The following is a 57,671-nucleotide window of genomic DNA, read 5'->3' on the forward strand; positions in this document are numbered from 1 at the left end:
TTGAGCTAAAATACAAAAACAATCAAGGTAAATATCTGCTTAGACAGGTTCTTTATAAATACTTGCCAAAAGAATTGGTTGATAAACCAAAATCAGGATTTCAAATACCTCTGAATGAGTGGCTTAGAGGAGAGTTGAAGCCTTTAGTTCTGAAATATCTAGATGAAAAGAATTTAGATAAAAATATTTTTAATATAGATGAAATTACTCATATTAAAAATAAGTTTTTTAATGGTGTCGATATTGGTACAACTATATGGTTTTTGCTGATGTATCAGATGTGGAAGGAAGAGTGGCTTGACTAAAAAAATACTATTTGTAGTCAATGTAGATTGGTTTTTTATCTCCCATAGATTACCGCTGGCAATAGAAGCTTTGAAAAGAGGGTATGAAGTACACATAGCTTGTGGCATCACAGACAAAAAAGAGTATTTAGAAAATCTGGGATTAAAAGTACACTCCTTGAGTTTATCAAGAAGCGCCACCGGTATAAGAGGAGAACTGAAGAGTTTTAGTGAAATATATAAAATATTAAAAAAAACAAATCCTGCTATCGCCCACTTTGTGACAATAAAACCTGTACTTTACGGTGGGATAGCTTCAAGATTTTTAAATATTGGCAAAAAAGTATTTTCTATATCCGGTCTAGGTTTTGTTTTTATCAAGCAAGGTTTAAAAGCTTCTCTTGTTAGAATTTTTATAAAAACTATGTATAGGGTTGCACTTTGTGGCAAAGATACTTATGTTGTAGTTCAAAACCCGGATGATAAAGCTGTTGTGAACTCTATATGTGATATTAATATTGCTTTGATACGAGGTTCCGGTGTAGATTTAAATCTATATAGCTATACTGAAGAAAACAGTGAGAAAATAAAAGTAATAATGGCTTGCCGACTTTTAAAAGACAAAGGCGTGTTTGAATATGTAGAGGCGGCAAAGATTATAAAAAATAAAGGGATTGACGTTGATTTTGAGCTCTACGGAGATACAGATATCCATAATCCTGCTGCATTGACTAATAATGAGCTGGAAAAAATAAAAAAAGATGGATTTGTTACGGTTTATGGTTTTAGAAATGATATAGCAAGTCTATTCCAAAAAGCCAATATTATAGTGCTTCCATCGTACAGGGAAGGTCTGCCAAAAGTTCTTATTGAAGCCGCTGCATGTGGAAGGGCAGTTGTCACAACTGATGTGCCTGGATGCCGTGATGCAATAGAGGCGGATATTACCGGGCTTTTATGCAAAGTAAGAGATGCTAATTCTTTAGCAGAGCAGATTGAAAAGCTTATTTTAGATAGTGATTTAAGAAACAGTATGGGAAAAGCAGGAAGAGAATTGGCCAAAAAAGAGTTTGATATAAAAAAAGTTGTGCAAAAACATTTTGAAATATATGAAGGCAAAGTGTGAAAAAACTTTTAATTACAGGCTCAAATGGCTTTGTCGGAAGTTACTTTATAAATAAGTACAAAAATAGATACAACATCAAAACTTTTAGTTTTTTATATGATGATATAGAAACTTTAGAGTGTGGTGGTATGGATGTGGTTTTTCATCTCTCTGCTTTGGTTCATCAGATGGGTGGAGCTAGTGTAGAGGAGTATGAGAGAGTAAATGTTACTCAAACTCTGGAATTAGCAAAAAAGGCAAAAGCATCTGGTGTTGGGCAGTTTGTTTTTATGAGCACTATTAAAGTTTATGGGGAAGAGACAAATATAGCTTATAGTGAAGATAGTGAGTGTAAGCCAGAAGATGAGTATGGTAAAAGCAAGTTAAAAGCGGAGCTGGAGCTGCTAAAACTTGAAGATAAAAATTTTAAAATCAATATCATAAGAACACCAATAGTTTACGGTTATGGCGTAAAAGCAAATATAAAAAATCTTGTGAACTTAGTAGAAAAAATTTCTCTTTTACCATTTGGTGGAATACAAAACAAAAGAAGTATGGTTTATATTGGCAACCTTTGCCATTTAGTAGAAGAAGTCATAAAACAGAATAAATCAGGTATATTTTTAGCTAGTGATGATGAACCGTTAAGCACTACAAGGCTTATAGAGCAAATAGCTAAAAGCTTAGGTAAAAAAGTCTATCTTGTCAAAATACCGTTTTTTGAGACTCTTTTAAAACTACTCAAGCCATCATTTCACAAAAGACTCTATGGAAGTTTAGAAGTGAGCAACACCATTACAAAACAGAAGCTAAATCTGAAAAATCCTTATAGTACAGAAGATGGTATAAGATTTATGATACATGGAGAAAAATAGATGATTTATATAGCCTTATTTCTCATCTCTTTTATGCTTACATACTTTATAAAAAATTATGCTATTAAAAAATCTCTTGTAGCAGAGGTGAATGAAAGAAGCAGCCATACTGTTCCGACTCCGCATGGTGGAGGAATAGCTATAGCCGTTACTTGGTTTGCTGGGCTTTCTTATTTATTTTATATTGAGCAGATAGATGCTTCACTTTTTTATGCTCTTTTAGTTGGGATAATCATCTCTGTGGTGAGTTTTTTTGATGATATCTTTGAGCTTTCAGCAAAGTTTAGAATATTGATGCAGGCTCTGGTTGCAGTTGGCGGATTAGTTGCTCTTGGAGGATTAAGGGCAATAGACTTTGGTTTTTTCAGTGTAGAAAATCAGATAGTGACCAATCTGTTTGCATTTTTAATGATAGTCTGGTTTATAAATCTCTATAACTTCTTAGACGGTATCGACGGTTATGCAGGTAGTGAAGCTATATTTTTGGCTATTGCGGGCTTAATACTCTTTGGCGGAGGGCACTTTATAGTTTTGGCTGTTTCAGTTTTTGGTTTTTTAGTTTGGAACTGGCATAGAGCGAAGATATTTATGGGTGATGTCGGAAGTACGCTTTTGGGGTATACGGTTGCTATTTTTACCATACATTATGCCAATGATGCAAGTCAAAATCTTTGGATATGGATAATACTTTTTGCTCTTTTTTGGTTTGATGCAACTTTGACACTCTTTAGAAGATATAAAAATGGTGAAAAACTATCTCAAGCACACAGAAAACACGCTTACCAAAGACTAACTCAAAGCGGTATGTCACATGAGAGAGTAGTTGTGGCTTCTATAATATTAAATATAGTATTATTCTTAGTTATTTATTTTATAGATAACATTTTTATGGCATTTACGGTTGCCTGTATGATTTTATACTCTGTCATGAGATACGCAGATGGAGAGAAAAGGTTTGAATAATGTTTAGTGTAGATAAGCGAATACTCAATTTTTTAGTGATAATAACACTTACTTTTGCGACTTTTTGGTGGACCTTTTTTATATTTCACATCCCGTTTGATTTTAAAGTTGTAATTAGTGTAATTTTTGTTCGCATGTTAGCATCAGTATTTATATTTAATGACTACTCCCTCTCTTGGTCAAAGGCATCTCAAAAATCATTTATTATAAAAAGTATGGTTTATATTGCTGCATTTGTAGTTTATATGCCTTTTTTTTATGGAAAAGTTAGATTTTCATTTTTAGCCTCTGAGCTATTTTTGTATCTATTTAGTATTAATTTTATTATGTACATGTACTACTACATAATTAATAAAAGTCGTGTGATAAAAACAAAATCAGTTGTAATTTACGGTGCCGGTAGAGCAGGAATAAAACTAGAGTCAGAGTTTATAGATACTCAATATAGAGTTAAATACTTTGTAGATGATGATAAAATAATTCAAAATCGCTCTATTGACGGGATTAGAGTTATCTCTAAACAAAAGCTAAAAGATAAGATAGGTGAAGAAAAATTTGACCTACTAGTTATAGCAATGCCATCAGCAAAGCAAAGCAGAATAAAAGAGATATACAATAACCTATCAATATATTTTAAAGCCATTCAGGTTTTACCATCATTAGATGAGATACTCGAAGGCAAAAATTTTACTACCCAACTTAAAGATATATCTGTAGAAGATTTACTTGCTCGTCATCCTCAGGATTTAGATAAAGAGAAAATAGTCTCTTTTATAAAAGATAAAACTATTTTAGTAACCGGTGCAGGCGGAAGTATAGGAAGTGAGATTTGTCGTCAATGTGAAAAATTCGGTGCTAAAAAACTTATACTTTTAGACCATAGTGAGTATAATCTTTATAAAATAGCAGAAGAAATAAATAACATAGAATCCATACCTGTTATGCAAAGTGTTGTTGATAAAGACTCTTTAAATAAAACTTTTGAGTCGCATAAACCGGACATAGTCATACACGCAGCTGCATATAAACATGTACCGCTTGTTGAGTCAAATATAGAAGAAGGAATTTTAAATAATATTATAGGTACTAAAAATGTTGTTGACATGTCAATAATACATCATGCGCAAAAAGTTGTCCTAATATCTACAGACAAAGCAGTCAGACCTACAAACGTCATGGGTGCAACAAAACGCATATGTGAACTTTATGCGCAAAATGCTAGCAGCATTTCTTTAGAAAACTCAAACGGGAACGGTACAGACATTGTAGCAGTAAGATTTGGCAATGTCCTTGGGAGTAGTGGTAGTGTTATACCTAAATTTAAATCCCAAATAGAAAATGGACAAAACATTACTGTAACACATCCGGACATAACAAGATATTTTATGCTTATACCAGAGGCTTGTGAGCTTGTTCTTCAAGCTGGAGCAATTGGAACCGGTGGGGAGATATTTATTCTTGATATGGGCGAGCCTATAAAGATAGTCGATTTGGCTAAAAAGATGATTGAACTTAGTGGCAGAGATGATATTAAGGTGGAGTTTAGCGGTCTTAGACCCGGTGAGAAGCTATACGAAGAGCTCTTGATAGACGATAGCGATGCAAAAACTGAGTATGAGTCTATAACCGTAGCAGGAAAAACAGAGTATGACATAGTTAAATTAAATCAAGATATTGTTGAGTTAATCTCTGCAAAAGATAAGATAGCAAAGTTAAAAGAGATAGTTCCGGAGTTTAATCATAGAGTAAACTAAAAGATTATGGTGGTACCAGAGAGGGGATTTGAACCCCTAAGCCCGAAGGCAGCGGATTTTGAATCCGCCGTGTATACCGTTCCACCACTCTGGCTTTGTGACGAAATAATAGTGACTTATTACTTAAATTCAAGTTATATATTAAAAAAGTAAATGGATTTTTGCCGATATAGTTTGAGTGGAACTTGTTTTGCTTAATATAATTTAGATATTTGTGCAGTGCGGTATAAAAAACGGAGGTGTGGTGTGAGAATTACAAGTAGTATGTATTATGATAGTATTTATAGCCAAAGCAATTCAAAATTAACTAAGAACCTTTTTGATGTAAATAAACAGATCGCCTCGGGACTAAGCATCCAGTACGCGCAAGATGATATAAGAACATTTACAGAAACCATGAGGCTAGACAATGAGATAGCATCTCTTGGGCAGATAAAGAGTAGTACGAGTAGTGCTCTAAAAATGTCTGATCAATCAGACTCGGTTTTAAATGAGTTTGAGACATCTATGAATCGAATGAGAACTCTTTTGCTAAGCGCTGCAAACGGAACTAATGATGAGACATCTCTTGATGCAATTGCGCAAGAGCTAAGGTCTATTGAGGATCATTTTAAAAATTTGGCAAATACATCTATCAACGGACAGTATCTATTTTCAGGCTCTGCTGTTGATGTAAAGCCTATTTCAGATGATGGTACGTACATGGGAAATGATGGGATACTAAAGGCATTTACCGGTTCAAAAACATCGCAGCAATACAACGTAAGTGGAAGCGAGCTTTTTCTTGGTGAAAAGAAGTTGGTAAAAAGAGAGATAACAACTAATGTTGCTCAAGCTGATTTAAGCGCAAAATATCCGGATTTTACAAACCCTGCTGTAACAGGCAGTCCTAAGCAGATTACAGGCAGTAGTACCATCCGTGACTTGATGGGGGATAGCGATAATGTAGTAGATGTCGGCGTACCAAAGCACTTTTTTTATGTCAGCGGAACTACAAGCAGCGGAACTTCTTTTAAAGAAAAAATATCCATGAGTGATGATGAGAAGGTTGATGATTTACTGAAAAAAATCGGTGATTTATATGGAAATACTCCGGAGGTTGATGTTGTAAATGTCAGCTTAAACGGTAACGGTCAAATTGTAATAGAAGATAAAATCAAAGGCTCTAGTAATATTGATTTTCATATGGTCGGTGCAACTGATTTGAGCGGTGGAGCAGCGGCTGATGTCGTAAATATAGATAGCTTAGGCGATGGAGAGCAGAGTTTTGATAAAATAATGCTTGGTACTTCAACAGCAACAAATCCAAATCTTCATGTCAAAGAATTTATTAAATCATCTTTAACCTCTGCTGATGGCGTTGCTGCAACTAACGGCATTGAAGGCACTATATATGATAGAGCTGAGTTTAGTAAAGATGGCGCAAGACTCTCTTCTGCAACTCCTCAAATTATTAAGGATACAAATGCATTTGCAACTGCTTCAACGAAACTCTCAGATGTAGCAGATCTCTCTCAAGGAGTAGCAGGAACGCTTAACGGAACATCTTTTGTAATGGAGGGAACCGATATTAATGGAAACCCTTATAGCGCGCAGGTTGATTTAGCAGCCGCGGGTTCAACTTTTACTGTTGGTGGAAATACGTACAATATATATAATGTTGATACTCCTAGAACAGCAGTTGACGGGGATGAGATGACATATAAGCAGTTTATGGATGTTTCCAATATGCTATCCACCGGTAATTTGCCGGCTTCTGTGCCGGGAACACCCGCAGAGTATGATGCCGCGATTGAAACATCTGATCTCTCAGGAAGAACATTTTTAAGCTACGATGGAAAAATGCAGTTCGAGGAGATCGGCACAAGTAATACAAATGCGACACTTGCGATTTATGATGTAAACAGTGCTGATTTTAACGTTGGTGCAGATGCTTCTGTTATGACTTTTAATACCAATAATGCCATAACTGTGCGTGATCCAAAAACAGATTTTTTCAAAACATTAGATGAGATAATAAAATCGGTTGAAAATTATAAGCTCTATCCAGATAGCAGTTCAGGAGATATAAGAAATGTAGGTATAGAGAACTCTATAGCTATGATGGACGACCTTCAAGATCATGTTTATAGATCACACTCTCAGGTCGGTGTACAGACAAATGCATTAAATACATCTTTGCAAAGAACGGAACTTCTAGAGATAAGTGCTAAGAGTTTGAGATCATCTGTTGTTGATACTGATATGGCTGAAGCTTCGCTAACTTTATCAAGATTAAACACCAATTATGAAGCGATGCTAGCAACAGCCGGAAAAGTTTCAAAACTAAGTTTAGTCAACTATCTGTAGTGTATGTTATACTTCACTTTTATTAATACCGATAGAATTTAATTTTTTTAAGGTAAAAAAGGAAGTTATAGTTTGAAAGATACTATATTTATAATTAGTTTTGGTTTGCTAGTATATCTTGGATTTGCAACACTCTTAGGGGATACTGCTCTTATGGGTAGCTATGGTGCTACATTTGCTTCATATAATCATGAATATTTTGGATACACATCTTATGTATATATATTTGCTTTTATAATTCCTCTATATTTTTTCTATAAAGACAGCAGGCTAAATATAAGAAAATTTGAGTTAATAGTAGCCTCTTTTTTAATCCTATTTTCATTTTTATTAGCACAAGCGATGCTTGTAGCAGACAGCTTGCGTGGAAAAATCGGTGCCGGTTTTGTGGATTTTTTATCTCCTTATATCGGAACATTCGGGCTTTGGACTTTTTGGTTTATTATAACCTTGCTCTCTATCGTAATTATCTTTGATAGGAGTGCTCATGAGATGGTTGACATCTTTTTAAAGAAGATTATAAACAGATTTTTTAGTAGTAAAGATAGAACTTCTAAAGAGGTAAAAAAAGAGATTAAAAATAAGATTGTAAGCGATAAAGAAGCCAAGCTTGCTAGAGATATTCCTGATGATTACTTTGAAGAAGAGATAGATAAGCCGACATACTTGAGAAAAGAGTCTGGTGCGACAAAAGGCTCAGAAACTCCCAAAGAGTTATCTGCTGTAAAACAACAAAATATTATAGATCTTGCAAATGATATTAAAGAGCAAAAAAATGCAATTATTATAGATGAGCTTGAAGAGAATGCAAAACTTCTGGAGTCTATAGAAAAAGGGGAGGTTGAAAAACCAAAGAACTTCAAACTCCCCTCTGTAGAGTTTCTTCAAAAACCAAACAATAAAGCGCACAGCGTAGATGAGAGCGAGCTTGACGATAAGATAAAGTTTCTTATAGAAAAATTGGCACATTTTAAGATAGATGGAGATGTAGTTAGAACGTATGCAGGTCCGGTAGTTTCAACTTTTGAGTTTAAACCCGCAGCTAATGTAAAAGTCTCTCGTATATTGAATTTGCAAGATGATTTAGCTATGGCACTCTCAGCTGAGACTATTCGTATCCAAGCACCGATTCCCGGTAAGGATGTCGTTGGAATTGAGATACCAAATGAGAAGATTGACACAATTTACTTAAGAGAAATTTTAGATAGCAAGCTTTTTAGGGAATCATCCTCTCCTCTTACAATTGTGCTAGGAAAAGATATAGTAGGTAAGCCTTTTATAACTGACTTGAAAAAACTCCCCCATCTTTTAATAGCAGGAACAACGGGAAGTGGTAAAAGTGTCGGAATAAATGCCATGATACTCTCACTTTTATATAAAAACTCACCTGATCAGCTCAGACTTCTGATGATTGATCCTAAAATGCTTGAATTTTCAATCTACAACGATATTCCGCATCTTTTGACTCCCGTTATTACAAAGGCAAAACAGGCGATTGTTGCACTTAACAACATGGTTAGTGAGATGGAGAGACGCTACTCCTTAATGAGTGAAAATAGAACAAAAAATATAGAGGGCTATAATGATAAAGTTAAAAAAACCGGCGGTGAGCATCTTCCATATATTGTAGTAATCATAGATGAGTTGGCTGATTTGATGATGACAAGCGGTAAGGATGTTGAACACTCGATTGCAAGGCTTGCCCAGATGGCAAGAGCTTCGGGAATACATCTCGTAGTAGCTACTCAAAGGCCCTCTGTTGATGTTGTAACAGGACTTATTAAAGCAAATTTACCTTCTCGCATCTCATATAGAGTAGGGCAGAAAGTTGATTCAAAGATTATTTTAGATCAGCAGGGTGCGGAATCGCTCCTTGGAAAAGGGGATATGCTATTTACTCCTCCGGGTTCAACAGGCTTAGTGCGTCTTCATGCACCTTGGAGTACGGAGGATGAGATAGAGAAGATTGTTGATTTTATTAAATCACAAAGAGAGCCAAACTATGACAAAAGCTTTTTGGTAGAAGAGAGCGAAGAGAGTGCGTCATCAAGTGATACATATGAGGAGCTAGATCCGCTATTTAGCGAAGCTAAGAATGTTGTTTTAACAGATAGAAAAACTTCAATATCTTATCTTCAAAGAAAACTTCAAATCGGCTATAACAAATCTGCAAGACTTATAGAGCAGCTAGAGGGGGAGGGGATACTCTCTACCCCAAACTCTAAAGGAATTCGTGAAATATTATAATGAGTAAAGCACACTTTGTTTTTACAAAACTTCATAACTCATTTAGTGTACATGTAAAAAACTTGGAAAATCTCTCTGTTGAACAGATACAAGCCATAGAGTCTTTTGTTCGGGAGAGAAAAGGTCTATTTGATTTTAATACTTACACTTTTGTTATTCAAAAAAGATTAGAATTTAACGAATTTGTCTCACTTTTACAAAAAAGCGCAATTGATGTTACTTGTGAAGAGAATTTTTTAAAAATCCAGCAGACGCAAAGAGTAGAGTTTGGAAAATATAAAGGATTGGAATACTGTGACCTGCCGGACTCCTATCTTCTATGGTTAAAAAGTAACTACAGTGGCAAAAGCAGAGAAATAGTAGAGGCAGAAATAAAATTTAGAAACTTATAGTGTTACTAAAATAAACACTATTTAAATAAAATTTCTAGCTTTTGTTTACTTTCGTAACACGTGTGTTTTACTGTTTACATATTTAGTTATAATCATTCATAAATTTATAAACAGGAATGATAATGGCATTTATAGAAGAGTATAAAGCACATATAGCAGAGAGAGAGGCACTCGGTGTTCCACCGCTTCCGCTATCTGCTGAACAGACTGCTGCATTAATCGAGATGATCAAAGCAGGACAAGGCGATATGAAACAGAATGTAGACTTAATCACAAACCGTGTTTCACCGGGTGTTGATGATGCTGCATACGTTAAAGCTGCATTTTTAAATGATGTTGCTTCTGAAAAAGTTAGCGTAGATGCTATATCTCCTGCTCATGCCGTTAAAATAATGGGTATGATGCTTGGTGGATACAATGTGAAGCCTCTGGTTGATGCTCTTGCTTCAAAAAATTCCGAGGTTGTTGAGGCTGCAAAAGAGGCTCTAAAGCATACTCTTCTTGTGTATGATGCATTTAATGATGTAGAAGAGCTGCACAAAGCCGGAAATGCACATGCTACTGAAGTTATGACTTCATGGGCAAATGCTGAGTGGTTTACTCAAAAGCCGGAACTAGCTTCTGAGATAACCGTTACCGTATATAAGGTGCCGGGAGAGACAAATACAGATGATCTTTCACCTGCTTCTGAAGCGTTTACTCGTTCAGACATTCCTCTTCATGCAAACTCTATGTTGCAGTCTAAAATGGAAAACCCTATAGCAACAATTGCTAAATTAAAAGAAGCAGGGCATCCTATAGCTTACGTAGGTGATGTTGTAGGAACAGGCTCTAGCCGTAAATCTGGTGTTAACTCTGTTCAGTGGCACATGGGTGAAGATATCCCAGGTGTTCCAAATAAGCGTACAGGCGGTGTAGTTATAGGTGGTATTATTGCTCCTATTTTCTTTGCTACATGTGAGGATTCAGGCGCTCTTCCGTTAGAGATGGATGTTACATCTATGGAGACGGGTGATGTTGTTACTATTTATCCATACAAAGGTGAAGCGCATAAAGATGGAAAGTGTATAGCTACATTTAAGCTAAACCCAAACACTATCACTGATGAAGTACGTGCAGGCGGTCGTATCCCGCTTATCATCGGTCGTGGTTTAACAGCTAAAGCGCGTGGTGTTCTTGGTCTTGGTGCATCAAATGCATTTTTGACGGCAGAGCAACCGGCTGATACAGGTAAAGGTTATACGCTTGCTCAGAAGATGGTAGGTAAGGCTTGCGGTATGGACGGTGTTCGCCCGGGAATGTATGTTGAGCCTGTAACTTCAACAGTAGGAAGTCAAGATACAACAGGACCTATGACAAGAGATGAGATAAAAGAGTTGGCGGCTCTAGGCTTCTCGGCTGACTTAGTTATGCAATCTTTTTGTCACACGGCAGCATATCCAAAACCTTCAGATGTTATTATGCACCACACACTTCCTGATTTTATCTCTAACCGTTCAGGTGTTGCACTTCGCCCAGGTGATGGCGTTATCCACTCTTGGTTAAACCGTTTAACTCTTCCTGATACTGTAGGTACGGGCGCAGACTCTCATACACGTTTCCCAATCGGCATCTCTTTTCCGGGTGGCTCTGGCATCGTTGCTTTTGCTGCGGTAACCGGCTCTATGCCTCTTACAATGCCGGAATCTGTACTTGTTAGATTTAAAGGCGAACTACAGCCGGGTATCACACTTCGTGACCTTGTAAACGCTATTCCTTATTATGCAATTAAAGATGGTCTTTTAACTGTTGAGAAAAAAGGTAAGAAAAATATTTTCAACGGGCGTATTTTAGAGATAGAGGGTCTTCCTAATCTTAAAGCAGAGCAGGCATTTGAACTCTCAGATGCCTCGGCTGAGCGTTCTGCTGCTGCATGTACGGTACTTTTAAACGAAGAGCCGGTTGTTGAGTACCTAAAATCAAATGTCGCACTTATCGAAGCGATGATTGCCGATGGTTACCAAGATGCTCGTACACTGCAGCGTCGTGCAGATAAAATGAAGGAGTGGTTAAACAAGCCTTCTTTAATGCAGCCTGACTCTGATGCAGAGTACGCAGCGGTCATAGAGATTGATCTAAATGAAGTAAAAGAGCCGATTGTAGCTTGTCCTAATGATCCTGACAATGTTAAACTTTTAAGTGAAGTTGCAGGTGAGAAGATTGATGAAGTATTCCTCGGTTCTTGTATGACTAATATAGGTCACTACCGTGCTGCAGGTGAAGTTATGCGCGGTGAAGGCAAGGTTGCAGTTGAGAAATTCTGGATAGTTCCTCCTACTCGTATGGATGAGCAACAGCTAATCAACGAAGGTTACTATGATGTTTTTGGATCTATAGAAGCACAAACCGAGGTACCTGGTTGTTCACTTTGTATGGGTAATCAAGCAAGTGCTCGTCCAAACTCGACGGTATTTTCTACATCTACTCGTAACTTTGACAACCGTCTAGGTAAAGGTACTCAGGTTTATCTTGGTTCTGCTGAACTTGCGGCAGTATGTGCTAAGTTGGGTAGAATTCCTACGGTAGAGGAGTATATGAGCATTGTACCTTCAAAGCTTGCAGGAAAAGCGGAAAATGTTTATAGATATCTAAACTTCAATGAGATTAAAGATTATCATCTTGAAGATCGTACGGTGGCAGAAGAGAAATATGGTGTTACGATTAAAGCCGTATAAGCTCCAATCATAGTAGAAGAGGTCATAGACCTCTTCTACAAAACTTAAATTAATCAATCTTTTATAATATCAAACTCCATTGGATACTTCGGCATAAAGAGTGACTCATTAATAGCGTGGTCTTGTTTTTGATTCTTAAAAACTATTTTAACCTTGTTTTCAAACTCATCTAAATAGGATATTGACTCTATTAAGTTTCCATTTTTAACTATGCTAAATTTAGAATCTCTATAGTAAGCGACATAGAGGTTATTACCAATCTTTTTAGCATTAGAAACTATCTTAAAGAAGTCAAAATTTGATTCTAATCTTTTAATGATAACTTGTTCTATCTCAGGCTCAACAATTGTTACTTCAAAATTATTTATATAGACATCTTTTTTAACCGGTTTTATATAACTCCATTTGGCATTTTGCGGCTTTAGAGCTACAATATGTCCACTATAGCTTAAAACTTTTTCTTTCTCATCTGTTATACTCTGTACAAAATCAGCTTCAAATGAAGTCATCTCCTCGAGTGATGCAAAAAGCTGCATAGTAATTAAAATAGTAAGAAGAAATTGTTTCATCTTTATCCTTGTTTTTAAAAATTATATCCAAGCCACTGTTTACATATTGATTAATATTAATTTTTAAAAAAATCATTTTACGATTTATGCAAATTATTATTATAAGTATGATAAAATAAGAAGAATTTCAGTGATAAGTGTTCGTAAGATACGCACTTATCTATAATAAGGGTGCGAATGCTACAGGCATTATTAGGCAATATTTTTGGTACCACAAATGACCGTGAATTAAAAAAATATGTAAAAATAGTAAATAAGATAAATAGTTTAGAGGATAAATATAAAGCCTTAAGTGATGATGAGCTAAAAAGTGAGTTTGCTGAGCTTAAGAAGAGTGTTCTAAGCAAAGAGAGAAGCCTTAATGATATTTTGGCTGACTCTTTTGCAATAACAAGAGAGGCTAGTGTTAGAACACTAAACATGAGACACTTTGATGTTCAACTGATAGGCGGTGTTGTGCTTCATGAGGGTAGAATTGCCGAGATGAAAACAGGGGAAGGGAAGACGCTTGTAGCAACCCTACCGATTGTTTTAAACGCAATTGAGGGTAAAGGTGTTCATCTTGTAACAGTTAATGACTACCTCGCTTCAAGAGATGGCAACGAGATGCGACCTCTATATGAGTTTTTGGGCTTTAGCGTAGGTGTTATTGAAGAGAATATGCATGATCCTGCCATCAAAAGAGAGGTTTACAATGCTGACATTACTTATGGAACAAATAACGAGTTTGGTTTTGATTATCTAAGAGACAACATGAGCTACTCCAAAGAGCATATGGTTCAAAGAGGTCACAACTTTGTTATCGTTGATGAAGTAGATAGTATTTTAATTGATGAAGCAAGAACGCCTCTAATAATTTCTGGACCTACAAACAGAACCCTTCAAGACTTTGCGGATGCAAATAAGATTGCTCTTAAACTTGTTAAGGATGAGCACTTTAGTGTTGATGAAAAAGATAAGGTTATTCTGCTTACGGAAGAGGGTATAACAAAAGCCGAAGAGCTATTTAATGTTGAGAATCTCTACAGTCCCGAGAACGCTTCACTCTCGCATATACTTGATCAGGCTCTAAAGGCAAACTACCTTTTTGAAAAAGATGTAGATTATGTTGTAAATAACGGCGAAGTTGTAATTGTAGATGAGTTTACGGGGCGCTTGAGTGAAGGGCGTCGTTACTCTGAGGGTCTTCATCAGGCGTTAGAGGCAAAAGAGAGTGTTGAGATCAAGGAGGAGACTCAAACATTGGCAGATATTACATTTCAAAACTACTTTAGAATGTATGATAAACTTGCCGGAATGACGGGAACTGCACAGACAGAAGCTTCAGAGTTTTCGCAGATTTACTCACTTGATGTTATCTCCATCCCCACAAACATTCCAATTGCCAGAAAAGATTTAAATGACCTTATCTATAAAACTGAAAAAGAGAAGTTTGAGGCCGTTATACAGACGATAAAAAAACTCTCAAAGACAGGACAACCTGTTTTAATCGGTACGGCTTCTATTGATAAATCAGAACTCCTTCATGAGATGCTTAAAAAAGAGAAAATAGCACATACGGTCTTAAATGCAAAAAATCACGCCCAAGAGGGTGAGATAATTAAGAATGCCGGTGCTAAAGGTGCAGTAACTATTGCTACAAACATGGCAGGGCGTGGTGTTGATATTAAAGTAGATGATGAAGTAAGAGCACTTGGCGGTCTATACATTATAGGAACTGAGCGACATGAGAATCGTCGTATAGATAATCAGCTTCGCGGAAGAAGCGGACGTCAAGGTGATCCCGGAGTTACACAGTTTTATCTGTCTCTTGAAGATAATCTTCTTAGAATTTTCGGAAGCGATAAGATTAAAAACATCATGGAGAGGCTCGGTGTAGAAGATGGCGAGTATATTGAGTCAAAGATGGTTACACGCGCAGTAGAGAAGGCTCAGAAAAAAGTTGAAAACATGCATTATGAGGGCAGAAAGCAAGTTGTTGAGTATGATGATGTTGCAAATGAACAAAGAAAAATTGTTTACAGATTTAGAAACCAACTTCTTGACCCTGAGTTTGATATATCTACGAAAATAAACGAGATTAGAGCCGAATATATAGAGCATATTTTAAATAGCTGTGATATCTTTGACGGTGGAGACAAGAGCGATTTTAACTTAGAGAAGGTTTTTAAACTACTCCTTGAAGAGTTAAATATAGAACTTGATCCAAGTACATTCTCTGAGTTTGAGTATGAAGAGCTACTAAATGCAGTGCTTAATAGTATCAAGAAAACATATGATGAGAAAATGAGTGTATTAGATGATAATATCCGTAGTGAAATAGAGAGAGAGCTGTACCTAAAAGAGCTTGACAGCGTTTGGAGAGAGCATCTTTATGCTATGGATAATATGAAAACAGGCATAAGACTTCGTGCCTATAATCAAAAAGATCCGCTTGTTGAGTATAAAAAAGAGAGTTTTAATCTCTTTACGGAGTTAATTGCAGATATTAAATTTAACACAATAAAGACTCTTCATGTTGTTCAATTTAGAGTTGACGACCCGCAGGAAGAGGCAAAAAAAGCAGCAGAGCAATTAGATATTGAGAGAAAAATAAATGAAGCAGCGAGACAGTTTAATCTTTATCAGGAGCAAAGCAAAACAAAAAAAGTATCAAGAAATGAACTTTGTCCATGCGGGAGTGGCAAAAAATATAAGCAGTGCTGTGGCAAGAGTGGTCCTAAGAAAGGGGTGTTTGCAGCTAAAGGTGCATCAGTTTCTTGAAAAAATCTATAGTTTCATATTTAGTAAAACGTTTTTTACGTTTTGATAGTGAGCAGCCATTTATCTTTTTATCTGCACTGTTAGCATTTCTAGGTATAACCTTAGGTGTTATGGTTCTCATGATAGCCATGGCACTTATGAATGGCTTTGATAAAGAGTTTAGAAAAAAGCTAACAATAATGAACTACCCATTAACTGTTATCCCAAAGTTCTATGGAGCTGTTAATGAAGGTCTTCTTTTAGAGCTTGAATCAAAATTTCAAGATTTAAGATTTAGCCCCTATATACAATCATCTGTTATGGCAAGAAGCGGTTCAAAGCTTGAAGGCGGCTATATATTTGGCGTAGATTTTGAGAGTGAAGCCAAAGTAAACAGTGTTCTTTATGAGGCTATAAAAGAGAATAGCTTTAATAAATTTGATATATTGATAGGGAAATCACTCAAGGAGGAGTTAGATCTTAGCCATGGCGATAAACTGATGTATATTTTTACACATGTCGAACCGGGTGGAATGTCGGTTACTCCTAAGATTAAAAGATTTAACGTAAGTGGGGTTTTTGATTCAGGGCTCTCCGCTTATGACAAAGCATATAGCTATACAACTCTTGCGTCACTTCAAGCTATCATGAATATACCAAGTAATCACTACAGCGGAATCCATATCTACTCTGAAAATCCGCATGAAGATATATTAAAAATAAAAAAGTACCTTCCAAGCAGCGTCTCTATAAAAGGGTGGTGGGAAGATAATGTAAACTTTTTTGCGGCATTAGAGCTTGAGAAAGTCTCTTTGTTTATAGTTCTCATGCTTATCATACTAATTGCCGCCATAAATATCATATCTTCACTTCTGATGACCGTTATGAATAGAAGAAGTGAGATAGCACTACTTTTATCCCTTGGTGCCACCTCTGCTGAGATTAAAAAAGTATTTTTATATTTAGGAATTGTTATTGGAGTTAGCGGTATATTTGCCGGAGTATTGCTTGGCATGAGCGGTTTATGGATACTTAGCACATTTGATATAGTTAATTTACCTAAAGATGTATATCCTACATCTACGCTGCCGCTTGATTTAAGCTTTAAAGATTTTATATCTATAGTTGTCGGAGCATTTGTAATTGTTGTTCTCTCCTCTTTTTACCCGGCAAAAAAGGCTAGTGAAGTAGATATACTCACTGTTCTTAGGAATGAGTAGAAGGTTCTCTACTCACTCTTTTTGTCATCTATTTTAAATAGCTCAAACGGGTACATGAATGTTCTTTTTATTATATTAAAAGGAGCAACTGCGATATCTTTTGCCACTTGAGTAGTTACATCAGGGTCATCGAGTTTGCCGGTTACTTTTAGTGATGTAGAGATATTCTCTTTCCCAAGAAGAATGTATCCGACAAGCGGTATCTTTGATATTGAGCTTCCAAGGTCTGTTTTTAGATTTAAATCTAGATTTATGCTATTTTTTTCTATACTAGCTTCTCCAAGACCGACAATCTCAATCTCTTTTGATTTGAGATATATATCACTCATTTTATAGATTTCATCTTTTAATTTAAAATTAATATATGTCTCTTCTGCAGCTATTCCATTTTTGTTGTAGCCCGGAAGAGAGAATGTCACTAATGAGGGAACGGTATTTACAAAAGCGAGAATATTGTTTAAAATTTTATAGTCAAGAATAGTTGTATTTTTAATATGAGCCATTCCATCATACTCTTTAATTGAGCCGTTTATAAAAAACTCAAAAGAGCCGCCCTTGAATTTAGAAAGTGCAAAAAGCTTATCCATAAACTCATCATTAAACTCATCTCCATATAGATATAGTTTATCTTTATCTAGGCTAAAAACAGCACGTCCTCTATTATGTAGAAGTTCTGCAGAAATAGCCTTATTGATATATTTTAGAGTAATTCTATCAGAAATTATACGTCTATTTTTTGCTAGAAAAAGATAGGAGTTTTTCGCTTCAAAGAAGAGAGTTATATCTTTGTTGCTATCATTAACATCTTCTCTTTGATCAAAGAAATTTATAATCTCTTTGATGTTTATTCCTGCATTGTTTGCACTTATTTTTATATCATCTTCTATCTTGATGTCAACAGAGTTATTAATAGTTAAGTCTATATTTTTTGTATCTATATTATATTTTCCATTAATTAGATAGTTCTCAATCGGTTCATCTATAGTAGTTAAAAACTTATATCTAAAATCGCTCTGTAGAGAAAAATCTATGCTCTCCTGATTTAGTTTTTTTTCTATTTTTAAGCTTCCATTTGTTAAATCATACTTTTTTAAAACTTTTGACTCTTCATAGATTTTTTCTAAAGATTTTATATTTGCAACCCAGCCGCTGTTGTCGTTTAAAAATTCAAAATCGTAATCATTAGAGCCTATTGTAGTCTGATTGCTCTTTTGCTGAATAAAGAGTTCGACTTTTTTGTCTGTTTTAAATACTTCACCAAATGCATCATTTTTCACTTCACTCTCTTGAAGAGTTACAGTCCCATAAGAGCTGCTTAGATTGTAATCTAAAGCTATTTTAGCCTTAAATATATCATCGAACTTAAGATATATATCTTTTGCTTTAAGTGACCCATCTTTAATATTAAACATAATATTCTCAAGAGTTGCATTTTTTTTGTTTATATCAAACGAAATTGTTTTTTTTGAAGAGAGGCTTATATTTTTATTTTCATATATTAAGTCAAAAGAGGGCATCGGTTTGTTAAGTTTTATATTGTTGTCGTAGAGTTTAAGTAGCTCTATATTAAAAGCCGCCTTACCTGATTTAAACGATATATCTCCATAGAGCGAAGCTGAGCCGAGTTTTGGTGAAATTATTGAAGTAGTAGGTATGCGTGCTTTAAGAGTTTTTATATCAAAAGGTGTCTTTATTGCGCTTAAGTTAAATATTTTTTCTTTATAACCCCAAGAAGATTTATCTATAAACAGATAGTCACCATCTGCAGAGATGGTATAGGTTGCAGTAAGCGGTTTTCTCTTATTTATAAGCGATAACGCCCCATCATCTGAGCTAATCTTATCAAACTCAAATGTCAGTTTACCGCTTGACTTTTTTGCGTCAAACTCTAAGTCAACATTTGCCGAAGCAATGTTTTTGTATTTTGCCGACATATTGTCAACTTTTACGTGAGTGTTTTTTAAGTAGACAGCGGCTTCTAATATATCAATATCTAGCCCCAGATATTTAATCTCTGCATCTTTTGCATAAAAGAGCCCATCTGCTTCAACATCAAGCGTTCGCAAGTTTATCTCTAGCTTGAGGTCAGTTTCGACATGACCTCTGTTTTGGATAAACGGCAGTTCAATCTTATATCTCTCAAGCAGAGAAAGAATATCCTTGTTTACCTGCGCTTTAAAAAGTAGTTGTAGCGTTAAAATCTCTTCATCTTTTGAAAAGTCGATTTTCAACCAGCTCTTATCAAGAAAAAAGTTATATGAGTAGCCGTTTTTTGGTCTTATGTAGAGCACTCCATTTTTAAATTCAAGCTGGGTCTCTGCGGAACTAACTGCTGCGAGTTTCTCATCATATCTATATATTGAATCATTTGCCGTTGCTTTTGCATGAAGATTTAAAAACGCTTTATCTATATTTTTATACTCAATCCAGCCATAAAAGCTCTCCAGTGACAGGCTTGACATATCTAGCGCATCATATACCCAATAATTTATCTCTGCATTTAAATCAAAAAGATCTACAATCTCTTTTGTATTGTGTATATTATCCTTAGACTTTAGCTCATAAGATAATCTCTTGGTATCGCCATGCGCAAATAGGTTTAGTTTTGTATCATCATGCAGGAGTATATTTAGAGATGTTTCAAATCCCATCTCTTTTGCATTTAGTACTGCATTACCGTCAATTATCACTCTATTGTTTAAGGCTTTAAACTCATTTAATTCAAGATAGAGCAGACCGTTGCTTGGTAAAATAGAGCTATTAAGAGTAAAGTTTTCTGACGCAAGCTTAATATACCCCTCTTTATCATCTATATATTTTATACTACCCTCTATATCGTTTAGCAAGATAGTATAAATATCTAGCTCCTTTAACCAGCTAGTAAAAGGGAGTATAGTTTTTATAGTTTTGAGGATTTTTTCATAATCTTCTGTAGAGCTCTGCTCATGCTTATCTTCTATAATATTGACTTCATTAGCGCTTAGGCTTATTTTTTCATCCCATTTAATGTATAATTTCTTAACTTTAATGTTTTGGAGCGAGATCTCCTCCAGATATAGCCCGTTTTGAAGAATTATAAAAAGAGCAAAGAGCGATAAGATAATGAATGATAAAGCACTAAGAAGTATAAAATGGATTTTTGAGATTGTTCTGATTATTATATTGTCGTTCATGTACTACCTAAATAAGCCTATAAATTCCCCAAAAATCATACATATTCCTAAAGGTTCTATTAATAAGATTATAACACATTTGAATAACAAAAATATCAATGTAAGCAAACTTGACTCACTGCTTTTAAGGTTTATAGGTTCTCCACAAAGCGGATGGATAAACATTGGCAAAACTATTTCTACAAGGGGTGATTTCTTACATAAACTAACCACGGCAAAAGCTCCACTGCAAAATGTTACTTTAATTCCTGGCGAGACTACCTATATATTTTTAAAACAGCTCTCAAATGAGTTAAATCTTGATCACAATGTATTACAAAGAGAGTATGAGCAGCAGACAAAATATATAGAGGGTGCATTTGTTCCAAATACATATAGTCTGCCAATGGGAATCACTGAAAAAATGGCAGTCAAAATACTCCTAGGCGAATCATTTTCACAAATGAAAGATTTATCGATGAAGATATTTGGCACATTTAATGAGAAGAGATGGTTTCGTTTTGTAACAATTGCATCAATTATAGAGAAGGAATCTGCAAATATAGAGGAGATGCCGCTAGTGAGTTCTGTTATATACAATAGGATTAAAAAGGGTATGAAACTGCAGATGGATGGAACCCTCAATTATGGAAAAAATTCACATGTAAGAGTAACTCCCAAGATGATTAAAGAGGACACTTCTATATACAATACGTACCTACACAGCGGCATTCCGGCTGCTCCAGTCTGCAATGTAAGCTTTGATGCAATTAAGGCTGCAATCTTTCCTGCAAAAACAGATTACCTCTATTTTATGAAATCAAAGAGCGGTAAGCATAATTTCTCACGTAACTATTCTACACATTTAGCCAATATAAAGCGTGCTACAAAATGAAACGTTTTTCTAAAATAAATTAATCTTTTTATCAGCTTGCCCCATATTATTACATCTTAGTGCTATTATTTAGCTTGTAAATTTTCATCTATAAATCATGGAAATAAAAAAAACTTGAGGAAACACTATGTCGAAAATTATTTGGTCAAAAATTGATGAAGCGCCGGCTTTAGCAACATATTCGTTATTACCTATTGTAAATGCTTTTACTAAAGCAGCGGGTGTAGAAGTAGTTACTAGTGATATCTCACTAGCAGGTAGAGTTTTGGCAAGCCAAGGTCTTGCAGAAGATGAGTTGTCAAAACTAGGAGAAGTTGTTCTTCAAGAAGATGCTAACATCATCAAGCTTCCAAACATCTCTGCATCAGTTGGACAGCTTAAAGATTGTATTGCCGAGCTTCAAAGTCAAGGTTATGATATTCCTAACTACCCTGAAAATCCAGTAAATGATGAAGAGAAAGCTATTCAAGCTAAATATAGTGTATGTCTGGGTTCTGCAGTTAATCCTGTTCTTCGTGAGGGAAATTCAGATCGTCGTGCCGCAGTTGCAGTTAAGAAATTTGCACAGAAAAATCCACATCGCCTTAAGCCGTTTGCTCAAGACTCAAAAGCATACGTAGCACACATGGGAGGAAAGGGAGATTTCTACTCAAATGAAAAATCTGTAACTTCTGATAAAGATCAAAAAGTAACTATTGCACTAAACGGCAAAGAGTTAAAAACCGTTGACGCATTAGCCGGAGAGGTTTTAGACGGTACTTTTATGTCAGTTAAAGCTCTTCGTGAGTTCTACAGAAAAACTATTGAGGATGCAAAAGCTAAAGGTCTTATCTGGTCACTACACCTAAAAGCAACTATGATGAAAATCTCTGATCCAATTATGTTTGGTCACGGTTTTGAAATCTTCTTTGAAGAGGTGTTTACTAAATATGCAGATACTTTCAAAGAACTAGGTGTTAACCCTAATCAAGGTATGTCTGATTTAGAGAAAAAAATCAAAGGACACGCTAAAGAGGCTGAGATAAAGGCTGCTTTTCAAGCTGTAGTTGATTCAGACGCTCCTAAAATTGCTATGGTTGACTCTGATAAAGGTACTACAAACTTTAATGCTTCTAATGATATAATTATTGATGCTTCTATGCCGGTTGTAGTTCGTGAAGGTGGTAAGCAGTGGGATAGAACAGGTGCAGCGGTAGAGACTGTTGCTGTTGTTCCGGATTCTACTTACGCTATGTTTCATGAAGAGATGGTAGCTGATTGTGTTAAAAATGGTCAGTATGATGTTGCAACTATGGGTACTATGCAAAATATTGGTCTTATGGCGCAAAAAGCTGAGGAGTACGGTTCTCATCCAACTACATTTGAATTAGCTGAAGATGGAACTGTTACGGTTACTACAGAAGATGGCAAAGTATTAATGAGCTTTGAGTGTGAAGCAGGTGATATCTGGAGAATGTCTCGCACTAAAGATATTCCAATTAAAGACTGGGTTCGCCTAACTGTTGAGAGAACAAGACTTGAAAATGTTCCTGCCGTGTTCTGGTTAGATGAGAATCGCGCTCATGATGCTGAAGTTATGAAAAAAGTTAAAAAATATTTAGCTGATTTTGATACAACAGGTCTGGATATTCAATTCATGAATGTTACTGATGCTACACGTTTTACAAATGCCCGCGTGCGTGAAGGCAAAACTACTATCGCTGTAACAGGTAATGTTTTACGTGACCACTTAACTGATATGTATCCTATCTTAGAGCTGGGTACATCTGCAAAAATGTTATCTATCGTTCCATTACTTGCCGGTGGTGGGCTATATGAGACAGGTGCCGGTGGCTCTGCTCCTAAGCATGTTGATCAGTTTTTAGCTGAGGGTCATCTTCGCTGGGACTCTTTAGGTGAGTTTTTAGCACTTGCTGAGTCTTTAAGATTCTTAGGAAATAAGCACTCAGATGCAAAACTATCAGCTCTAACAGCTGCTCTAGATGTTGCAAATGATAGTTACTTAGACAACTCTAAAGAGCCTTCAAGAAAATGTGGAGAGCCGGATAACAAAGCTTCTCACTTTTATATAGCTCAGTATTGGGCAAAAGCATTAGCTAAGGGTGACAATGCAGAGTTAGCTGCTAAATTTGCTCCGGTTGCTAAAGAGTTGACTGAAAAAGAGGATCAAATAATCTCTGAGTTACTTGCTGCTGAAGGTAAGCCTCAAGATATCGGTGGTTACTTTCATCCAGATGACGCAAAAGCTGCGGCTGCAATGAGACCGTCTAAAACTTTAAACAGTATTATAGATAGTATCTAAATTATCTACCCCAAAGAAGCCGTTACCGCATATAGTATATGCGGAGGCTTCTACCTTTTATATTTTTCTTTTTTAGTGAAACTTTTTTGGTTTTATTTAAAAGGCAAAAAGTCTTTATATGGTAGTTTAAAGATACCTAAATAGTATTTAACTAAAATATCATAATAATTTACTCAAGGAGTGTATATGAATCAAGGAAAAAGAGTAGGAATAGTAGGCGCTGGAAATGTCGGTGCAACAGTAGCTTACTCTTTAGCAATGCTTGGTTCTTGTCATGAAATAATTCTTCGTGATAATAAGATTGATGTTGCTAAAGGAAAAGCACTTGATATGAGTCAAGCTGCTTCGGCTGTAAGAAGCCATACAATAGTTACGGTAGCAGATGATATGTCTGATTTGACAAATTGTGATGTTATAGTTGTAACTGCAGGAAGCCCTAGGCTTCCCGGCATGAGTCGTGATGATTTGCTTATGATAAATGCAAAAATTACAAAAGAAGTCATAGAAGGAGTTGCAAAATACTCCCCTGATGCAATAGTTATAATGGTATCAAACCCTCTAGATGCTATGACATATGTGGCACTTAAAGAGAGTGGCTTTGAGAGAAGTCGCGTTATAGGAATGGCTGGGATTTTGGATAGCTCAAGAATGGCTAGTTTTATTCAGGAGAAGCTTGGATATGGCGGCGGTCAAATTCGTGCATCTGTTATGGGCGGACATGGCGATGATATGGTTCCGCTTCCGCGTTACTCAACCGTAGCAGGTGTTCCCCTTGAAGATCTTTTAACACCAAGTGAAATTAGTGAGATAGTAGCTCGTACACGCAGTGGCGGGGCAGAGATTGTGAGTCATCTTAAAACCGGTTCCGCGTACTACGCACCTGCAAAATCTACAGCTATTATGGTAGAGGCAATATTAAGAGATACAAAACAGATTCATCCATGTGCAGTTTATCTTGAAGGTGAATATGGCTACTCTAACGTTGTATCAGGTGTTCCTGTTATGCTTGGAGCAAACGGTGCGGAGAAAATAATTGAAGTTACTCTTGATGATACAGAAAGAGCTATGTTTAAGAACTCATGTAACTCAGTTAGCTCTTTAATTGATACATTAAATAGAAATAATTTTTTTAAAGGAGAATAAACTTGAGCAGTCGTATAGAAAAAGACACAATGGGTGAGATAAAAGTTCCAAAAGATGCTTATTGGGCAGCACAAACTCAACGTTCAATTGAAAATTTTGCAATTGGCGAAGAGATAATGCCTTATGAGATTACAAGAGCTTTCTCATATCTTAAAAAAGCAGTAGCGCTTGTAAACAGAGATTTAGGCAAGTTAGATGCAAAGAAAGCAGATGCTATTGCACAAGCTTGTGATGAGATGCTAGCAGGAAAGCTTGATGGAAATTATCCTCTTGTTGTTTGGCAAACCGGTTCGGGTACGCAGTCAAATATGAACAACAATGAAGTTCTTGCGAATCGCGCTACAGAGATACTTGGAGGCGATTTTAGAGTAGAGAAGCTAGTTCATCCAAATGATGATGTAAATAAGTCACAAAGCTCAAACGATACTTATCCAACAGCCTTGCATGTAGCTTCGGTTATAGCTGTTGAGACACGTGTTTTACCGGCTATTGCAAAATTAAAAGCGACTCTAAGTGAAAAATCTAAAAAATTTGACTCTATTGTTAAGATAGGCAGAACTCATCTTCAAGATGCAACACCTTTAACGTTAGGTCAAGAGATTGGCGGCTGGGTAGAGATGCTTAATAAGTGTGAAAAGATGGCAAAAGATTCTTTAGAGGCAGTTCGCGAACTTGCTCTTGGAGGAACTGCTGTTGGAACGGGGCTAAACGCTCATCCGGAACTTGGAGAGAGAGTAGCACGCAAACTGACAGAATTGACGGGGCACAACTTTATTACCGCTCCAAATAAGTTTCATGCTCTTACTTCTCATGATGCTCTTGTGTTTGCTCATGGTGCTCTAAAAGCGTTATCTGCGGATATGATGAAAATAGCTAATGACGTTCGCTGGCTAGCGTCTGGTCCTAGATGCGGAATAGGAGAGATTACAATTCCTGAGAATGAACCAGGCTCTTCTATAATGCCCGGAAAAGTAAATCCAACGCAGAGTGAAGCTGTAACTATGGTTGCTTGTCAAGTTATGGGAAATGATGCGGCAATAGGCTTTGCGGCTTCTCAAGGTAACTTTCAACTTAATGTTTTTAAACCTGTTATTGCATACAACTTTCTACAATCATGTCGTCTTTTAGGCGACTCAATTGTATCTTTTAATGATCATTGTGCAGTAGGTATTGAGCCTGTAGAAGAGAAGATAGATTTTTATTTAAATAACTCTCTAATGCTAGTAACGGCACTTAACCCTTATATTGGATATGAAAATGCGGCGAAAATTGCCAAAACAGCTCATAAAAATAGTTCAACATTAAAAGAGACGGCTATTGAACTTGGACTTTTGACCGCAGAAGAGTTTGATAAATATGTAATCCCACAGGATATGATTGCACCAAAAGCTTAAAAAGCTTTCTTTAGAAAAGCCTAGAGGGCTTTCTTTAAAAAAGTGTAAAGTAAATTTAAAAGAAGGAAGATAGATGAATATACATGAATATCAGGCGAAGCAGATTTTTGCTAAATATGGTGTCCCTACACCAAAAGGCATAATGGCAGAGAGTGTAGAGCAGGCAGTTACAAATGCAAAAGAGCTTGGTGGACCTATTTGGGTTGTAAAAGCTCAAATACATGCAGGTGGTCGCGGACTAGGCGGCGGGGTAAAGCTTGCAAAGAGTATTGATGAAGTAAGAACATTATCAGAAGAAATCCTTGGAATGACATTAGTTACTCACCAGACAGGTCCTGAGGGCAAATTGGTTCAAAAACTCTACATTGAAGATGGCGCAGATATAAAAGATGAGCTTTATCTTGGTGTTGTTCTTGATAGAGCACGTGAGATGCCGGTAATTATGGCTTCTACAGAAGGCGGTATGGCGATTGAAGATGTAGCTCATGACACTCCGGAGAAGATAATTAAAGTAGCAGTAGATCCCGCTATAGGTTTTCAAGGTTTTCATGGTCGTGAGCTAGTATTTGGTCTTGGTATTACAGATAAAGTAGAGCAGGGCAAGTTTATTAAACTTGCAGCAGCACTTTACAAGCTTTATCTCGAAAACGATGCTGAAATGATAGAGATAAACCCTTTGATTAAAACAGGTGAGGGTGATTTTATCGCACTTGATGGGAAAATGGGCTTTGATGATTCGGCACTTGGGCGTCACCCTGATATTGAAGCTATGAGAGATATAAGTGAAGAGGATGCGGATGAGCGCGAAGCTAGTGAGTATGGTTTATCTTATGTCTCACTCGATGGCGAGATTGGTTGTATGGTAAACGGTGCCGGTCTAGCGATGGGTACTATGGATACGATTAACTACATGGGCGGAACTCCTGCAAACTTCCTTGATGTCGGCGGAAGCGCAAATGCACAAACTGTTGCAAAAGGCTTTGAAATAATTTTAAAAAATCCAAATGTAAAAGCTATATTTGTAAATATTTTTGGTGGGATTGTTAGATGTGACCGTATTGCAAACGGTATTTTAGAAGCTACTAAGCTTGTAGATGTTCACGTACCTGTTATTGTTCGTCTAGACGGAACAAATGCACCTGAGGCAGCAGAGATTCTAAAAAAAGCGAATATTGCAAATGTTATAGCAGCTACAGACTTGGCTGATGGTGCTGCAAAAGCAGTTGCTGCTGCAAAACAAGCTAAGTAAGAAGGATATTTATATGAGTATATTAGTAAATAAAGATACAAAAGTAATAGTTCAAGGTTTTACTGGAAAAGAGGGCTCTTTTCACGCCGAGCAGTGTCTGGCTTATGGAACTAAAATCGTAGGTGGCGTGACTCCAAACAAAGGAGGAACTGAGCATTTAGGACAACCTGTTTTTAACACTGTAAAAGAGGCTGTTTCATCTACCGGTGCTACTGTAAGTATGATTTTTGTTCCACCTGCATTTGTAGCAGATGCAGTTATGGAAGCAGCAGATGCCGGAATTGAACTTGCTGTGATTATTACAGAAGGTGCTCCGGTTCGTGATATGCAAGCTGCAAAAGCTTACGCAACAAAGCATAACATGAAAACTATAGGACCAAACTGCCCCGGTATTATTACGGCAGAAGAGTGTAAGATAGGAATCATGCCGGGGATGATTTTCAAAAAAGGAAATATTGGACTTATTTCAAAGTCCGGAACGCTTACTTATGAGGGAGCGAACCAAGTTGTAAAAGAGGGCTTTGGGATTTCGACTGCGGTTGGAATTGGTGGAGATCCTATTATTGGACTTTCATATAAGCAACTTCTTGCAATGTTTGAAGAAGATTCAGAGACTCAAGCAATTGTTATGATTGGCGAAATCGGCGGAGACCTTGAGATTCAAGCAGCCGCATTTATTAAAGAGAATATTAAAAAACCTGTTGTAGCATTTATTGCCGGTCAAACTGCTCCAAAAGGTAAAAGAATGGGTCACGCTGGAGCTATTGTATCTGGCGGGGCAGGGACTGCGGCTGAGAAGATGGCAGCACTGGAAGAAGCAGGTGTAAAAGTTGTAGTTAGTCCGGCAGATATTGGAAAAGCTGTAGCGGAAGTGTTAGCTAAGTAATAGTACTCTTTTGTGCGAGCCTCATTACGTAACATCATATGTTATTTAGTAGGCGCTATTAGCACATTTTAGAGAGTTATTAATTAAACTTAGTTAATCTATTTATGAAAATAAATTGGCATTGATTAAATTAGTTAATGCTAAAACGGTATGGTTAAACGTCGTACTTTAAATAAAAGAGGAGAGTAAATGGGAACTTTTAAAACTGAAAACCCAGGTAATGAACCTGTTTGGGTGAATACAAACAACTGTAAAGCATGTGATATTTGTGTTTCTGTGTGTCCATCGGGTGTACTTGGAATGAAATATGATCCTACATCAACACTTGGTGCAATGATTTCTGTTGACAATCCAGAGGCTTGTATAGGCTGTATGGAGTGTGAGTTATCATGTCCGGATTTTGCTATATTTGTAGCGGATGCAAAAGAGTATAGAGCAGCTGGATTTAGCTTTGCTAAACTTACTGATGAAGCTAAAGAGCGTCAAGCAGCAATTGTTGCAAACAATTATATGTCACTTAGTGAACAAGGAGTTAAATAATGGCAACAAGAGAGATAATATCTACCGGTAACCAACTAGCAGCGATTGCGGCAGTCGATGCCGGCTGTAAATTTTTTGGCGGATATCCAATTACACCTTCATCTGAAGTTATGCATGAGATGTCAGACCTTCTGCCAAAAATTGGCGGTACTGCAATTCAGATGGAAGATGAGATAGCAGGTATATGTGCTACTATAGGTGCTGCAATGGCAGGAGATCGCGCGTTGACCGCTACATCTGGACCCGGCGTATCACTAAAAGCAGAGAATCTAGGTTTGGCTCAGATGGCAGAAGTGCCTTTAGTGCTTGTTAACGTTATGCGTGGTGGTCCATCTACAGGTCTTCCGACTCGTGTATCTCAAGGCGATATTCTACAATCTAAAAATCCGTCACACGGAGATTATAAGTCAATTACTCTATGTGCAGGCTCATTAGCAGAGTGTTATACTGAAACAGTAAGAGCATTTAACTTAGCAGATAGATTTATGCAGCCTGTAATTGTTTTACTAGATGAGACTATTGGTCATATGCATGGTAAAGCAGATATTCCGACGGCAGAAGATGTAAAAGCCGGAATTGTTCCGAGAAAAAGATTTGATGGTCCGGCTGAAGAGTATTTTCCATATGGTGTTGGAGATGATGAGCCAGCAGTTCTTAACCCTATGTTTGAAGGTTATAGATACCACTTTACAGGTCTTCACCATGATAAAAATGGTTTTCCAACTGAAGAGATTGAGACATGTCGTAAGCTTATCCAACGTCTAGAAGATAAAGTTGCTATGCATGAAGATGAACTCGAGTCATACGAAGAGTTTATGATGGATGATGCCGAGATTATGATTGTTGCTTATGGTTCAGTTTCGCTAGCAGCAAAAGAGGCTATTCGTCACTTACGTGAAGATGGCATTAAGGCAGGTCTATTTAGACCGATTACAATTTGGCCTTCACCTGCTAAAAAAATTAAAGAGCATACAGATAAGATTAATAAAGTTTTAGTTGTTGAGTTAAATATTGGTCAGTACCATAGTGAAATTCAACGTGCTGCTTCAAGACTTGATATTGAGGGCTTATTTAAAGTAAACGGTAGACCAATATCTCCTTATGAGATTGTAAACAAAGTAAAGGAGCTATAAAATGGCGTTTAATTATGACAAATATTTAAGACTACAGAAGATGCCGACACTATGGTGTTGGGGTTGTGGCGATGGCGTTATTCTCAAGGCATTTGTAAGAGCAATTGAAAAATTGGGCGTATCTCAAGATGATGTTTGTGTTGTATCGGGAATAGGGTGCTCTGGAAGATTTTCATCTTACGTTGATTTTAATACAATTCATACAACTCATGGACGTACTGTTGCATATGCAACCGGCGTAAAGCTTGCTCGTCCCGATAAGTTAGTTGTATGTGTTGCGGGTGACGGGGATGCTCTTGCTATCGGCGGTAATCATACTATTCATGGTTGCAGAAGAAATATAGATATGACTATGATTATAATCAATAACTTTATATATGGTTTAACTAACTCACAAACTTCTCCAACTACACCAAAAGGTATGTGGACTGTATCTCAAAAAGCAGGTAATATCGATCCTACTTTTGATACTTGTAAGCTTGCAATTGCAGCAGGAGCCTCTTTTGTTGCTCGTGAAAGCATGATAGATCCTAAGAAGCTTGAAAAAGCTATACTTAAAGCTATGCAGCATAAAGGTTTCTCTATGATGGAGGTGCTCTCTAACTGTCATATCAATCTTGGAAGAAAAAATAAAATGGTCTCTGCTATGGAGAATCTTGAGTGGATTGATAACATCACTGTTTCTAAAAAGAAATATGACACCATGACTCCGGAAGAGCAACTCAATTTACTTCCAACCGGTATCTTAAAACAAGATACTGAAGCTGATGAGTATTGTGAAATGTATGCAGAGATTCAAAAAGTTCATCAAGGTCAAAGAAAGACTATCACTCAAGATGACTTTGCAAAAAAAATATAAGGAGACACGATGGCTAAAACTTTAATGAGATTTACGGGCGTTGGCGGACAAGGTGTTCTCCTTGCTGGTGAAATTTTTGCAGCTGCAAAAATCAAAACCGGCGGAAATGGACTAAAAACTGCAACTTATACATCGCAAGTGCGTGGTGGACCAACTGTTGTTGATATTCAACTTGACGATGAGGAGATTTATTATCCATATGCAAATGATGGTGAAATCGGCTTCATGCTCTCAGTTGCAAATGTAAGTTACAACTCATTTAAGAATGGTGTTCAAGAGGGTGGAACAATTGTTGTTGATCCAAACCTTGTTCACCCAACTGACGAAGATAGAAAAAGATGGAAAATCTATGAAATACCTATCATTACAATCGCTAAAGAAGAGGTTGGGAATGTTATTACTCAGTCTGTTGTAGCACTAGCAATTGCTAATACAATGATGAATGCAATTGATAAAGATGTTCTTATTGAGACAATGCTCTCAAAAGTACCTGCTAAGGTTCATGATGTAAATAAAGTAGCATATGAGCTTGGAGAGAAGTACGCTAAAGAAGCGATGAAAAACTAGCAGAGTTTTCAAAGGTAGCTCCAAAAAGAGCTACTTTTTTTTAAACCTCAAGTGTAATATTAAGTAATATCATTTAAATATTAAACAATATTAGAGCTTAATGCTTTCCCAAAAAAACTCAACATGCTTCTCAAACTGAGTAGAAAGGGCTGTTGTAGGTGTATTATCAAATCTCAATAGAGTTATCTGCAATCTAATATAGAATAGGGTGGATATAAACTCATACGCAACCATCATTGGATCTCCTGAGCGTATCATTGAATTTTGCATCATAATAAAAAATGCTTCTGAGAACATCTTTATATTGTTGTCATGAAATTCAAGCATAAACTGCTCTCTTAGCTCTCTATTTTGAAACAACTCTAGCATTAGAAGCCTAAACATATTCTCATTGTTTTTATCAAAGGTTAGAAGCTTGTATTGCATTGCAAATTTTTGTAAAAAAGCCTTTCCTCTTAAGGCAGATTCTTTAATATCTGCACTATCTTTAGAGAAGGGTGTTGAAAATATCTCTTTTGCAACACATAAAAATATCTCCTCTTTATTTTTAAAATGATTATATAAAGCACTCTCTCTTATGCCAACTTCAGAAGCAATTTTTCGTACACTTGTACCTTTATAGCCTTGCTCAGAGAAGAGTTTTGAAGATACTTTTATGATCTTTTGCTTTGTATTTGCCTTTCTTGGAAGTGCTGTATTTTCGGACATCTACGCTCCTTTTTGTCAATATGAACAATTGTTAATTTAAAAGTAATTATATATGAACAGTTGTTAATTTATTCTTATATATAATGAACAATCGTTCATATCTCTATATTGTTTAGTGAACAATTGTTCACAGGAGAGTAAACGTATATAAAACAATTTTTATATATAATTGCACAGGTACAACAGATAGTTACTTGATTTATTTCAAGAGGAAAGTCCGAGCTGCTATAAGACAGTGTTCCATTTAACTAATGGCCGTAGTAATACGAGGGAAAGTGCAACAGAAAATAGACTTCCGCTTATAAGCGGTAAAGGTGAAAAGGTGGTGTAAGAGACCACCAGTCTCTATAGCAATATAGAGAGCTTGAAAACCCAACATGGCAGCAAGAAACAGATGGTCAGCGTCTTATGGGTAAACAATATGGTGTATAGCTATATTTTTACTTCTAGCTACTGTTTCGCTAGAGTTACTATGTAAATAGTAAAGTAGATTAATGCTATCAAAACAAAACTCGGCTTACGTTGTGCCTAATTTACGCTTTATACTGTTTAATATCAGATGCTTTTATTTACTAATACTAGATTTTTATCTTTTTTATATATCTTCTTCCAAAATAGAGCAAAATAACTTTCAAGAGAATTTACATTATGTTAACCAAGTAGTAAGGTGCTATATAAAATAGCAGACGATTTTATATCTACCAAGTATCTTTAATTATATTTGATACTTGGTATTTAGATAGATGTCGTTTTATTTAACAGACTTTATAAACTTCAGGTAAAGAAGCGGCAGTACAATTAAAGTCAATAGTGTTGAGCTAATTAAGCCGTTGATGACAACAATTGCAAGTGGCTTTTGAATCTCAGATCCCGGACCGGTAGCAAAAAGTAGTGGCAGTAAGCCAAGTGCAGCAATTGTTGCTGTCATAAGAACCGGACGAAACCGCTTTATAGAACCTTCACGTACTGCATCTATAATTTTATAGCCATTTTTTACTAGATAGTTAAAGTAGTTTACAAGCACCACACCATTAAGTACGGCAATACCAAGCAGTGCAATAAAGCCGACTGATGCAGGTACGGAGATATACTCACCGCTAAAGTAGAGTCCTGCAAAACCGCCAATAAGAGCTAGCGGAACATTTATCATAACAAGCACGGCTTGTGTTAAGGAGTTAAATGAGACAAAAAGTAGTATGAAAATCAAAAAAAGTGCAATTGGGACTATTATCATCAGTTTGCTTGCTGCTCGTTGTTGATTTTCAAACTCTCCTCCGTATGCTGCATAGTAACCAGCCGGCATTTTTACCTCTTTTTCAATTCTCTCTTTTGCCTCTTCAACAAAACCTACTAAATCTCGCCCTTCAACATTGCTTTGCACTACTGTTTTGCGGTAACCGTTTTCATGCTCTATCTGCACAGGTCCTGTAGTTTTTGTAAATGTTACAAAGTCAGCAAGAGGAATGCTTGAGCCATCTGCTAAAATATAGTATAGTTTTTCAAGCGAGTGAAGTGATTTGTTAAGTAAATCTTCGCCTTTTAGCATTAAGTTTATACGGCGCATCCCCTCTTGAACAATACCAACCTCTATTCCTGTAACCATCGCTTTCATGAAGGTGGCAATTTCACGCTCGCTCAACCCATAATAACCTAGAGCCTGTTGGTTAAAACTAAGCTCAAAGTATTGAATTCCCTCGTTGCTTTTTTTGTAAACATCACTATTACCGGGAATCTGCTCAAGAATACTCTTTATCTCCCCTGCAATACGCTCAAGCTCATCATGGTTGCTACCAAAAATATCTATCGCTAAGTCTCCTCGTACTCCGGTAAGCATCTCAGAGACGCGCATCTCAATTGGCTGGGTAAATACATACTCTATGCCAACTAAGTTATCAAGAGATTTTCTAATCTGCTCTTTGACCCAATCCCTAGATTGAACTCTCCACTCACTCATAGGTTTTAAAACAAAGAATGTGTCTGTGTCGTTTAGGCTCATTGGATCAAGCCCAAGCTCATCAGTACCTGTACGCGCGATTATAGAGCTTATCTCGGGCACGTCCGCCATAAGCTTTGTCTGAATTTTTCTATTTAACTCTATACTCTCCTCAAGAGATATTGATGGTAATGATTCTATCATTGCTATTAAAGTGCCCTCATCCATTGTCGGCATAAAGGCTTTGCCGGTTTTTGAAGCAAGATATATTGATCCCGCAAACATTAAAACGACTGTTACAAAGACTGCTGTAGTATGTTTAATTGCAAAATCAAGTGAAGGTTTATAGAATTTCAATAGAGTTCTGATTAACCAAGACTCTTTATCAGGGCGTACCTTCATGATAAATGAACTAACTACGGGGATAAAAGTAAGCGCTAGTATAAGGGAGCTAAAAAGAGCAAACACTATGCTGAGTGCAACCGGTTTAAATAATTTACCTTCTAGCCCTTCTAGAGTCAAAAGCGGCATGAAAACAATGATGATAATAAGCACACCCGTAATTATAGAGGGCGCCATCTCAACTGCGGCTTTAAGGATAATATCTATTTTGGTATGTTCTTTATGTTTTTCATTTCCAAGTTCTGCGGTAATATGCTCAACCATTACAACAGCCGAATCTACAAGTATCCCAACGGCGATGGCAAGACCGCCTAGGCTCATCAGGTTGGCACTAAGTCCAAAGTAGTCCATTGTAATAAAACTCATCAATAGTGCAAACGGTAAAATAAGTGCAACGCTTAAAGCCGAAGCAAAGTTTCCAAGCATAAGTAAAAGTACGATTATAATAAGCACACCGGCCTCAAAAAGAGCATTTTTTACACTCTTTGTTGCAAGATCTACAAGAGTGGAGCGATCGTAGAAAATATCAATCTTTGTTCCGCTTGGAAGAGTCTCTTGCATCTCTAGCAGCTCTGTTTTTACTTGCTCTAGCACTTTTTGGGTATTTGAGCCTTTTAGCCCAAGCACAACTCCTTGAACTGCCTCACCCTGCCCGTTTTTTGAAGAAAATCCTGCACGTGTTAGACTGCCGACATGTATATTTGCTACATCGCTTATATTAATAACTTTACCGCCAATAGCTGCAACACTAATTTTACCGATATCTTCTATATCGTTAACTCTGCCTACACTACGAATTAAAATTCCCTCTACGCCCTGTGTAACACGCCCTGCTCCATCATTTATATTATTTTTTTGCAGAGTATCTATAATTTGAGTTAGAGTTATTCCATACGTACGCATAGCCTCAATATTTGGTGTTACTTCATAAGTTTTTACTTTCCCACCTAGGGCATTAACCTCTGCAACACCGCTAACAGAACGAATCTTTGGTGAAATTACCCAATCAAGCAGAGAGCGCTTTTGTGTCAAATCAAGTGTATCAGACTCAACTGTAAACATCAAAATTTCACTCAGAGGCGTACTGATAGGAGCAAGCCCTCCTTCAAGATTTTGAGGTAAATCATCCATAATAGAATTCAGTCGTTCGCTTACCTGCTGACGTGCCCAGTATATATCAGTTCCATCTTCAAAATCAATAGTAATATCACAGATGCCATATTTGGCAGTTGAGCGCATTACTGTCTGGTAAGGGATACCTAGCATCCCCATCTCAACCGGAATTACAATGCGTGATTCAACTTCATCCGGTGTCATACCGCTTGATTTCATTATTATTTTTACTTGAGTTGGCGATATATCCGGAAATGCATCTACGGGGAGTTCGTTGTATGATTTAACTCCAAAGCCCAGTATAACAAGAGCCAACAGAGATATAAAAAGCCGCTGAGAAAGCGTAAATGAGATTATCTTATCCATTAGTCGCCTTTTTGTAACATATTTTGCAATATGCTTGTTGCGCCAACTACAATCGGTTCATGTAGTGCTGCGTTGTAAGCAAGGTAGCATCTGTCTTTATCTTCAAAGATAACTTCTACCTCCTCTGCCTTATATAGTTCTCCTTTTTTGATAAAGACTACTGTTTTGTTTCTATCTTGAACTACTGACTTTTTATTGACAAGAAAGGCTTTTTGTTTAATGCTAATCTTTGCCTTTGTTCTAAGACCTGCTAACAACTCTGAGTCTTGAGGTAGAGAAAAACGTGTATATCTGGTTTGATTAAGTGGATCAAGAACCGGTGACATATGCAGTAGTTTTGACTTTATATCTTTTTCATCAATTGTTATAATTATCTCTTTTGATGAGCTAAGTTTAGAAGCGGCAGATCTAGGCAAACTACTCTCTAGCCAGTTTGCACCATCTGTTTTTATAACAAAAAGAGCGCTTGAAGGGGAAATACTCTTTCCCGGTTGAATATTAACATTAAGCAAAGAGCCGTTAACCGGAGATTTTAGCTCCACGTTCGGAAAAATAGTCAATTTTTCTTGTAGAGTCTCTATCATACTCTGGTTTGCCCCGTATGCTTTTAGTAATGTTTTTGACGCTAAAAGTTTAATTCTATTACTCTTAACTTCTGCATCTATCTTAGCGCACTCTTTTTGAGCAATAATCTCCTCTTCGCAAAGTTTGGTATTTCTCTGTGCTAAATGTTCATTATGTATTAGCTCTATTGTATTTGCAATTACTTCTCTTTGCGCTTCAATCCACTCTGATGCCGTTAAGAGCGCTAAGGTGTCGCCTCTTTTAACCTTCTCAAAATTTGTTTTATTTAACTGCACAACCTGAGCTTCGTAAGGAACTGACATTGTATGCAAAAGATTTGGCGGAACTGTAATAGTTGTCATGTACTCCCCAATAGGCACAAAAGAGACCTCTTTGCCAACTGCTGCTTGGAGATTCCAATTTTTTTCATCCTCTTTGCTTAAGGTGATCTCTGCTAAGAGCGAGATACTTAGCAGTAGTTGTAAAATAATCTGTTTTTTCATAGTTAATCCTTAATTTGCAAAACACTATAGAGCTCAAATAGTATTTCATAATATTTTTTGTAGTTCTCAATAAGCTCTTTTTTATACATCCACATCTCTCTTTGGCTAAGCAGATACACAATAGCAGAATCTTCTCCAAGCTGATACCCCCTCTCAATTAGAGGCATAAGCTCATTTTCATACTGCTTTAATATAGATGCAGAGAGCTCTGTGCTTTGAAAGGCTTGTGAGAGTTGCTTTTGCAAAAGTTTAATTTCAGACCCTCTTTTTAGTTTTAACTTCTGCTTTTCATACTCTAAAGCACTCTTTTTATGCAAAGCAACCGCTCTGCTCTCTTCATTAAAAGAGCTTGTGAAATTAAGCGGAATGGAGAGTCCAACAACATATTTTTTTGTATCAATCTCATCTTGATATGCAGCAGAGAGGGTAAAGGAATCAAACTGTTTATCATATCTGCCAAAGTCACTCTTTAGACTCTCTATTTTCTTATCTAAAGACTCTTCTTTCATAGACTCTTCTACTGTATCAAAAGAGAGCTTCTCTACAACCGAATATGTATCCTTGCAAGATAGTGTCTCATCTTTAAATATGGGCATAAGAGTTTTAGATGCCAAAGCCTCTCTGGAGGATTTTTCTTGGTTTTGATAGTAATTAAGGTCGCCTTTTAGGCGTTCTAATTCGATTTTAAGTTGTAGAAGCTCTTTTTTGGATATTTCACCATATTGATATGCTTTCTCTTTTTTTATATATAGCGTCTCAAATGCAAGATATGACTCTTTGTACTGCAAAATCGCTTCTTTATCAAGACAATTAAGATGATACAAAAGACGTACATCATTTTGAAGAAGTAAAAAATCATGCTTAAGATTTAATATCTCAGCATCATTTAGGTAGCGAGCCGATTTTGCTATGCTCTTTTTAACAGAAGGGTTAATAAACTTCTGCTCAACCCCTATACTATACTCATAACCGGATTTCTCTAAATCCGGTTTGGCATAACTTCCATCCGTATTTAATTGAAGTGCCTCATTTGATAAAATCGCCCTATTCTCAGCACTATATGCAGCTTCATATGCCTTAATGGCTTTTGCCGTTGGGTGCTCCTCTTTTAATTTTTGTATTATCTCATTCAAGCTTATATCTGCTGCTTGTAGAAATATATTACATGTTAATAAAAATAGTATCAATCGCACTTATTGTTCCTTATGTCTCTTTTTTCTATCACGGTTGCATCTAATGCGTTTATTGTTAATCTGTAGTTATTTGTGCTTATTGCGTAAATCAAGTACTTCCCATCACGCTTTAGCTCTACAGACTCGCTCTGTTGATCTGTTAGTTTCTCTTGTTTAAAGGGTTTTTTATCTAAGTTCATAAAAAACATATAGTCAGATGTATTCATAGTCCGACCTGATGCAAAAAGCATAAATGGCATTATTAATGTAATTAAAGTTTTCATGACGACCCTCCTCTTGTAGTGCAATAGCCGTTGCGATGATGGGCTTATAAAGCGTGCTCAGCGGGCTATTGCTAATTTATTTTATTTTGGTTTATGCTGTAGTTGTTAAAAAAGGTTAAGCGATAGGAGGTTTTAGAAAATTAAAAGATTGATATGAGAGCACTACTTTGTTGTGCTTAAAAATAGATTTTGTCTTTATTGTATTTAGGATAGAGTGTGGTTTTGCAGGACTTATGTCCATAGCATGATACTGCGTATGAATATCATGCATAAGTCCATCTTTATTTGAGTCAGAAGTGTAAAACTCATCAAAGATATACTCAACTGCAGAGTGGTAATCCTTTTCTAAAGTCACAAAAATATAATCGTGTACTAATGAAAAGCTTAGTGCAAATAACAATATAAAGGAGCTTATCTTTTTTACATTCATAATCACATTTTAATGTATAATTATTAACAGATGTGTAATAAAGTAGGTATTGTAATTACAGATTTATTTTAATACACTTCTATAATCAAAATAGAAAACAAGAGAATCATGATGAGCAGAAAAGAACAATTAATACTAGATATTCAAAATTTGCTTAATAGCTACAAAGGAATAGAAAAAACATCAATAAACCCAGAATTATTACAATTTTTGGATGAAAATACTCTATTAAGCATCATAGACTCTCTATTAACTCAAAAAGAGTCTTCCAAAGAGTCAGATTTAGAGTGGTTGGAAAAATTTAAAAAACATAAGGCGTAGAGTACGCTGTTTTGTGCTTTTTAGTTATGTTTCAATTCAATTTAATTATAATTTGTTTGATTTGTTACCAGAAAGTCTGATATAATTGCGCTATATTCAAAATGAAGGACTTTATTATGTCTAATGTAGATTTAATTCAATTAACGGAAGAGACAAAAAAATTATCTTCCATGGTCGTAGAAGATGAAAAAGTAGCTAATGAGCTTCTTAGCTCTACTTTTAAAAACTTTTTTGCTAGCGTGAAGTCATGCTTTAACGGAAAAGAGGCTCTAGAGGCTTATAAAACATCAATGCCTGACATTGTTTTTGTTGATATTATTATGGCGGGAATGGATGGTATAGAGCTTTCACGTAAGATTCGTGAAATTAGTCCTAACCAGATTATTATCGTTATCTCTGCAAGTAATGATATAGAAAAAATATCTGAGTCAATCGAGGTTGGTGTTAATAGCTTTATCCAAAAACCGATTGATACAAAGAAGATAGTTGAACTTTTATCTAGTATCGTTTCGATGATTAACAAAAAAAAGAAGATAGAGACGAAAACATTCTCAATATCTCTCCCTTTAGATCTATATGAAACAGTAAACGAAAATGCAAAGGCCGAGAGTATCTCTAAAAATGCAGTAATAATCAGAGCGTTACGTAACTTTTACGAATAAAGCTCTTTTATCTACCGAGTTTACGCAATTTTATATTTTATTAAGAAATAAGTATATATAATTTCGGCTCGGTAAATAAGACCGACAAAGTGGCCCCGTCGTCTAGCGGTCAGGATCCATGGTTTTCATCCATGTTACAGGAGTTCGATTCTCCTCGGGGTCACCACTTCACAACATACAAAACAATCAAAATAAATTATCTCCTCAGCTAAAATTTGGTACTATTTCAAAAACCATTTTTAGGAATTTTAATGTTAAGATTTGCGCCCAGTCCTACCGGCGATATGCATATAGGTAACCTAAGAGTTGCACTATTTAACTACATAGTATCAAAGCAGAGAAAAGAAGAGCTCATTATCAGAATTGAAGATACTGACAAAGATAGAAATATAGAGGGCAAAGATCAAGAGATATTAGATATTTTGGGCGTTTTTGGCATTGAATACTCACAAGTTATATATCAGAGTCAAAACATGCGTTACCACTCCGCTATGGCGCTACAGCTTCTACATGAGCTAAAAGCATTTAACTGCTTTTGTTCTACAGATTGGCTAGATAAAAAACGCCAAGAGGCAAAAGAGAGTAAAGTTGCATATAGATATGATGATGCATGTGCATCTCTACCTGATGAGCTTGTTATTGATAATGAAAACCCTTTTACCGTAAGAATAAGAAAGCCCATGGAAGCGATAGTTGTCAAAGATTATATCAAGGGTGAGATAAAATTTGAAGCAAACGAGATAGACAGCTTTATAATTATGAGACAAGATAAGAGACCTATGTATAACTTTGCCTGCGCAGTTGACGATATGATAAGTGATGTATCGTTGATAATACGCGGCGAAGATCACATGAGCAACACGCCAAAGCAGATTCTAATCAGAGAAGCCTTGGGTTATACCAAAAAAATAGAGTACGCACACTTACCTATCATACTAAATGAGAGCGGTAAAAAAATGAGCAAACGAGATGATGCTTCAAGTGTAAAGTGGCTTCTTGAAGAGGGGTATCTACCATCTGCTATTGCAAACTATCTTATACTAATGGGCAACAAACCTCCAAAGGAGATTTTTCATCTAGCAGAGGCTATAGAGTGGTTTGATTTAAAAAACATATCAAAATCCCCTGCCCGCTTTGATATAAATATGTTAAAACATATAAATAGAGAGCATATAAAAATGCTTGAGCCAAAAGAGCTCTCTCGTTATGTCGGTTTTGCAGATGAGGAGATTGGAGAACTTGCAAAAATTTATCTAGAAGAGTCAAATACGACTAGGGATTTAAAAGCAAAAATAGCTTCTATCTTCGCAGATAAAGAGATACCTGATGAGATTAAAGAGTCTGCGCAAATCATAATAAAAGCTATTAAAGACGCACCCTACTTTGAGGAGTATGATGAGTTTAAAACTTATATTATGAAGGAGTCGGGACTCAAAGGCAAAAACTTTTTTAGACCGCTTCGTCTAGTATTAACAGGAGCTGAGCATGGCCCTGATATTTCATTGGTTTATAAATATATTAAAAATTATTTAAGGGAGATTGTAAAATGAGTATCTTAATAGACATAGCTCAGGGCATAGGTTCAATAGCTCTTACGCTGATTAATGTATACATATGGGTTGTTATCATAGCTGCTCTTCTTAGCTTTGTAAATCCTGACCCGTTTAATCCGATTGTTCAGTTTTTGTACAGAATAACAAATCCTGCATACCATTTTGTTAAGAGATACATAAGAACGGACTTCAACGGTCTGGATTTGGCACCATTGGTTATCATCATTGGTCTACAGATAGTAAGCGTGCTGCTTAGCTCTATCTTACGTGCTCTCTAGCCTAGAGCACTGCCTTAATGCTTTAATCTTTTTTATATTTTATAATCTCTGAAGATGACTCTTTATCTTCTAGAACAAGCTCTAAAGTGTCTGATTTCTTAAATGAGACAATATAGTATTTATTCCAATCACTCTTTGTATCAACAAGGTAAGAGAATCTATTCTCTTTGGGAAGTTCTTCTACCTTAATAGGGAGCTGCGAATTTAGTTTAAGAACTAAATCGGTATCTGTAGGTTTTTTTGGATTGTAAAACTCTTTAGGCTCTTTTGTAAAAATAAATATAAAGAAATACTCATTTTCATTAAATGATTTTGGATAGACCTCATTTAGGTATATAATAGAAAAGATACCGCTAATTTGACCATCTTTTGATAAAATTTTTGAACTTTGCAGACTTGAGGCGCTCATTTTTTGAGCTATGTCCATCTCAAACCCAAAAAAAGCATCTTTTCTGGAGCATCCGCTAAAAAGTATCAAAAAAGCCAAAAGAGTAAAAAAAGTTTTCATTCAAATTCCTATAAATAATCGCCGAATTATATCTTATTAAACAAGCTTTTAACGACTATTTTGTATAATCACCTAAATTTTAACTAAAGTATTTAAATTGAAGAAAAGATTAGCTGTTGCTTTTACCGGTCCATCAAACAGCGGTAAGACTACCCTTATATTAAAAGTTGCCAGAAAGCTCTTACATGACTTTAAAAAAGAGGTCGCAATTATTAAGCATGACCCAAAAGATAAAGCTCGTTTTGATGTTGAAGGAAAAGATAGTTATAAGTTTTCAGATACCGGTGCGGAAGTCATAGTAACCTCGCCAAATCGTACTACATACTTCTCTAACAGACATAAAGAACTCGATGAGATGATTAGACTCTTTAATGATTTTGATATTTTGCTTGTAGAAGGTTTGAAAAACTTACCGCTACCTAGAATCAGCGTATTTAGAGATGTTTTAGATGAGGATTATTTTCCGTATATGGATGCGCTTGCGACTGATGGCAGTATAGAACTCGGTAATTATAAATTGCCAAAAAATGTTGATATTCTCGATATAAATAACTGTGAAGATGTAATATCTTGGATACTTAAAAATGCAAAGGAAGTATAGATAAATGACTGATATATTTAGTGCCATACAAAGAACAGCCATTAGAATTAAAGATGCTATAGACACGAAGGATATTGGTTATTCACAACAAGAGAATAGCTCAGGCGAGACTCAGCTTCAGCTTGATATTAAGTGCGATATGATTATTCAAGAGGAGTTCTCCGGCGTAGCTTCCATCAATACAGTTGCTAGTGAAGAGAAAGAAAAAGAGATAGTGCTAAATAGCAGTGGCAAATATTTTATTGCTTATGACCCGCTTGATGGCTCATCCTTGGTAGATGTAAATCTTAGTGTTGGATCTATTTTTGGTATCTATGAAAAGAGTTTTGAGGCAAAAAATATGGTTGCTTCATGTTACGTTGTTTTTGGACCGCGTGTTGAGATGGTTTTTGCTCATAACAAAACAAAGCTTCACCTGCTTCAAGGAGAAAACTTTGAGTTTGTAAAAGAGATTCGCCTGGGTGAAAAAGGAAAGCTTAATGCACCGGGAGGTACTCAGCAGAACTGGGAACCTTATCACAAAGAGCTTGTGGATAGTTTCTTTGCCGAGGGCTATCGTTTAAGATATTCGGGCGGTATGGTTCCGGATCTGCACCAGATTCTTCTTAAGGGCGGCGGACTTTTTAGCTATCCAAGCACTTCTGATAGACCCAAGGGGAAACTTCGTAGACTTTTTGAGGTATTTCCTTTTGCCTTTATATTTAAAACTGCCGGCGGAGATGCAACAGATGGAGAGAGGGATTTAATGGAGCTAGGTTGTGCACACATACATGATACTTCCCCATGCTTTTTTGGTTCCAAACATGAGATACAGAGAGTAAAAGAAGTTTATGCAAACAATAAACAGCGCTGAGATGGATAAGTTTGAACTCTATCTTGATGAGATGATAGAGAAAGTCCAAAATTGCCAAAAATCCAAAACTTTAAATAGTTGTAGCAGTTGTGAAGAGTATCTAAGATGCGAGTTAAGAAGCGAGTACGTAAAAGCAGTTTATAACAGCATGTCCAAGGGTGACACCGGCGGATTTGAATTTTAAGGAGATAAAATTGAGTAAATATATAACAACACCCATCTACTATGTTAACGGTGAAGCTCATATCGGGCATGCATACACTACCTTTATTGCCGATAGCATAACTAGATATGAGAAGTTAAAAGGGGAAGATACCTACTTTCTTACCGGTACAGATGAGCATGGTCAAAAGATTGAGGAGTCTGCTCAAAAGAGCGGCAAGCCTACTCAGGTATTTGCGGATGAGATAAGTGCCGGTTTTAAAAATCTATGGGATGAGTTTGAGATAAGTTATGACAAGTTTATCCGTACTACCGATGAAGATCATAAAAAAGGCGTACAGAAAGCTTTTGAAGTTATGTATAACAAAGGCGATATATATAAAGATTTTTATGAGGGTCACTACTGCGTAAGCTGTGAGACATTTTTTACCGAGACTCAGCTTGTTGACAATGAGTTTTGTCCTGATTGCGGTAGAAGTACAAATGTAATAAAGGAAGAGAGCTACTTTTTTAGACTCTCTAAATATGAAGACGCGCTTCTTAAGCACTATGCGGATAATCCAAATTTTATTATGCCTCGTTCACGAGCAAGCGAGGTTGTTAACTTCGTAAAAGGCGGTCTGCGTGATCTATCAGTGACAAGAACATCTTTTACGTGGGGAGTTGGAATGCCTGAGTCAATAAAAGATGACAAGCATGTCATGTATGTTTGGCTAGATGCACTCTTAAACTACATAACTGCTCTTGGTTATGGAGGGGATGAGAAAAATATGCGCTACTGGCCGGCTTCAGTTCAGTTTGTCGGCAAAGATATTCTTCGTTTTCATGCTATTTACTGGCCTGCATTTTTAATGAGTTTAGAACTCCCTCTTCCGCAGCATATCGGTGCACATGGGTGGTGGACAAGAAATGGGGAGAAGATGAGTAAGTCAAAAGGCAATGTCGTATCTCCTAGGGAAGTCTCTAATGCTTATGGAGTTGAAAATCTAAGATATTTTATGCTCAGAGAAGTTCCTTTTGGGCAGGACGGTGATTTTTCTCAACGAGCATTTATTGATAGGATAAACTCTGAGCTTAGTAATGATTTGGGCAATCTTTTAAACAGAATCATCGGCATGAGCGGCAAATACTCCGACTTTGAGATAGATAGCAAGGATGTATTAAGATACCATAAGCAAGAGCTCGATGCCATGAATATAGTCCTAGATTCACTCGATGCCTATATAGAAAACTTACAGACACATAGATATCTAGAGGAGCTATGGAAGCTCTTTTCAATCGGTAATAAAGCAATAGAAGAGCATGCTCCATGGGTTAAAATGAAAGAGGATAAAAAAGATGAAGCGTTAGCTACTGTTGCACTTGTTGCAAATATTTTAGCTAAAGCTTCTATAATGCTCTCCCCTGTTATGCCTAAGACAACAGAGACTATTGCCGATGCTCTAAGCTTTAACATTGATAGTAGTAGTTATAAAGAGCTTGTTGTAGAAAAGAAACTATTGAAATTATTTAATATTAAAGCAGTACCGCCTCTTTTCCCTCGTGTTGAGGAGCCGTTAATTGCAGAAGCTCCACTGGCACAGCCAAGTATGCAAGATAGCACTAGTGAGTTGCAAGAGGATTCAAAGGAGCAAGATAATCTCATAGAGATAGGACAATTTTTTGAGACCTCGCTAAAAGTAGGTGTTATTGTAGAGGCAGAGGAAGTCGCTAAGAGTAAAAAACTTCTCAGGCTTCAAGTTGATTTAGGCGAAGAGAAACCTAGACAGGTTGTTGCCGGAATAAAAGAGTTTTATAGTGCCCAATCTCTGTTAAATACGCAAGTTTGTGTTGTTGCAAATTTAAAGCCCGCAAAACTTATGGGTATGATCTCTGAGGGAATGCTTCTTGCTGCTAAGGATGAAGATGGTCTATGTTTAATCAGACCGGAAAAACCTAAAAAAGCAGGCACGCCTATTGGATGAGACTCGAAAACTTTCTAGCATTAACACAAGCTACCCTTATTAATGAACCATGTATATATAGCTTTGAAAACATTGTTTTTGAGGCTTCAAAAGTAAAAAGAGGAGATCTTTTTTTTGCTTTTGATAAAGAAAATATACCTCTTGCGGTTGCAAATGGTGCTTATGGTGTTGTGTTTGAAGGTAAGGCAGATATAAGTGACGGTGAAATTGCTTGGATAAAAGTAGAGACTCTTGAAGGTGCTTTAAAAAAACTTCTTAGATTTAAGATGATTGAAAAAGAGGTTGTGGCGTATGAGTGCAATGAAATTGTCCTAAAACTCTCCCAACAAGTAATTACCCAGACTAATTTTCTCTCCCTTAGTGGAGATTTAAAGTCAATTTTTAAATCTCTTTGGGATATAGAGAGTAGAGCTATAGTACTTTTTTCCCCTGCTCTAACAGATGAAAAAATCTTTGCAAGTGTAAAGAAGATGCCTGGCAGACCTTTTTTGCCTATTGAAATTATGGAGCAGACTCTATTTGAGACATCATTTATATATGATAATATATTTTATGAGAGGCAGTTAATCTCTCCTTTTTTTATCTCCTACTTAGAAGAGCTACTGCATTTTTTTAAAACGGCAAAGATAAACTATAAACTCAAAAAATTTACTCCGATAGAGCATTTTGAAGCTGTATTTACAAACAAAAAGCTTGAGGTTAAAAACTTCGGAACAAGCGACAAGGTGCTTATATTTGAACCAAATGTCGGACTGATTGATTCTCAGATACTTTTTTTAAAGCGCCATGCATCTTGGGCAAATATTATCTTTATAGTTCCATCTCACTCAAAAGAGCAAAAGAGTGAGAATATTTTCATATATAAAAACGAAAAAGATATTATAAAGATACTAAAGGAGAATAGTTTTCATTTTGCTTTAATCGCGGGTGTCGATAAATCAATACTAAATAAACCGCTCTCTAAGCAGACTCAGCTTATAATGGATTTTTAAAACACCGCTCTAATCGTTGAGCGGTTTTACGGATTGAAGCTTCATAACCGCAGTGTTAACATCTCCTGCATATTTTACTTCAGTGGTTGGCATCATTACCCCCTCTTTTTTTTCATAGTTTTTATAAAGCGTTACAAACCCCATGCTTTTAGCGCCAAAAGATAGTTTTCCTATGACTTTTTCAATTAAATACTCTCTCTTTGAGACAAAATACTTTGTCTCTATATTGCCCTCTTTAAGTATAAATATATAATTTGTATCATCGCTGCTAAACTCAATATTTTGGGCTCTGTTTTTAAGTACCAAAGGATTATAAAGACGCATTAGCTGTAGTTTCATAGCATCAAGCATTGGACCGCTTGCCACTACTTTTTTATTACCGAACTCTTTTGTCCCATGCCCTTCAACAAGTGTCCTCGTCTCTTTTTTATCCGGATAGGTAAGTTCGGTACGAAGCGAGCTTGGCAGCGATACTCTTCTATGATCACTCCCATTTCTGTTGCCGGCTTTTGCTTCTACAAGCCACACTTGCTCATAACTGCTCATTTTTATAATATTTTTCTCTCCGCCATATACGTTTATCATCTTATTTAGTATCTCATCTAAAGCGGTATCTTTTGCATTTAAAGATGTCAAGAGCAAGGCTGTTGCTAGAGCTGATTTTATTGGGTTAATCATTGTTGTTATTTCCTTTTTTTATACACAAATATGTGATTTTTTTGAATTATACTAAAAAGAGTGTTGTGTTTTTGTTCACACTTTGTGCGAGATGAATTTTGGGTACAATATGCAATTGAAATTAAATTATAAATATTAAGGCAGCACCAATTATGAATCGTAGGGATTTTTTAACAGCGGCTACCGTTTCTACAGGCGTAATAGCGCTTAGCGGTTGTAACGATAGTAACAGAGAAGCGATTGATTACTCAAAACATCCCGGCAAAAAAGAGAGTGACGCAAAGAGAGTAAATATAAATAGAAATAAAAAAACTACAATTAAGCTTGCGACAAGCTGGCCTGCAAGCTTTCCGATTATGGGAGTCGGTGTAGAGAGATTGGCAAAGAGATTAGGTGATATTAGCGGTGGCTCTTTGGATGTCAAGATTTATCCAAAAAATGTTCTTATTCCTGATTTGGCGGTATTTGATGCCTGCTCTAGCGGTCAGATTGACGCTTTTCACTCCGGACCTTACTACTGGAAGGGAAAAAATAGCGCTTTTTCTCTATATAGCGGAATACCGTTTGGTTTTACGGCGGAAGAGATAAACTCATGGATGCTTTTTGGTGGTGGAATGGAGCTTTGGAGGGAGCAGTATGCAAAATATAACCTTCATCCGTTTATGGGAGGAAACACCAACATCCAGATGGGCGGATGGTTTAGAAAAGAGATAAACTCGCTTGCAGATATGCAGGGACTCAAGATGAGAATACCTGGGCTTGGTGGAGAAGTTTTCTCCAAAATGGGAGTAAACTCGGTTCTGTTGCCCGCAGGAGAGATATATACCTCTTTGGAGCGCGGGGTTATAGATGCGACGGAATGGGTCGGACCTGCGTTGGATATAAAGATGGGGTTTTATAAGGTTGCTCCTCACTACTACTCCGGCTGGCATGAGCCCGGTTCTATTTTAGAGCTTACGTTTAACAAGCAGTTTTATGCTAAATTGTCTCTTGAGCAGCAATCTATGATCGAAGTTGCCGCTAGCGAGATGAACTCCAATATGACGTATGAGTTTCATAGTGAAAATATAAAGGCTCTTAAAAAATTAAAAGAGTTAGATATATCTATTTTGCAATTTCCCGAAGATGTAATAGATGCAGGGAAAAAAGCTTTAAGAGAAGTAATAGCAGAGCTTGGTGAAAAAAATAGTGATTTTAAGAGAGTTTACAGCTCCATAGAGAGTTATCTTGCCCTCTCAAGAGAGTGGAGTGATGCAAGTTTGAGGTATTTTTTAAATGAGAGATAGAAAAGGAGCTACAAATTTGAGATATATTATATTTTTTATTTTTATATTTAACACTGCTTTGTGGGGCTCTTTTAGTGGAGTTATCATAGATAGAGTTACATCTGCACCTATAGAAGGTGCGATTGTTAGTGATTCCAATTTTAGCACAAAAAGTGATATAGGTGGAAGTTTTTTAATCAATAGCAATGAGGATAGAGTTTCTATAAAGGCGTATGGTTATAGACCATATAAATTAAATAAAGAAAACAACGAGACTGTTTTTAAATTAGAGCCGATAACAGTTAAAGCTCTTTATCTTAGCTTTTGGCGTGCAAGCAACAACTCTCCAAGATTAAAAGAGATTTTAGATATTATTGAGAAAACTGAAATCAATACTATTGTTGTAGATGTTAAAAATGAGTACGGCTCAACTTCTTATAAGACCTCTTATGAGAAAGCAAACAGTTATGGTGCTCATGAAGATAGAACAAACAGAGATATAGCGCAATTCATGGAGCTAATGAAGTCAAAAAATATATACACCATTGCTAGAGTAGTAACATTCAAAGATGAGCTTCAAGCTTCAAATAACCCTGACTATGCTATAAAAAAAGAGGATGGTACACTCTGGAGAAACCATGACAATATGGCTTGGGTTGATCCGTTTGATAAAAGAGCACATGAGTACACAATCTCAATTGCCGAGGATGCCGCAAAAGTTGGTTTTGATGAGATTAATTTTGACTATATACGTTTTCCTGCAAAGACCGGATTGTTGTTATCTAAAGAAAACAGCGAAGAAAACCGCGTAGAAGCAATAGGTGAGTTTTTAGAATTAGCACAAAATAGGCTTAGAAAATATGGTGTTTTTATCTCTGTTGATACTTACGGAAACGTATGTTGGGAAGATAATGACGTAGGGATTGGGCAGAAGATAGAGTCACTATCAAAATATGCGGATTATATCTCTCCAATGCTCTATCCTTCGGGTTTCTCAAGTGGCTCATTTGGATTTGAAAATCCATCTGAGCATCCACATACCGTCATCTTTAGAAGTATTAAAAACATAGAAGATAAGATTGATTCAAAGAGACTCAGACCATGGCTTCAATCTTTTAAAGATTATGCTCATAGGAAAATAGAGTATAGCTACTTTGAGATAAATGAGCAGATTAGAGCGGCTGCAGATGCAAATACAAGCGGATGGATGCTATGGTCACCATCTAGCAGATATGAAATAAGCTATTTTACACAGAGAGAGAAAAAAGCTTTAACCTTTGATTTAGTTCGTGAGACTCAGGAATATATTGATTAACAAGAGCATGAAATCTCTTTGAGTGGTTCATGTGAGTTAGATGGGCTATCTCATGAACTACTACAAAGTCAATTAGCCTTTTGTCTATTTTTATTAGCTCTATATTAAAAGTTATAACACCTCTTGAGTTACAGCTGCCCCATCTGCTTCTCATTTTTCTGAACTTTATGTCACTATAGTTTAAATTCATCTCTTTTGAGTAGTGAGCTGCTCTTTGGATAAGATAATTTTTTGCATACTCTCTATAGAACTTATCATAGCACCTTTTAATGGCTTCTACATTTGAAGTATCTGCTCTTTGCAGATACTCTCTTAGCTTGGCTGCCTCATTAGAATCAACACTAATAATCTCTCCAAAGAGCATAACTTCATCTTGAAGATTTATACTCTTTGGAGGATTCTCCTCTATAGTTCTTAACTGTTTTCTTATCCAAGGCTCTCTTTTTAAAAGAAGCTCTTTAATATAATTTTTAGAGACAACCGGAGTCTTAAGCGTAATATCACCATTTTTTTTAACACTTATATAACTGTTTTTAAGATTTGCTTTGCATAGATGCAAGATTTCTAAATCATTGAAGTTTATCTTATTCGTATGCAATTGGATCTTTAACTCCTGCAGCTTTAAAGCCTTTTAGTCTTAGACGGCAGCTGTCACATACTCCGCAGGCTCTATCTTCATTTTTATAGCAGCTCCATGTAAGATGTAAGGGAGTGTTTAGTTCAACTGCATGCTTGACAATCTCGGACTTTTTAAGGTGCACAAGCGGCATATGGATTGTTATATTTGTCTCATCTTTTGTACCGAGATTAATACTCTTCTCCATACTTTTAATAAAGGAGTCCCTACAATCAGGATAGCCGCTACTATCCTCCTCTACAACGCCAATAGCAATAGCCTCAGCGCCCTCTTTCTCTGCAATAGCGGCTGCCATACTTAGAAATATACCGTTTCTAAACGGTACGTACGTAATCGGCACTCCCTCTTCTAGTCCGTTTGTCGGAACCTCTATATTTGTATCAGTTAGTGCCGAAGCTCCAATTTGAGTAAAAAAATCTAAGTTTAGAACATATCTATTTAGAACTTTTAACTCATCACAAATCGCATTAAAGCACGAAAGCTCTTTAGCCTGCGTTCTTTGTGCATAGTTAAAGTGCAAAGCTATAATCTCATAACCCAACTCTTTCATCATGTAAGCACTAAGTGTCGAATCCATACCGCCGCTCATGATGCAGAGCGCTATTTTATTTTTCATCTTCATAAAAATATTTTAACATAATATTTTAATCTTCATTAAAAGAAATAAGCAATATAATCATCTTATAGAGTAAATAAAGGGGATATTATGAATGTTTCATCTTCTGGAGCAACGGCTCAATCTTCAACTCAAGTTGAAGCTATGAAAAAATCTATTGACACGCAAGAGCAGCAAGTTTTAAAAATTTTAGAAAATGCCAATAAAGAGTCTCAAAAAATGGCTGCACAGAAAACAGGTCTTGGAAATAATTTAAATATAACCACCTAAACTTCTGCATATAAAATTGGCGAATTTAAATCTATCTTTGATATAATTTTGCCCATGATTGAACTAGACAACAGAACCGCACTAACTATTGATACCACAACAATTGACGCTATAGCTAATTATCTTACAAAAAAAGAGATAGAACTATTAATTACCGATAGCAAAGAGATGCGAGATATAAATAAAACGCATCGTAACATAGATAAAGATACAGATGTTCTAAGTTTTCCATACGAAGAGATGCCAATGAGTCCACTAGGAAGCATAGTTATCTCATCTTCGCATGTACAGACAAAGGCCAAAGAACTTGGACATAGTACAGATGATGAGATAGCACTTCTCTTTATCCATGGGATGCTGCATCTTCTTGGATATGACCATGAAGACGATAGCGGCGAGATGAGAGAAAAAGAAGCTGAGCTAATTGAAAGATTTAACTTGCCAAAGAGTTTAATAATAAGAACACAAGGATAAAAGCGTATGGATTTTATAATTTTTATAGTTGCTATGACAGCGCTTATTTACGGAGCAGACTTTGTAATTAAGGAGTCAGAGAGAATAGCTCTACGCTTTAATATATCACACTATGTAATAGGTGCCACTCTTGTAGCATTTGGAACATCTCTGCCGGAGATGGCAGCTTCCATGGTGGCATCATATAGCAATAAAAGTGACATGGCAGTTGCAAATGTTGTCGGCAGTGTTATTTTTAATATTACTCTGGTGCTTGGCGTTGTTTTTTTTATCTCAAAAAAAATGGTTCCAAAAAGAGATCTCTTCTCTCTAGATAGCGCATGGGTTGTTATACCGGTAGTGCTCTTTTTTATAATGATTCAAGATGGAGAAATAAGTAGATTTGATGGGTTTTTATATCTACTTTTAATGGTCTCTTATATTATATTTTTATTTGGTAGCTCTAAAGAGACTCTCCAGAGTGATATAGATGAGGAGCTTCTTAAAGAGAAGTTCAACTGGCTTTTGACAATATCGCTTCTTCTTGTAGGTTTTGTTTTAACTATTGGCGGAGCCAATTTTGTTGTGGAGAGCGGTACAAATATAGCAAGGAACTTTGGCGTTAGCGAGTGGGTAATAGGTCTTTTGCTTATAGCTCTTGGAACGTCTCTTCCGGAACTTGTAGTGTCTATAGTGGCAATAAAAAAGGGAAATGCCGAGATGAGCATAGGCAATATCATAGGCTCAAATGTTGCAAACTTCTCAATGGTTCTGGGTTCTGCGTCACTACTAAATCCCTTAAGTATAGATTTGATTGCGACAAAGTTTGATCTCTTTATAATGGCTGCTGCCTCAATAGCTCTTGTTTTTATCTTAGCAAACAAGCTTTACAACAGAGCCGGAGCAATATTTTTACTGATAATATTAGCTCTTTTTATACAAAACGCAGTATAAGTTTCTTTAGAAAACGCAGTATAAGTTTCTTTTAAAAAGTGCTCTTATATTAAAAAGAGCGTTTATTTTTCTATATATCCCATCTCTAGAAGTTTATTGTAGATATCTGAGACAATCTTACCTGCTGCAGAGCCACCATGCCCGCCATGCTCTACCATTACCGAGACAACATACTGAGGATTGTCATGCGGTCCATAGGTTGAAAACCAAGCGTGGGAACGTGTATAGTACTCCATCTCATGCTCTAGTTCTCGCTCCTCAATATCTTGTAAAATACCTACAACTTGAGCTGTTCCTGTTTTACCGGCAATTTTAACTTTTGAGCTAAGATATCCTGTTGCCGTACCGCTTGGATAGTTACATACTTGATACATGGCTTTTTGAATTAGAGGAAGTTTTTTGAGCTCATCTTCATTGAGTACATACTCAAATTGAGGCTCAATATCCTCATTTCCTACCCTCTTTGCGAAATGAGGGCGAGGAAGTTTTCCAGTTGCCATAAGTGCAGTAAATTGTGCCATCTGCATAGGTGTTGTCAAAAAATCGCCCTGCCCGATTGATGTATTTACCGTCTCTCCTATATACCAAGGTTTGTTATACTTATTTCTTTTCCATTCTCTTGAGGGCACCGTGCCTACAAACTCATTTGGCAAATCGATACCTGTTTTCTTGCCAAGTCCATATCTGGTAAGTCCTTCGCTCATCTTTTTTATGCCAAGTTGAATACTTCCTTTATAAAAATAGTCATCACAACTCTCTCTAATAGCTTTGGTAATGCCCGTGTTTCCATGTCCGTCTCTTTTCCAACATCTAAAAATTCTTTTGCCAAGCGGCATTGACGCTGTACAGTAAACACCCCAGTTTGGACCGATTTCAGGTGCTGTAATATACAACAGCCCAAGTCCTGTTTTTATAACAGAACCTGGAGGATAAAGACCATGAACTAGCTTATTTGTAAATGTCTTCTCAAGGCTGTTGGATAGTTTATCCCACTCTTCATGTGTTATGCCGGTTACAAATTTATTTAAATCATATTCAGGAAAACTGCTTGCAGATAAAATAGCTCCATCCATGCTCATAACTATAACTGCGCCCGACTTATTAACAAAAAGAGACGATATATATTTTTGAAGTTCAATATCAATGTTTAACATCAGTTTTCTATTTTCTATAGGAGCTTGGCTTGAGAGTTCTTCTATCTCTTGATTGTTAGCATTAACTTTAACCTCTCTCTTTCCGGCTTCTCCTTGAAGATATTTATTATAATATTTCTCTATCCCTGATTTACCGGTATAGCCTATTAGCTCTTGGAGTTTATCATCTTTTATGTCACTCTTGTTTGCACGAGCAACATAGCCAATGGAGTGCGCAGCAACCTCGCTATATGGATAGAATCTTTTAGGGGAAGATACTATATTTATGTTTTCTCTGAGGTTAAGAGTAGAGTATACCGGCATAATATCTTCATAGGAGACAAACTCAACTATATCAATAAAATTATGATTATAATATGAGTCACTTTTCTTGTAGTTTTTTATAACTTTTTCTCTATCTATTTTTGGCAAAAATTTAAGAAGAGTATTAACCTCCTCTTCTAGCATGTTTTGATTTTTTTTCAAACTCAAATGCGGAGCTAACTGTATTTTAAAGCCAAGCTTATTTATGGCTATAGGCTTGTTGTTAATATCTACTATTTCACCTCTTACAGGTGGAATCTGTTCGGTTTTTATACTATTATCGTAGGATAATTTCTCATAGTATGTGTTAGACTCTACTGAGAGTAAAAAAACTCTCACTAAGAGTGCAAGCCATGTTGTAATAAATATAAAAATTATAAATTTAATCTTCATAATAGGCTCAAAATTAAAAATTCTACTGCAATATAGTAAATTATATAGTAGTTCATACTAGGCATCTGGAGCAAAAAGATATTTGCTAAAAGTGAGCAAAAAAGAAAAAAACCGATATATACTAGCACTACAATAGATAACTTTACACATAAGTCACAATTAAAATTTTTCTTTATTTTTGGAACAATGTATCTATAAATAAACGAAAAATATATAATAGTGCTAAAGAGCAAGTAGCTATTTTGTGCTTCAAAGAAAAGAAGACAGATAGATACCAAAAATAGAGAAAAAGCATCCTCTTGTTTTAGGGCTTTTGCAAAATAGATATACAAAATTGCAAAAAGAGGAGGCAAAAATAGGTATATGCCGCTAAGCGCAGTGTATATAATAAACAGCGCAGTATAAAAAAGCGGTGTTAAAGATTTTTTATCAGAGATACTTCGTTGCATACGGGAAAGTGTTTACATTTTATACAATCAGCCCAGATTTTATGTTCTGGCAGGGACTCTTTTGGAATTTCGACAAACCCAAGTTTCTCAAAAAACTCTTGTCTATATGTTAAACTAAGTAGCTTTTGAAGACCAAGTGTTTTAGCCTCCTCTATTGCTTTTAAAACTAAGCTTTGACCTATTTTCTCTCCTCTTTTACTCTCTTTGACAACAAGAGACCTAATCTCAGCTAGCGATGGCGTATGGATATGAAGAGCGCAAAAACCGACTATCTCACTACCCTCTTTAGCTAATATATAAGATCTTATATTTGTTGCTATCTCATCTGAACTTCTTGGCAAAATCAGACCGGATTCAACCTCGGGTATAACTAGTTTTTGCATATCTTCTATATCAGATAATTTTGCACGCAATAACTCAATGTTGTTCATCAAAAGTTCCTTTTAAAACATCATGTATTATCGTAACAATCTTCTGTAGGCCCTTTTTTTTGGAACTTGAGACCATAAGGGCATCCGGAAACTCTTTTTTAAGAGCGGTTTGCTCTTTTTGATTAAGTTTGTCTATTTTAGTAAATATTTGCAATATATGTTGAGACTCATCAGCATGTTGAAGTAAAAAATCACTTACTGATTTATCAATCTCTAAAAAAGGGTGTCTACAATCAACTAAATGTACAAAAAGCTTTATCTGTTTTCTCTGTGCTATAAAATCGGTTAGGTTTTTTTCCCAATCGCTCTTTATAGACTTTGATACTTTTGCATAGCCAAAGCCCGGTAAGTCAACAAATTTTGCAAAACTCTTTTGGGCGTTTTCTCTATCTATGAAAGTAACTTCAAAATAGTTGATAAGTCTTGTTTTTCCCGGAGTTGAAGAGACTTTTGCCAAGCCTTTGTGGTTAGTTAGGACATTTAAAAGCGAGCTTTTACCGACATTAGAGCGAGCCATAAAAACAACTTCATCTTGCACATCTGTATCTGGTGCACCACCAATATTTGCAGCTGATGTCAGAAACTTTGCATCAACAATCTCAATCATTTTTGCTCTTATTATCATCTTTTGGCATGTTGAATATCATTATAACAGGCTCTTTTTGTGCACCTTTTGCATATGCTTTGCCCTCAATTGTTTTTAGGATAACCTCTTCTCCTATAATCTCTTTTTTCTCATTTATCTGCTTTAAGTGAACCTCTTGAAAGAAGTGATACTCCTTCTCATTTGGAAGATATACTACTTTTTGTGCTTTTCCTTTATAGAGTGCGCCTTCTATAGTTTTTATATTAAATGAAGCATCTCCTTGAGCTATAAATTTTGTCGGCTCTTGCTTCTCATCTGTATAAACTGTAACTTTTGATGCGTTTAGCTCATCGTTGCCTCTTATAATATTAACACTGCCCTCAAAAACAGAGATTCCTGTTTTTTGATCCGAATGGAAAGTATTTGCCTTAATTTTCAACTCTTGTGAAAATAACGATCCCGTTAAAAAAATTATTGTAAAAAATGTTTTTTTCATCTATTTGCTCTCTTTTAGTTGATATACTGCTCTGACGCTTTTTGACTCTATTTGCTCCGAAGAGCTATTGTGTTTTAGTCTCTTTCCTACTACCCTATTTGATCCTCTGTAGAGGACAAACTCTCCATCAGCAGTGGCTATACTTGTTTTTTTATCATAAACCGCTTTTTGAGTCTCAAAAGTCAATCCATCCTCTCTAGAGTAAATTATGTCGCCATCAAGATAAACCTTGTCATTTTTATATATACCGCTGTTTGCTTTCATGTTTGCAATAAGCTTTTTTGAATTATCCGTATAATCCATATTGTCAATAGTATATCTGTTTGTAAACTTGTTAGCGTTTGTACCATTCATCAATGTAACCAAACCGTTAGAGTCAAGCTCATGCATAACAAAAGATGATATTGTAAACATGGGTACTTCGCCGGTTGCTTGTTGCTTAATCTCTAGCGGCTTAAATAGAAAGAGAATCATCAATAGAGATAAGGAGAAAAATATAAAAAAGTAGTTTATATTCACAACTATAACCACAAAGATAAGAATTGATCTCTTGTATCGTTCTCATCAACTAAAATATCTATCATCTCTCTAACAGCAGCTTCCCCGCCTCTTGCAGTTAAGACCGTATCAACAGCTTCTCTAATCTCTTTTACGCCATCTTTTGGAGTAAAGCTTCTACCAACATAGCGTAGCATCTTGTAGTCATTTAAATCATCGCCTATAGCAGCGACCTCATAGCTTTTTACTTCAAGTTTCTCCATAAGTTTTTTTAACACACTCTCTTTATCTTTTACATGTTGAAATAGATATTTTATTCCAAGCTCTTTTGCTCTTTTTTCAACTATTTTAGACTCTCTACCCGTAATGATTGCAGCATGAAATCCCATTTTTACCCATGCACTTATGGCTAGACCATCTTTAACATTAAAGTGCTTTATCTCTTCACCGCTTGCGGAGTATATAATATC

53 protein-coding genes, 2 tRNA genes and 1 other RNA gene (1 of these 56 running past the window's edge) are annotated in these 57,671 nt (G+C 36.2%); 37 read left to right on the forward strand and 19 right to left on the reverse strand.

Features of this window, described 5'->3' with window-relative positions; all coding sequences use genetic code 11:
* From M0Q20_RS00005 to M0Q20_RS00025, 5 genes are all read left to right on the forward strand, one after another.
* Window positions 1-305 (forward strand): asparagine synthase-related protein (locus M0Q20_RS00005; RefSeq protein ID WP_295057269.1); only part of this gene is annotated, 305 nt, incomplete at its 5' end.
* Entirely contained in the window at window positions 298-1,410 is a 1,113-nt protein-coding gene (locus M0Q20_RS00010; protein ID WP_295057272.1) for a glycosyltransferase family 4 protein, read from the forward strand. The genes M0Q20_RS00005 and M0Q20_RS00010, both read left to right, overlap by 8 nt.
* Window positions 1,407-2,264, forward strand: a complete 858-nt coding sequence (locus M0Q20_RS00015) for an NAD-dependent epimerase/dehydratase family protein (protein ID WP_295057275.1) — start codon at window positions 1,407-1,409, stop codon at window positions 2,262-2,264. The genes M0Q20_RS00010 and M0Q20_RS00015 overlap by 4 nt, the downstream gene beginning before the upstream one ends.
* Entirely contained in the window at window positions 2,265-3,227 is a 963-nt protein-coding gene (locus M0Q20_RS00020) for a glycosyltransferase family 4 protein (RefSeq protein WP_295057278.1), read from the forward strand.
* Entirely contained in the window at window positions 3,227-4,981 is a 1,755-nt protein-coding gene (locus tag M0Q20_RS00025; RefSeq protein ID WP_295057281.1) for a nucleoside-diphosphate sugar epimerase/dehydratase, read from the forward strand. Before M0Q20_RS00020 ends, M0Q20_RS00025 begins: the two co-directional genes overlap by 1 nt.
* A 10-nt stretch (window positions 4,982-4,991) precedes the next feature.
* On the opposite strand, the gene M0Q20_RS00030 is transcribed toward M0Q20_RS00025, so the two are convergent.
* Window positions 4,992-5,075 (reverse strand) — tRNA-Leu (locus tag M0Q20_RS00030).
* 152 nt (window positions 5,076-5,227) lie between these two features.
* On the opposite strand from M0Q20_RS00030, the gene M0Q20_RS00035 reads away from it, so the two are divergent.
* The 4 genes from M0Q20_RS00035 to acnB all read left to right on the forward strand — a co-directional run bounded on the left by M0Q20_RS00035 (window position 5,228) and on the right by acnB (window position 12,683).
* Complete coding sequence (locus tag M0Q20_RS00035) at window positions 5,228-7,330, forward strand: flagellar biosynthesis protein FlgL (protein ID WP_295057284.1); 2,103 nt, start codon at window positions 5,228-5,230, stop codon at window positions 7,328-7,330.
* Window positions 7,331-7,402: 72 nt separating this feature from the next.
* On the forward strand, window positions 7,403-9,577 hold the full coding sequence (locus M0Q20_RS00040; RefSeq protein ID WP_295057287.1) for a DNA translocase FtsK: 2,175 nt from the start codon (window positions 7,403-7,405) through the stop codon (window positions 9,575-9,577).
* On the forward strand, window positions 9,577-9,969 hold the full coding sequence (locus M0Q20_RS00045) for a DUF3820 family protein (protein ID WP_295057290.1): 393 nt from the start codon (window positions 9,577-9,579) through the stop codon (window positions 9,967-9,969). Before M0Q20_RS00040 ends, M0Q20_RS00045 begins: the two co-directional genes overlap by 1 nt.
* 122 nt (window positions 9,970-10,091) lie before the next feature.
* A complete protein-coding gene (gene acnB / locus M0Q20_RS00050; RefSeq protein ID WP_295057293.1) occupies window positions 10,092-12,683 on the forward strand; it encodes a bifunctional aconitate hydratase 2/2-methylisocitrate dehydratase in 2,592 nt (863 codons plus the stop codon).
* A gap of 53 nt (window positions 12,684-12,736) precedes the next feature.
* Here the strand turns inward: acnB and lolA are convergent, their stop codons facing one another.
* On the reverse strand, window positions 12,737-13,252 hold the full coding sequence (lolA, locus tag M0Q20_RS00055; RefSeq protein ID WP_295057295.1) for a LolA-like outer membrane lipoprotein chaperone: 516 nt from the start codon (window positions 13,250-13,252) through the stop codon (window positions 12,737-12,739).
* A gap of 177 nt (window positions 13,253-13,429) precedes the next feature.
* On the opposite strand from lolA, the gene secA reads away from it, so the two are divergent.
* Complete coding sequence (gene secA, locus M0Q20_RS00060; RefSeq protein ID WP_295057298.1) at window positions 13,430-16,015, forward strand: preprotein translocase subunit SecA; 2,586 nt, start codon at window positions 13,430-13,432, stop codon at window positions 16,013-16,015.
* On the forward strand, window positions 16,012-17,214 hold the full coding sequence (locus tag M0Q20_RS00065) for an ABC transporter permease (RefSeq protein WP_295057301.1): 1,203 nt from the start codon (window positions 16,012-16,014) through the stop codon (window positions 17,212-17,214). The genes secA and M0Q20_RS00065 overlap by 4 nt, the downstream gene beginning before the upstream one ends.
* Window positions 17,215-17,222: 8 nt before the next feature.
* Here the strand turns inward: M0Q20_RS00065 and M0Q20_RS00070 are convergent, their stop codons facing one another.
* The gene (locus M0Q20_RS00070; protein WP_295057304.1) at window positions 17,223-20,387 is read right to left on the reverse strand and encodes an AsmA-like C-terminal domain-containing protein; all 3,165 of its coding nucleotides are present in this window, start codon (window positions 20,385-20,387) and stop codon (window positions 17,223-17,225) included.
* Between M0Q20_RS00070 and mltG the strand changes: the two genes are divergently transcribed.
* The 10 genes from mltG (at window position 20,386) to M0Q20_RS00120 (ending at window position 31,334) form a co-directional block, all read left to right on the forward strand.
* Entirely contained in the window at window positions 20,386-21,261 is an 876-nt protein-coding gene (gene mltG / locus M0Q20_RS00075) for an endolytic transglycosylase MltG (protein ID WP_295057688.1), read from the forward strand. The genes M0Q20_RS00070 and mltG overlap by 2 nt on opposite strands.
* Before the next feature lie 127 nt (window positions 21,262-21,388).
* The gene (locus tag M0Q20_RS00080; protein WP_295057307.1) at window positions 21,389-23,563 is read left to right on the forward strand and encodes an NADP-dependent isocitrate dehydrogenase; all 2,175 of its coding nucleotides are present in this window, start codon (window positions 21,389-21,391) and stop codon (window positions 23,561-23,563) included.
* Between the two features lie 186 nt (window positions 23,564-23,749).
* The gene (gene mdh / locus M0Q20_RS00085) at window positions 23,750-24,706 is read left to right on the forward strand and encodes a malate dehydrogenase (RefSeq protein ID WP_295057310.1); all 957 of its coding nucleotides are present in this window, start codon (window positions 23,750-23,752) and stop codon (window positions 24,704-24,706) included.
* A gap of 2 nt (window positions 24,707-24,708) precedes the next feature.
* The gene (gene fumC / locus M0Q20_RS00090) at window positions 24,709-26,100 is read left to right on the forward strand and encodes a class II fumarate hydratase (RefSeq protein WP_295057313.1); all 1,392 of its coding nucleotides are present in this window, start codon (window positions 24,709-24,711) and stop codon (window positions 26,098-26,100) included.
* 73 nt (window positions 26,101-26,173) lie between these two features.
* Complete coding sequence (gene sucC, locus M0Q20_RS00095) at window positions 26,174-27,349, forward strand: ADP-forming succinate--CoA ligase subunit beta (protein ID WP_295057316.1); 1,176 nt, start codon at window positions 26,174-26,176, stop codon at window positions 27,347-27,349.
* Between the two features lie 13 nt (window positions 27,350-27,362).
* Window positions 27,363-28,235, forward strand: coding sequence for a succinate--CoA ligase subunit alpha (gene sucD, locus M0Q20_RS00100; RefSeq protein WP_295057319.1), 873 nt, complete (start codon window positions 27,363-27,365; stop codon window positions 28,233-28,235).
* A 189-nt stretch (window positions 28,236-28,424) separates the two neighbouring features.
* Window positions 28,425-28,775 carry a 4Fe-4S dicluster domain-containing protein gene (locus M0Q20_RS00105; protein ID WP_295057322.1) on the forward strand — a complete coding sequence of 117 codons (351 nt, stop codon included), beginning with the start codon at window positions 28,425-28,427 and terminating at the stop codon, window positions 28,773-28,775.
* Window positions 28,775-29,908 (forward strand): 2-oxoglutarate synthase subunit alpha, encoded by a 1,134-nt coding sequence (locus M0Q20_RS00110; RefSeq protein ID WP_295057325.1) that lies wholly within the window; start codon window positions 28,775-28,777, stop codon window positions 29,906-29,908. Before M0Q20_RS00105 ends, M0Q20_RS00110 begins: the two co-directional genes overlap by 1 nt.
* 1 nt (window position 29,909) lies before the next feature.
* A complete protein-coding gene (locus M0Q20_RS00115; RefSeq protein ID WP_295057328.1) occupies window positions 29,910-30,767 on the forward strand; it encodes a 2-oxoglutarate ferredoxin oxidoreductase subunit beta in 858 nt (285 codons plus the stop codon).
* 9 nt (window positions 30,768-30,776) lie between these two features.
* Entirely contained in the window at window positions 30,777-31,334 is a 558-nt protein-coding gene (locus tag M0Q20_RS00120; protein ID WP_295057330.1) for a 2-oxoacid:acceptor oxidoreductase family protein, read from the forward strand.
* Between the two features lie 90 nt (window positions 31,335-31,424).
* Here the strand turns inward: M0Q20_RS00120 and M0Q20_RS00125 are convergent, their stop codons facing one another.
* A complete protein-coding gene (locus tag M0Q20_RS00125) occupies window positions 31,425-32,042 on the reverse strand; it encodes a TetR/AcrR family transcriptional regulator (protein ID WP_295057332.1) in 618 nt (205 codons plus the stop codon).
* Window positions 32,043-32,216: 174 nt separating this feature from the next.
* Here M0Q20_RS00125 and rnpB point away from each other — a divergent pair.
* Window positions 32,217-32,577, forward strand: an RNA gene (gene rnpB / locus M0Q20_RS00130) — RNase P RNA component class A.
* 216 nt (window positions 32,578-32,793) lie between these two features.
* Here the strand turns inward: rnpB and M0Q20_RS00135 are convergent.
* From M0Q20_RS00135 to M0Q20_RS00155, 5 genes are all read right to left on the reverse strand, one after another.
* Window positions 32,794-35,856 carry a CusA/CzcA family heavy metal efflux RND transporter gene (locus M0Q20_RS00135; protein WP_295057334.1) on the reverse strand — a complete coding sequence of 1,021 codons (3,063 nt, stop codon included), beginning with the start codon at window positions 35,854-35,856 and terminating at the stop codon, window positions 32,794-32,796.
* Complete coding sequence (locus M0Q20_RS00140; protein ID WP_295057337.1) at window positions 35,856-36,923, reverse strand: efflux RND transporter periplasmic adaptor subunit; 1,068 nt, start codon at window positions 36,921-36,923, stop codon at window positions 35,856-35,858. Before M0Q20_RS00140 ends, M0Q20_RS00135 begins: the two co-directional genes overlap by 1 nt.
* A 2-nt stretch (window positions 36,924-36,925) precedes the next feature.
* Window positions 36,926-38,116: a TolC family protein gene (locus M0Q20_RS00145; RefSeq protein WP_295057340.1), complete on the reverse strand. Its 1,191-nt coding sequence runs from the start codon at window positions 38,114-38,116 to the stop codon at window positions 36,926-36,928.
* Window positions 38,107-38,379 (reverse strand): hypothetical protein, encoded by a 273-nt coding sequence (locus M0Q20_RS00150; RefSeq protein WP_295057343.1) that lies wholly within the window; start codon window positions 38,377-38,379, stop codon window positions 38,107-38,109. The genes M0Q20_RS00145 and M0Q20_RS00150 overlap by 10 nt, the downstream gene beginning before the upstream one ends.
* Window positions 38,380-38,494: 115 nt before the next feature.
* On the reverse strand, window positions 38,495-38,734 hold the full coding sequence (locus M0Q20_RS00155; RefSeq protein WP_295057346.1) for a hypothetical protein: 240 nt from the start codon (window positions 38,732-38,734) through the stop codon (window positions 38,495-38,497).
* Between the two features lie 186 nt (window positions 38,735-38,920).
* On the opposite strand from M0Q20_RS00155, the gene M0Q20_RS00160 reads away from it, so the two are divergent.
* The 5 genes from M0Q20_RS00160 to M0Q20_RS00180 all read left to right on the forward strand — a co-directional run bounded on the left by M0Q20_RS00160 (window position 38,921) and on the right by M0Q20_RS00180 (window position 41,623).
* Window positions 38,921-39,130 carry a hypothetical protein gene (locus tag M0Q20_RS00160; RefSeq protein WP_295057348.1) on the forward strand — a complete coding sequence of 70 codons (210 nt, stop codon included), beginning with the start codon at window positions 38,921-38,923 and terminating at the stop codon, window positions 39,128-39,130.
* A 116-nt stretch (window positions 39,131-39,246) separates the two neighbouring features.
* Complete coding sequence (locus M0Q20_RS00165; RefSeq protein WP_295057351.1) at window positions 39,247-39,792, forward strand: response regulator; 546 nt, start codon at window positions 39,247-39,249, stop codon at window positions 39,790-39,792.
* Between the two features lie 91 nt (window positions 39,793-39,883).
* Window positions 39,884-39,958, forward strand: a tRNA-Glu gene (locus M0Q20_RS00170).
* Window positions 39,959-40,043: 85 nt separating this feature from the next.
* On the forward strand, window positions 40,044-41,342 hold the full coding sequence (gene gltX / locus M0Q20_RS00175; protein WP_295057354.1) for a glutamate--tRNA ligase: 1,299 nt from the start codon (window positions 40,044-40,046) through the stop codon (window positions 41,340-41,342).
* Window positions 41,339-41,623, forward strand: coding sequence for a YggT family protein (locus M0Q20_RS00180; protein WP_295057358.1), 285 nt, complete (start codon window positions 41,339-41,341; stop codon window positions 41,621-41,623). Before gltX ends, M0Q20_RS00180 begins: the two co-directional genes overlap by 4 nt.
* Before the next feature lie 22 nt (window positions 41,624-41,645).
* On the opposite strand, the gene M0Q20_RS00185 is transcribed toward M0Q20_RS00180, so the two are convergent.
* Window positions 41,646-42,131 carry a hypothetical protein gene (locus M0Q20_RS00185; protein WP_295057361.1) on the reverse strand — a complete coding sequence of 162 codons (486 nt, stop codon included), beginning with the start codon at window positions 42,129-42,131 and terminating at the stop codon, window positions 41,646-41,648.
* A 97-nt stretch (window positions 42,132-42,228) separates the two neighbouring features.
* On the opposite strand from M0Q20_RS00185, the gene mobB reads away from it, so the two are divergent.
* The 5 genes from mobB to M0Q20_RS00210 are packed head-to-tail and all read left to right on the forward strand — an operon-like array spanning window position 42,229 to window position 46,703.
* Window positions 42,229-42,732, forward strand: coding sequence for a molybdopterin-guanine dinucleotide biosynthesis protein B (gene mobB / locus M0Q20_RS00190; RefSeq protein WP_295057364.1), 504 nt, complete (start codon window positions 42,229-42,231; stop codon window positions 42,730-42,732).
* Between the two features lie 4 nt (window positions 42,733-42,736).
* Complete coding sequence (locus M0Q20_RS00195; RefSeq protein ID WP_295057367.1) at window positions 42,737-43,585, forward strand: class 1 fructose-bisphosphatase; 849 nt, start codon at window positions 42,737-42,739, stop codon at window positions 43,583-43,585.
* Entirely contained in the window at window positions 43,563-43,769 is a 207-nt protein-coding gene (locus tag M0Q20_RS00200; RefSeq protein WP_295057370.1) for a hypothetical protein, read from the forward strand. The genes M0Q20_RS00195 and M0Q20_RS00200 overlap by 23 nt, the downstream gene beginning before the upstream one ends.
* A gap of 10 nt (window positions 43,770-43,779) precedes the next feature.
* Window positions 43,780-45,711 (forward strand): methionine--tRNA ligase, encoded by a 1,932-nt coding sequence (gene metG, locus M0Q20_RS00205; protein WP_295057373.1) that lies wholly within the window; start codon window positions 43,780-43,782, stop codon window positions 45,709-45,711.
* Complete coding sequence (locus M0Q20_RS00210; protein ID WP_295057375.1) at window positions 45,708-46,703, forward strand: hypothetical protein; 996 nt, start codon at window positions 45,708-45,710, stop codon at window positions 46,701-46,703. The genes metG and M0Q20_RS00210 overlap by 4 nt, the downstream gene beginning before the upstream one ends.
* A gap of 9 nt (window positions 46,704-46,712) precedes the next feature.
* On the opposite strand, the gene M0Q20_RS00215 is transcribed toward M0Q20_RS00210, so the two are convergent.
* Window positions 46,713-47,381 (reverse strand): hypothetical protein, encoded by a 669-nt coding sequence (locus M0Q20_RS00215; protein WP_295057378.1) that lies wholly within the window; start codon window positions 47,379-47,381, stop codon window positions 46,713-46,715.
* Between the two features lie 152 nt (window positions 47,382-47,533).
* Between M0Q20_RS00215 and dctP the strand changes: the two genes are divergently transcribed.
* Both dctP and M0Q20_RS00225 read left to right on the forward strand, forming a co-directional pair.
* Window positions 47,534-48,667 (forward strand): TRAP transporter substrate-binding protein, encoded by a 1,134-nt coding sequence (gene dctP, locus M0Q20_RS00220; RefSeq protein ID WP_295057381.1) that lies wholly within the window; start codon window positions 47,534-47,536, stop codon window positions 48,665-48,667.
* A 16-nt stretch (window positions 48,668-48,683) separates the two neighbouring features.
* Window positions 48,684-49,961 (forward strand): putative glycoside hydrolase, encoded by a 1,278-nt coding sequence (locus M0Q20_RS00225; protein ID WP_295057384.1) that lies wholly within the window; start codon window positions 48,684-48,686, stop codon window positions 49,959-49,961.
* Here the strand turns inward: M0Q20_RS00225 and M0Q20_RS00230 are convergent.
* Both M0Q20_RS00230 and queC read right to left on the reverse strand, forming a co-directional pair.
* On the reverse strand, window positions 49,894-50,559 hold the full coding sequence (locus tag M0Q20_RS00230) for a SprT family zinc-dependent metalloprotease (protein WP_295057387.1): 666 nt from the start codon (window positions 50,557-50,559) through the stop codon (window positions 49,894-49,896). The genes M0Q20_RS00225 and M0Q20_RS00230 overlap by 68 nt on opposite strands.
* A complete protein-coding gene (gene queC / locus M0Q20_RS00235) occupies window positions 50,546-51,220 on the reverse strand; it encodes a 7-cyano-7-deazaguanine synthase QueC (protein ID WP_295057390.1) in 675 nt (224 codons plus the stop codon). Before queC ends, M0Q20_RS00230 begins: the two co-directional genes overlap by 14 nt.
* Window positions 51,221-51,304: 84 nt before the next feature.
* Here queC and M0Q20_RS00240 point away from each other — a divergent pair, with 84 nt between their 5' ends.
* The 3 genes from M0Q20_RS00240 to M0Q20_RS00250 are packed head-to-tail and all read left to right on the forward strand — an operon-like array spanning window position 51,305 to window position 52,891.
* The gene (locus tag M0Q20_RS00240) at window positions 51,305-51,484 is read left to right on the forward strand and encodes a hypothetical protein (RefSeq protein WP_295057393.1); all 180 of its coding nucleotides are present in this window, start codon (window positions 51,305-51,307) and stop codon (window positions 51,482-51,484) included.
* 54 nt (window positions 51,485-51,538) lie between these two features.
* Complete coding sequence (ybeY, locus tag M0Q20_RS00245; RefSeq protein ID WP_295057396.1) at window positions 51,539-51,958, forward strand: rRNA maturation RNase YbeY; 420 nt, start codon at window positions 51,539-51,541, stop codon at window positions 51,956-51,958.
* A gap of 6 nt (window positions 51,959-51,964) precedes the next feature.
* The gene (locus M0Q20_RS00250) at window positions 51,965-52,891 is read left to right on the forward strand and encodes a calcium/sodium antiporter (protein WP_295057399.1); all 927 of its coding nucleotides are present in this window, start codon (window positions 51,965-51,967) and stop codon (window positions 52,889-52,891) included.
* A gap of 62 nt (window positions 52,892-52,953) precedes the next feature.
* Here M0Q20_RS00250 and mrdA read toward each other — a convergent pair whose 3' ends face one another.
* From mrdA to M0Q20_RS00280, 6 genes are all read right to left on the reverse strand, one after another.
* Window positions 52,954-54,741: a penicillin-binding protein 2 gene (gene mrdA, locus M0Q20_RS00255; protein WP_295057401.1), complete on the reverse strand. Its 1,788-nt coding sequence runs from the start codon at window positions 54,739-54,741 to the stop codon at window positions 52,954-52,956.
* A gap of 415 nt (window positions 54,742-55,156) precedes the next feature.
* Window positions 55,157-55,621, reverse strand: coding sequence for an N-acetyltransferase (locus M0Q20_RS00260; protein WP_295057404.1), 465 nt, complete (start codon window positions 55,619-55,621; stop codon window positions 55,157-55,159).
* On the reverse strand, window positions 55,608-56,228 hold the full coding sequence (gene yihA / locus M0Q20_RS00265; RefSeq protein WP_295057407.1) for a ribosome biogenesis GTP-binding protein YihA/YsxC: 621 nt from the start codon (window positions 56,226-56,228) through the stop codon (window positions 55,608-55,610). The genes M0Q20_RS00260 and yihA overlap by 14 nt, the downstream gene beginning before the upstream one ends.
* Complete coding sequence (gene lptA, locus M0Q20_RS00270; RefSeq protein ID WP_295057410.1) at window positions 56,221-56,703, reverse strand: lipopolysaccharide transport periplasmic protein LptA; 483 nt, start codon at window positions 56,701-56,703, stop codon at window positions 56,221-56,223. Before lptA ends, yihA begins: the two co-directional genes overlap by 8 nt.
* Complete coding sequence (gene lptC, locus M0Q20_RS00275) at window positions 56,704-57,222, reverse strand: LPS export ABC transporter periplasmic protein LptC (RefSeq protein ID WP_295057413.1); 519 nt, start codon at window positions 57,220-57,222, stop codon at window positions 56,704-56,706.
* 2 nt (window positions 57,223-57,224) lie between these two features.
* Window positions 57,225-57,671, reverse strand: partial view of an HAD family hydrolase gene (locus M0Q20_RS00280; RefSeq protein ID WP_295057416.1) — the 3' portion only. 48 nt of this gene lie beyond the right edge of the window; the window shows 447 of its 495 coding nt (coding positions 49-495); the start codon falls outside the window, past its right edge; it ends in the stop codon at window positions 57,225-57,227.

It is taken from the genome of Sulfurimonas sp. (assembly GCF_023229025.1).
Taxonomy (GTDB): domain Bacteria; phylum Campylobacterota; class Campylobacteria; order Campylobacterales; family Sulfurimonadaceae; genus Sulfurimonas.

Coding starts and splice junctions, on each gene's coding strand:
- ybeY (WP_295057396.1), top strand. CDS start 51,539: ATGATTGAACTAGACAACAGAACCGCACTAACTATTGATACCACAACA.
- mltG (WP_295057688.1), top strand. CDS start 20,386: ATGTACTACCTAAATAAGCCTATAAATTCCCCAAAAATCATACATATT.
- dctP (WP_295057381.1), top strand. CDS start 47,534: ATGAATCGTAGGGATTTTTTAACAGCGGCTACCGTTTCTACAGGCGTA.
- M0Q20_RS00160 (WP_295057348.1), top strand. CDS start 38,921: ATGAGCAGAAAAGAACAATTAATACTAGATATTCAAAATTTGCTTAAT.
- M0Q20_RS00150 (WP_295057343.1), bottom strand. CDS start 38,379: ATGAAAACTTTAATTACATTAATAATGCCATTTATGCTTTTTGCATCA.
- M0Q20_RS00140 (WP_295057337.1), bottom strand. CDS start 36,923: ATGAAAAAACAGATTATTTTACAACTACTGCTAAGTATCTCGCTCTTA.
- M0Q20_RS00200 (WP_295057370.1), top strand. CDS start 43,563: ATGCAAACAATAAACAGCGCTGAGATGGATAAGTTTGAACTCTATCTT.
- M0Q20_RS00115 (WP_295057328.1), top strand. CDS start 29,910: ATGGCGTTTAATTATGACAAATATTTAAGACTACAGAAGATGCCGACA.
- M0Q20_RS00120 (WP_295057330.1), top strand. CDS start 30,777: ATGGCTAAAACTTTAATGAGATTTACGGGCGTTGGCGGACAAGGTGTT.
- M0Q20_RS00125 (WP_295057332.1), bottom strand. CDS start 32,042: ATGTCCGAAAATACAGCACTTCCAAGAAAGGCAAATACAAAGCAAAAG.
- M0Q20_RS00135 (WP_295057334.1), bottom strand. CDS start 35,856: ATGGATAAGATAATCTCATTTACGCTTTCTCAGCGGCTTTTTATATCT.
- M0Q20_RS00025 (WP_295057281.1), top strand. CDS start 3,227: ATGTTTAGTGTAGATAAGCGAATACTCAATTTTTTAGTGATAATAACA.
- M0Q20_RS00110 (WP_295057325.1), top strand. CDS start 28,775: ATGGCAACAAGAGAGATAATATCTACCGGTAACCAACTAGCAGCGATT.
- M0Q20_RS00215 (WP_295057378.1), bottom strand. CDS start 47,381: ATGATTAACCCAATAAAATCAGCTCTAGCAACAGCCTTGCTCTTGACA.
- M0Q20_RS00020 (WP_295057278.1), top strand. CDS start 2,265: ATGATTTATATAGCCTTATTTCTCATCTCTTTTATGCTTACATACTTT.
- secA (WP_295057298.1), top strand. CDS start 13,430: ATGCTACAGGCATTATTAGGCAATATTTTTGGTACCACAAATGACCGT.
- M0Q20_RS00045 (WP_295057290.1), top strand. CDS start 9,577: ATGAGTAAAGCACACTTTGTTTTTACAAAACTTCATAACTCATTTAGT.
- M0Q20_RS00210 (WP_295057375.1), top strand. CDS start 45,708: ATGAGACTCGAAAACTTTCTAGCATTAACACAAGCTACCCTTATTAAT.
- M0Q20_RS00240 (WP_295057393.1), top strand. CDS start 51,305: ATGAATGTTTCATCTTCTGGAGCAACGGCTCAATCTTCAACTCAAGTT.
- M0Q20_RS00080 (WP_295057307.1), top strand. CDS start 21,389: ATGTCGAAAATTATTTGGTCAAAAATTGATGAAGCGCCGGCTTTAGCA.
- gltX (WP_295057354.1), top strand. CDS start 40,044: ATGTTAAGATTTGCGCCCAGTCCTACCGGCGATATGCATATAGGTAAC.
- M0Q20_RS00165 (WP_295057351.1), top strand. CDS start 39,247: ATGTCTAATGTAGATTTAATTCAATTAACGGAAGAGACAAAAAAATTA.
- sucC (WP_295057316.1), top strand. CDS start 26,174: ATGAATATACATGAATATCAGGCGAAGCAGATTTTTGCTAAATATGGT.
- mdh (WP_295057310.1), top strand. CDS start 23,750: ATGAATCAAGGAAAAAGAGTAGGAATAGTAGGCGCTGGAAATGTCGGT.
- sucD (WP_295057319.1), top strand. CDS start 27,363: ATGAGTATATTAGTAAATAAAGATACAAAAGTAATAGTTCAAGGTTTT.
- queC (WP_295057390.1), bottom strand. CDS start 51,220: ATGAAGATGAAAAATAAAATAGCGCTCTGCATCATGAGCGGCGGTATG.
- M0Q20_RS00180 (WP_295057358.1), top strand. CDS start 41,339: ATGAGTATCTTAATAGACATAGCTCAGGGCATAGGTTCAATAGCTCTT.
- acnB (WP_295057293.1), top strand. CDS start 10,092: ATGGCATTTATAGAAGAGTATAAAGCACATATAGCAGAGAGAGAGGCA.
- M0Q20_RS00105 (WP_295057322.1), top strand. CDS start 28,425: ATGGGAACTTTTAAAACTGAAAACCCAGGTAATGAACCTGTTTGGGTG.
- yihA (WP_295057407.1), bottom strand. CDS start 56,228: ATGATTGAGATTGTTGATGCAAAGTTTCTGACATCAGCTGCAAATATT.
- M0Q20_RS00195 (WP_295057367.1), top strand. CDS start 42,737: ATGACTGATATATTTAGTGCCATACAAAGAACAGCCATTAGAATTAAA.
- mrdA (WP_295057401.1), bottom strand. CDS start 54,741: ATGAAGATTAAATTTATAATTTTTATATTTATTACAACATGGCTTGCA.
- M0Q20_RS00185 (WP_295057361.1), bottom strand. CDS start 42,131: ATGAAAACTTTTTTTACTCTTTTGGCTTTTTTGATACTTTTTAGCGGA.
- M0Q20_RS00070 (WP_295057304.1), bottom strand. CDS start 20,387: ATGAACGACAATATAATAATCAGAACAATCTCAAAAATCCATTTTATA.
- M0Q20_RS00260 (WP_295057404.1), bottom strand. CDS start 55,621: ATGAACAACATTGAGTTATTGCGTGCAAAATTATCTGATATAGAAGAT.
- M0Q20_RS00250 (WP_295057399.1), top strand. CDS start 51,965: ATGGATTTTATAATTTTTATAGTTGCTATGACAGCGCTTATTTACGGA.
- lptA (WP_295057410.1), bottom strand. CDS start 56,703: ATGAAAAAAACATTTTTTACAATAATTTTTTTAACGGGATCGTTATTT.
- lolA (WP_295057295.1), bottom strand. CDS start 13,252: ATGAAACAATTTCTTCTTACTATTTTAATTACTATGCAGCTTTTTGCA.